Consider the following 56,791-nt stretch of genomic DNA (forward strand, 5'->3'; position numbering starts at 1 on the left):
CGGGACGGGCGGAAGCGGAACCTCCGCAACGGCGCCGCGCCGCACGGGCGTCATGTCCCGCACTGCGGCGATCATCCCGGGTGGCACGATTCGGGGACGGGAGCGGACCTCGGTAGGCTGAGGCCCGATCCAGGGGCAAGGAGGGACAAGGACGATGGCAGGGAACACGGAACCGCTGCCGCCACGGTCCAAGCTGGCCGTGACGGCCGGCAAGGCCGCTGCGGCGGTGTCGCGAGCCGCGGGCCGGGGCAGCGGATCGGTGATCGGCGGAAAGGTGGCGCTCAGGCTCGATCCCGACCTGCTGGCCCGGCTGGCGCAGAACCTGGACGTCGTCCTGGTGTCGGCGACCAACGGCAAGACCACCACGACCCGGCTGATCGCCGAGGCCCTGCGGGCCGCGGGCCCGGTCGTCTCCAACGCGCTGGGCGCCAACATGCCCGCGGGCATCACCGCGGCGCTCGCCGGCAGCGGTGACGCGCGCTACGGCGTCATCGAGGTCGACGAGAAGTACCTGGCGACGGTCGCCCGCGACGTGACCCCCAAGGCCATCGCCCTGCTCAACCTCTCCCGCGACCAGCTCGACCGCGCCGCCGAGACCCGGATGCTGGCCGAGCGGTGGCGCGAGGGCCTGTCCGGCTCCAAGGCCGTGATCATCGCGAACGCCGACGACCCGCTGGTGGTGTGGGCCGCCTCCTCCTCGCCCAACGTGGTGTGGGTGGCCGCCGGCCAGGAGTGGAAGGACGACGCCTGGTCCTGCCCGGCCTGCGGCGGTGTGATGCAGCGGCCGGGCGACGACTGGTTCTGCGGGGAGTGCGGCTTCCGCCGTCCCACCCCGAGCTGGGCGCTGTCGGGCGACCACGTGCTGGACCCGCACGGCTCGGCCTGGCCGATCCGCCTCCAGCTGCCCGGCCGCGCGAACAAGGCCAACGCCACCACCTCCGCGGCCGTCGCCGCCGCCTTCGGCGTACCGCCCCAGGCGGCGCTGGAGCGGATGTACTCGGTCACCGCGGTGGCGGGCCGCTACGACGTGGTGTCCTACCAGGGCCGCCAGATCCGGCTGCTGCTGGCCAAGAACCCGGCCGGCTGGCTGGAGACCTTCTCGCTGATCGACGCCCCGCCCTCGCCCGTCATCCTGGCGGTCAACGCCCGCGGCGCGGACGGCACCGACACCTCCTGGCTGTGGGACGTGGACTACTCCCGGCTGGCCGGGCACCCCATCTGCGTGATCGGCGACCGCAAGCTGGACCTGGCGGTCCGGCTGGAGGTCGCGGGCGTCGACTTCCAGGTGTGCCAGAACGCCGCCGAGGCCGTACGGCAGTGCCCGCCCGGACGGATCGAGGCGATCGCGAACTACACCGCGTTCCAGGACCTGCGCCGCGTCGTCGGCAACTGATCGCCACGGGCACCCTCCGATCCCCCTTCCATCCCCTTCCACCCCTTCCACCTCCTTTCGATTCCTTTCGATTCCTTTCGATTCCTTCGAACCCCGGCACGGCGAGGACGGCGAACATGAGCGAGAGCGGCCTTCGGCTGGTGTGGGTCTACCCGGACCTGCTGAGCACCTACGGCGACCAGGGCAACGTGCTGGTGGTGGAGCGGCGCGCCCAGCAGCGCGGGCTGGGGGTGCACCGGACGGACGTCCGCTCCGACCAGCCGATCCCCACCTCCGGTGACATCTACCTGATCGGCGGCGGCGAGGACCGCCCGCAGCGGCTGGCGGCCGAGCGGCTGCGGCGCGACGGCGGACTGAACCGGGCCGTGGACAACGGCGCGATCGTCTTCTCGGTGTGCGCCGGCTACCAGATCCTGGGCCACGAGTTCGTCAACGACCTCGGGCAGCGCGAGCCGGGGCTCGGGCTGCTGGACGTGACCAGCACCCGCGGCGAGGGCGAGCGGTGCGTCGGCGACGTCCTGGCCGACATCGACGAGCGGCTGGGGCTGCCCCAGCTCACCGGGTTCGAGAACCACCAGGGCGTCACCCACCTGGGTCCGACGGCCCGGCCGCTGGCCCGGGTCCGGCTGGGCAAGGGGAACGGCACCGGCGACGGCACCGAGGGCGCCTGGAACGGCACCGTCTTCGGCACCTACATGCACGGGCCGGTGCTGGCCAGGAATCCGCAGATCGCGGACCTGCTGGTCAAGCTGGCGCTGGACGTGAACGCGCTGCCGCCGGTGGACGACCGCTGGTACGAGGCACTGCGCGCCGAGCGGATCGCGACGGCCACCCAGCCGGCCTGACCCGTACGTCCGCGCACCGCCCCCGGCCGGAGCTCCGGCCGGGGGCGGTTCTACTCTGGTTCGAGCGGATCGGCACGGTATGGGAGAGCTGCGGATGGACCACGACGGACACGGCACGGTGGCGGATCTGCCGCCGTTCACTCTCGGGCGTGGCCTGGAGTTCTCCGGCGAGCCGTTCTTCCTGGCCGGCTGCCTGCTCGCGCTGGCCCTCTACGGCTGGGGCGTGCTGCGGCTGCGGCGGCGCGGCGACTCCTGGCCGGTGGGCCGCACGGTCGCCTTCGCGCTGGGCGTGCTGACGGTCGCGCTGGTGATGTGCACCGCGCTCAACGACTACGGCATGGTGCTCTTCAGCGTCCACATGGTGCAGCACATGGTGATCAGCATGCTGTCGCCGATCCTGGTGCTGCTGGGCGCGCCGGTCACCCTGGCGCTGCGCGCCCTCCCGGCCGCCGGCCGGGGCCGCCGGGGACCGCGCGAGACGCTGGTCGCCGTGCTGCACAGCCACTACATGAGGGCGATCACCCATCCGCTGTTCACCATCCCGATGTTCATCGCCAGTCTGTACGCGCTGTACTTCACCCCGCTGTTCGACTTCCTGATGGGCTCGAAGCCCGGGCACATCGCGATGATGGTGCACTTCCTCGCGGTGGGGCTGGTCTTCTTCTGGCCGATCATGGGAGTGGACCCGGGACCGAACCGTCCGGGCTACGTGATGCGGATGCTGGAACTGTTCGCGGCCATGCCCTTCCACGCCTTCTTCGGCATCGCGCTGATGATGGCGAGCGCCCCGATGGTGAGCACGTACGCGGACCCGCCCGCCTCGCTGGGGGTCGACGCGCTGGCCGACCAGCACGCGGCGGGTGGCATCGCCTGGGCGTTCAGTGAGATTCCGTCGGTCCTCGTGCTGATTGCCCTCGTCTTCCAGTGGTACTTCTCCGAACAACGGCAGGCCCGGCGCAGTGACCGGGCCGCCGACCGGGACGGCGACCGGGAACTGGCGGCCTACAACGCCTACCTGTCGTCGTTGCAGACACGCGGACGGTGACGCGGCGGTCGTCGCGGGCCGCCGGGCGGACAGGGGCCCGGCTCCCGCGGCGGACGGCACGGCACCGTCCGCCGACCAGGAGGAAGGTGTGGGCGATGCCGGACACGGCGAAGGCCATGACCGTGACCACTGTGGCCGCCCTGGTGCTGGCGACCGCCTATTCCGTGGCGCTGGGCGGCAGCGGATGGGTGTGGTTCGCCTGGGTGGTCCTGGTGCTGGTGACCCTGGGCATGGTCAGCGCACGGGAGCGCTGACCGCGCAGCGGCACGACGGCACTGCGCACCGCGGCGGCCCGGATCCGGACGGATCCGGGCCGCCGCGCCGTACGGGGCGGGACTGCCCCGGGCGCTGCCCCGGTGTCCCTTCCGCCCCGCCGCACCGTCCCGTAGTCCTGGGGGCGGCCCGCCGGGAGCCGTCGTCCGTGAACCCGATTCCCGAGGAGGGACAGTGCGCAGAGAACTCGTCGTCGCGGGGGCGATGCTGCGGTGCTCGTTCGGGGCCGCTCCGGCGGTCCTGGTCGTGCCGCCCCGGAACACCACCTCCGCCGGACGGCCGGTCGCCACCGTCCAGGACATCCGGCCGGTGGTGAACATCCCCACGTTCGGCATGTGCGCCAGCCCGCTCAACCCCGCGGTGGTGGCGGCCACCGCCGCGGCGGCGGGGGTGCCCACCCCGGCGCCCTGCGTCCCGGCGATCGCCGCCCCCTGGGTGCCGGGCTCCCCGACCGTACGGGTCAACCGGCAGCCCGCGCTCACCGCCGCCTCGACCTGCGTGTGCCGCTGGTCGGGCATGGTCACGGTCGTCAACGCGGGCCAGCGGAGCGTCCGGGTCGCCGGTTAGCGGACACGCCGTACGGTCCGGGGCCGGGCCGGCGAGAACCACCGGCCCGGCCCCGGACCGTACGGGTCAGCCGGCGTCGGGCGACGCCGAGGAGAACGGTACCGAGGTGCCGTTGACGAAGACCGACTCGGCGCAGGTGCCGGGCGGCGGGGCGTCCGGGGGGTTCCCGGGCCTGCGGCAGGTCACCGTCATCGCGATCTCGCTGCCCGGCGGCGCCTCGATGGGCGTCACCCAGTGGTTGTCGTAGCTGCGGAAGTTCTCCAGCGCCAGCGAGGTGACCGTCCTGTCGTCGATGGTGACCCGCAGGGTGCCGGTGTCGCCCTGCGGGGCGTCGGCCACGATGTCGGTGATCAGCAGCAGCCGGTCGTCGGGCACCCGGAAGGCCTGCCGGTCGCTCCCGCCCGGCGCGACCCTGGTCTCCAGCACGGTGGCGAACTCCACCCCGCCGCCCCGGGCGCTCCCGCCCGTACCGCCCTGCCGGCCGGTGCTGCCGTCGCCGTCCGTCCTGCCGTCGCCCCCGGGCCCGGCGCCGCCGTCGCCCGCTCCCCCGCCCGGGCCGCCGTCCTGGCGGCCCGCGCCGCCGGACGCGGAGGGCGACGGCAGGCCCGCGGTGTCCGTGGCCTCCTCGATCGCGGCGTCGGCCTGCTCCCGGGCGGCCGAGCGGACCGAGGGCAGGACCAGCGTGAACCACAGCAGGAGCAGCGCGATGAGCAGCGCGAGCAGGGCCAGCAGCCAGTAGGGCAGGATCGGCTGCTGGATGTAGGTGCCCTCGGCGGTGACCGGCTCCTCGTCCTCCTCCCCCCGCTCCCCCCGCACCCGCGCCTCGAACGGATGCGGCACGGCCGTCCCGAACCAGAGCAGCTTGCGCGACCGGGCGGTCAGGTCGGTGAAGGTCTCCTCGCCCGGTTCGAGGGTGAGCGTCTCGGCGGACAGGGAGTGGCCCACCTCCTCGGCGGCCCCCTCGGCGGAGAGCAGCACCGACACCGGCGTGTTGCCGAGGTTCGCCACCCGTAACTGGAACCGGGCGCGCAGCCGCCGCTTCCGCTGGGGCGGCAGCACCTCCGCCGCCAGTTCGCGGAACGGCAGCACCGTCACCCGGCCCTCGGGGACCACCGCTCCCTCGGGGCGTTCCGAGGGCAGCACGCGGACCGCGTACGGCAGCTCCCCGGCGCGGACCTCCGGGGAGCGCGGCGGCCGGAAGACCAGCGTCACGGTCCCCTCGGTCCCCGGGTACAGCGAGAGGGTCCGGGGTTCCACGGCGGTCCACTCCGCGGTGTCACCGACGACGGTGAATCCGTAGGACTCGACGATGTCCCCGCTGTTGCGCACGTTCAGGACGACGTGCCGCTCGTCGCCCGGGGCGACGGAGACGGAGGAGTGGTCCACATGGGCGGTGGTACTCATGGCCGCCGACTGTAGGCAGCCGCCGGGCACCGCGCAGCGCCGGAAAGGGAACCCATCGGGGCAGTCCCCGAGTCTGTTAGGCCGCCGTTATGGGCCTGGCAGGAGCCGTTCCCCACACTGGGCGCGGCCGGCCGCCGTACCGGGCCCGGCCGCACCGCGCTCTTCCACACCTTCCCGTGCCGCCCCGTGCACCCGTCTTCCCCGAGGAGTCCCGTGGAACGCGTCGCCGTCTGCATCCACACCGACGACCCGATCTCGCGATCGGGAGTGCTCAGCCAGTTACGCACCTGCCCCGAACTGCGGGTCCTGCCCCCGGAGGAGCAGGACCGCGCGGAGGTCCTGCTGGTCATCGCCGACACCGTCGACGATCCGACGGCCGCGCTGCTGCGCCGGCTGCGCCGTACCACCCCGGCCCAGCTGGTCCTGGTGGTCTCACGGGTGGACGACGCGGGGCTGACCACGGCCGTCGAGTGCGGGGTGGTCGCCCTGGAGCGGCGCAACGAGGCCACCCCGGCCAATCTCGTCAGGGCGATCGTCTCGGCCGCGCGGGGCGGGGGCAGCATGCCCCCCGACCTGCTGGGCCGGCTGCTGGAGCAGATGGGCCGGCTCCAGCGCCGGACCCTGGACCCGCGCGGGCTGGCCTTCTCCGGTCTGCAGCCCCGGGAGATCGAGGTCCTCAGGCTGGTCGCGGAGGGATTCGGCACCCGGGAGATCGCCGAGCACCTGGCCTACTCCGAGCGCACCGTCAAGAACGTCCTGTACGACGTCACCAACCGGCTCCAGCTGCGCAACCGCTCGCACGCCGTGGCGTACGCCATCCGCGAGGGACTGATCTGACCGGCCTGCCCCATCGGGCAGCGCGCTCTTCCCCATCCCCCGTCCAGGCGGCCACTGCGCGCCGGACGGGGGACACCGAGGATGGGCGGCGATCCGGGAGTCCCGGGAATCCGGCAATCCCACAATCCGACCGCAGGCGGGTGTCACCCGTCCCCCTGATGGGATACCAGCTGGTGCGTCCTCTCGACCGCGGACCGGGCGGCAGGCTGTGCACCGCCGTCCTGGCGTTACTGCTCCTCGTCACGGGCAGCGTGCTCGTGCAGCTGCCCGCCGCGCCCGTCCAGGCCGGCCCGGACGGCACCACGGCCCCGGGCCGGATCGCCTACGGCGGGACCCAGCACCGCAGCATCGGCACGGTGGACCCGGGCGACACCGGGCGGAGCGACCCCTTCTTCCCGGGCGGGCCGCAGCACCACGACGACGAGGTGTCGGCCAGGGGCGACACCGTCGTGTGGACCAGCCTGCGCGACTCGGCGCGCCCGCAGGTGTACCTCAGGAGGGGCGACGGCCCGGTCGTCCGGCTGACCGACTCCGCCGAGGGCGTACGGCATCCGGTGCCGTCGCCCGACGGCTCCCGGGTGGCGTACGCGGCGACGACGGGCCGCCCGGACGGCGGCCACGACATCTGGGTGGTGAACGCCGACGGGAGCGACCCGCGGCGGGTGACCGACGGCAGGGGCGACAACGTCCGGCCCACCTGGTCCCCGGACGGTGAGCTGCTGGCGTTCAGCGGGAAGCGGGGCACCGGCGGCGACTGGCAGATCCACCGCGTCCCCGCCGCCGGCGGCACCGTCGAGCAGCTCACCGACGACGCCGTGGACGAGGAGGCGGCCCGGGCCGAGGAGCTCGGCAACCTCCAGCCGTCCTGGGACCCGGTCGCGGCGCACGACCGCATCCTCGTCACCGCCCGCTACTCCGGCGGTGAGGACGGCGAGTCCGCCCGGCTGAAGGTGATCCCCGCCTCCGGGTCGCTCGGCAGCACCGGTGTGGAGATCCTGCCCGGGCAGGACTCCCGTCAGGGCAGCTGGTCCCCGGACGGCACCTCCGTGGCGTTCGTCAGCCGCTCCCTGCCGGGCGGCCCCACCGGCGACGGCGCGCCGGACCGGGTCTACACCGTCGGGGTCGGCACGGACGGCGCCGTCGGAACGCCGTTGCTGCGGCTGGCGGAGGACCGGCTGGTCGCCGGCCCCACCTGGTACCCGCCGGGCGGGGAGGGACTGCTGGTCAGCCGCACCACGGCCGCGACCGCAGCGACCATGGACCTGATGGACGTGCTCCCCGACGGCTCGGACCCGCGGGACCTCCAGGTGCCGCTGCGCGACCTCAACCAGGACCGGGCCCACGGCTACGGCCCGGCGGACGTGAGCCAGCAGTACTCGCCGGACGGCCGCATGATCGCCTTCACCCGGGTGGACTACGAGAACGACACGCGGCGCAGCCGGGTGTGGCTCGCGGGCGCCGACGGCAGCGACCCCCGGCCGCTGCCCGACGAGGCCACCCCGGCGACGGCCAGCACCGGCTTCCCCGCCTGGTCGCCGGACGGCACCCGGATCGCCGTCACCCGGTCCTGCATCCCCTGCCGCATCGACACCGAGATCGCGGTGCTCGAGGTGGCCACCGGACGGCAGCTCTACGTGGTCCCCTCCGCCGAGGAGCAGTCCGAGACCGAGCCCGCCTGGTCCCCCGACGGCGCCACTTTGGCCTTCACCCGTCAGACGCCCACCGGGGAGGGGCAGGAGGACCTCTCCCACCTGTGGACGGCCGCGGCGGCCGACGGCGGCAGACAGCGGGACCTCACCGCGGTGGACGACCCGCTGGGCGCGCGGACCCGGGAGAGCCACCCGGCGTACTCCCCCGACGGCGCCACCCTGGCGTACTCCCCCGCCGGGCGGCTCGGCCTGGTCGGCGCGAACGGCACCGGCCCGCAGCTCCTCCCCGATCCGCAGGGAATCTGCCGGGTGAGCGAGAGCTACGGCGACGGCTGCGGTGATCCCGCCTGGTCCCCCGACGGCGGCCGGCTCGCCGCCAGCGGCAAGGAGCAGGCGTCCGCCTCCCCACACGACCCCGAGACCGTCCGCCGGTACATCGCGCTGGTCGACCCGACCACCGGCGAGGCGCGGCGCATCACGGGAGCGCGCTTCCGCGGTGCCGCGGGCGAGGACGGGCAGCAGGTCGCGCCCACCTGGCAGCCCACCTCCGACCTGGGCACCGAGCTGGCCGTACCGCCCGAACCGATCACCGAGGGCGAGGACGGAAGCCTCGTCGTGACCGTCGTCAACCGGGGGCCGGCGCCCTCGCCCGGTACCGCGCTGACGATCGGCGTCCCCGAGGAGCTGCAGCCGGCCGGCGCCGTGCCCGACACCGGAAGCTGCACCGAGGACCTCCACTGCGACCTGGGCACCCTGCCGTCCGGCCGGGTGGTGCGCATCGAGCTGACCTTCACGGGCAACACCCCGGACACCCTCCAGGTCACCTGGACGGCCGACGGCACCCTGCCCGATCCCTACGAGCCCGACAACCGCGGGGACACCAAGGTGGTGGTCACCGAGTCGGCACCGCCCTCCTCGCCCCCGCCGAGCCCGTCTCCCTCCCCCTCGCCGAGCGCTCCTCCCTCACCGAGCGCCCCTCCGAGCCCCGAGCCGACGCCCGGCAGCCCCTCTCCTCCTCCCCCGTCCACTCCGCCCGCTCCGCCCACGCTCCTCCCGCCCGCTCCGCCCAGGCTCGCCCCGTCCGCCGACCCGGCGGTGCGGCTCACGGTCACCCCCGACCCCGCGTACGTCGGCGGCCTGGTCACGGCCACCTACCGGGTGTCCAACGGCGGTGCGCGCCCGGCGGCCGGAGTACGGGTGCGGCTGACGCTGCCGTCCGGCGTCCCCGTCTCCCGCCGGCCCGCACAGTGCGACGCGCGGCTGCGGTGCCGGGTCGGTGACCTGGCACCCGGGGCGTCGGAGGTGCTCCGGGTGGTCCTCGCCCCCGCCTCCGCCGGGACCCTGCGCCTGGCAGCCCGGCTCACCAGCACCGGGCCCGACGCCGCCGCGGGCAACAACCGCGCGGTGGACACCGTGCGGGTGCTGCGGCCGCGCATCGAGGTGGTGCCCGAGGTCGGGCCCCCCGGTTTCGTCACCAGTGTGCGCGGCCGGGACTTCCCGCCCGGCGTACCGGTACGGCTCACCTGGGAGCCCGGTATCACCCCGGCCGCCCGGCCGGCGGTCCCGGGGGCCGACGGCACCTTCACCGCGCAGCTGCTGGTCCTGCCCAACGACGCGCGCGGCGCCCGCACCGTCACCGCCTCCGACGCCCGCCCCACCGGCCCGGCCGCCCTGGCCCCGGCGACGGCGGAGTTCCTGGTGGTGGACCGGACACCGGACCCGCCGCTGTTCGACAGCCGGAACTTCTAGCGGAAGGCGGCACCGTGTGATCCACGAGGTGGACGATGCCCTGCAGTCCCTGCTCACCGAGGACGTCCTGGCCGGCACCGGCGTGGAGGTCGTCTTCGAGGCGCCCACCAGGGAGTGGGCGGCCCGGCGCAACGCGCCCACCGTCAACCTCTTCCTGTACGACATCCGCGAGTCCGTCGCCCACCGGCAGCAGGGCCGGGTGCCCGAGTACGACGCGGACGGGACGACTGTCGCGATCCACTCGCCGCCCCGCTGGTTCGCGCTGTCCTATCTCGCCACCGCCTGGACCAAGCGGCCCCAGGACGAGCACCGGCTGCTGTCGGTGCTGCTCGCCGGGCTGCTGGTCCATCCGGTGCTGCCCGCCGGCCGGCTGTCGGGCTCCCTGCGGTCGCTCGGCCTCGCCGTCCCGTGCGACATCGCCCGGCCGCCCGGCGAGGGACGGGCGCTGGCCGACGTGTGGAGCGCGCTCGGCGGGGAGCTGAAACCGTCCCTGGACCTGGTCGTCACCGCTCCGCTGTCCGCCGGCCGCCGGGTGACCGCCCCGCCGGTGACCGACGCGCTGCTGGTGCGCGCCGTCGACGTCTCCGGGGACCCGCGGGAGGCGCCGGCCCGCGAGGAGGTCCGGCGGCCCCGCTACGAGGGCGACCGGGAGGAGCCGGGCGCCCCGGCCGTCCCGGTCGGGACGCGCCGGGCGCGCGGTGAGGCCGCACGCCGTCCGCGGCCCGGGCCGGTGCCCCGGTGACGGCCGCCACGGAGGACCGGCCGGAGACGGGCACGGAACCGGAGCAGACGGGGGGCGGGCCCCCGGCGGGGCTGCTCCATCTCACCGCCCGGCTGCGGGCGACCGAGCGACGGGCCCGCCGTGCCGTCGGGGAACGCCGCAGCACCGACCCCCGGCCCGACGACCCCATGCGGGGGCTGTACCTGTCGGAGGAGGCCGTGGACCGGATCCTCGCCGCGGCCCCGCCGGAACCGCCCCCCGCCGGAGCCGGCCCCGGCGGGGCGGCCCACGACGAGGCCGAGGCGCGCGCCGACGAGGCCGAGGCCGCCGGAGCGCGGCTGCCCCTGCGTGCGCTGGCCCGCGGCTTCGCGCTGACGCCCCTGGACGTCGAGCTGCTGCTGATCGCCCTGCTCCCGGACCTCGACGGCCGCTTCGAGAAGCTGTACGGCTACCTCAACGACGATGTCACCCGGCGCCGCGCCGGCATCGGGCTCGCCCTGGAACTGGCCGGCGCCGGGCCGCTGCACACCGCGGCCCGGGCCCGGCTCGCCCCGGGCGCGCCGCTGGTGGACGGCGGGCTGCTGCTGGTCGAGGAGGAGGACCGGCCCTTCCTCTCCCGCTCGCTGCGCGTACCCGACCGGGTGGCCGCGCACCTGCTGGGGGACGACACGCCCGATCCCCGGCTGCGCGGACTGCTCGTCCCGCTGACCGCGCTGCCCTCGCCGCGGGCCGACCGGCTGGGCGACGCGCTGCGGGACGGCGTACGACTGGTGTACCTGCGGGAACGGGCCGGCGGTTCCGCCGCCTGCCTGGCCGCCGCCGCCCTGGCCGCCGACGGACGTCCCGCCCTCGGTCTGGACCTCGCGGCGCTGGCCGCCGGGCCGGACCCCGGGGCGGCGCTGCGCGCGCTGGCCCGGGAGGCCCGGCTGCGGGGGGCGGGGGTGGTGGCGGGCCCCGTCGACGCCCTCGCCGGTGCGGGCGCGGGGTCCGGTGCCGGTGCCGGGCCCCCGGGGCCGGCGGGGCTGCTGCGTACGCTGGCGGGCCTGCCCGTGCCCGTCCTGCTGACCGGCCGGTGCGGCTGGGACCCGCTGTGGGCCGAGGACGGCCCGCTGCCGCTGGCGGCGCCCCCGCTCACCGCCGCCGAGCGGGCGGCGCTGTGGCGGGACGCGCTGGACGGCGCCCCGCTCGCCCCCGGCACCGAACCGGCCGCGGCGCTCGCCCCCTTCCTGCTCGGTCCCGACCAGGTGCGCCGGGCCGCCCGCACCGCCCGGCGGCAGGCCCTGGCCGAGGACGGCGGTCCGGTCTCCGCGCGCCATCTGCTCTCCGGTGTGCGGGCGCAGAACGCCGCCGGCCTGGAGCGGCTGGCACGTCGGGTGGAGCCGTCCGTCGGCTGGGAGGACCTGGTGCTGCCCGGGGACACGGCCGCGCAGCTCGGCGAGCTGGCGCTGCGCGCCCGGCACCGCGACCGGGTGCTGGGCGAGTGGCGGATGCGTCCGGGCGGCGGACGGGGCCGGGGGGTGATGGCGCTCTTCGCCGGCGACTCGGGCACCGGCAAGACCATGTCCGCCGAGGTGGTCGCGGCCGATCTCGGCCTCGACCTGTACGTGGTGGACCTCTCCTCGGTGGTGGACAAGTACGTGGGTGAGACGGAGAAGAACCTCGAGCGCATCTTCACCGAGGCGGCCGAGGTCAACGGGGTGCTGCTCTTCGACGAGGCGGACGCCGTCTTCGGCAAGCGCTCGGAGGTCTCCGACGCCCGGGACCGCTACGCCAACCTGGAGAGCGCCTATCTGCTCCAGCGGATGGAGTCCTTCGACGGCATCGCCGTGCTCACCACCAATCTGCGCGCCAACCTCGACGAGGCCTTCACCCGGCGGCTGGACGTGGTCGTGGACTTCCCGCTGCCCGACGCCGCCCTGCGCCGGGCGCTGTGGGACCGCTGCCTGGGTCCCGTCGTGCCGCGTGCCGACGACCTCGACCTGGACTTCTGCGCCCGTTTCGAGCTGGCCGGCGGATCGATCCGGGCCTGCGCGGTGACCGCCGCCTACCTGGCGGCGGAGACCCGCCGGGCGCTGCGCACGGCCGATCTGGTGACCGCCGTGCAGCGCGAGTACCGCAAGCTCGGACGGCTGGTCCTGGCCGGCGAGTTCGCCCCGTACCCGGTAGGGCGGCAGGAGGGCTGACGGCACTCCGGGCGGGCCGCGGTCGCGGTCTGTCCCCGCCGTGCCCCTTCGGGCATCCGGCCCTGCGCCGTTCAGGTGCCCCGTCGGCCGTTCTCGCCGGGGCCGCGCGTGGGTGAGGCTGCGGAGCGAACCGGTTTGCCCCCTCGAAGAGGAGCAGGAATGCCGTCGTATCTGTCACCCGGCGTCTACGTGGAGGAGGCGCCGGGCGGGCCCCGTCCGATCGAGTCGGTCGGGACCTCCGTCGCCGCCTTCGTGGGCTTCGCCGAGAAGGGGCCCTTCCACACGCCGACGCTGGTGACGAACTGGAGCCAGTTCACCCAGACGTTCGGCGACTTCGTCGACGGGTCGTACCTGGCCCACTCGGTCTACGGCTTCTTCGCCAACGGCGGCGGCATCGCCTATGTCGTCCGGGTCGGCGACCGGAGCGGCCGGGCGGACGGCGGGACGGACGGCAAGGCGGGCGGCACCCGGGGGTCCGGCGGCCGGGCCAAGGAGCTTCCCGCCGGGGAACCGGTGGCGCTGGGCTCCTTCCGGGTCGCGGCCCGGCCGGGCGCCGGCACCGACCTCACCGTCGAGGTGACCGACCCGGACGCGGAGGACGCCGCCGACGACCACTTCGCCCTGGTCGTCCGGCAGGGCGGCAAGGAGGCCGAGCGGTTCGACGTCTCGGCCAGGAAGAACGCCAAGAACTACGTGGTCGGCCAGGTGCGGGAGAAGTCCGCCCTGATCGTGGTCACCGAGGGCGGCACGGGCACGGCGGCCCGGCCGCGCAAGCAGAGCGTGTCCGTCCCCGCCGCCGCCCCGGAACCCGGCACCGGCGAGGCGCTGCCGGCCGAGGTCGGACCGCGGGAGTACATCGGGGACGCCGACGACCGCACCGGGTTCGGCGGGCTGGAGGCGATCGACGAGATCACCATGCTGGCCGTGCCCGATCTGATGGCCGCCTACCAGTCGGGGCTGATCGACGAGGAGGGCGTCAAGACCGTCCAGCTCGCCATGATCGCCCACTGCGAGCTGATGGGCGACCGGCTGGCCGTGCTCGACCCGCTGCCCGAGATGACACCGCGCCAGGTGCGGGAGTGGCGGCAGGAGGGAGCCGGCTACGACTCCAAGTACGCCGCGCTCTACTACCCCTGGATCAAGGTCTTCGACCCGGCGACCGGCCAGAACCGCTTCATGCCGCCGAGCGGTCACGTCCTGGGCGTGTGGTCCAGGAACGACACCGAGCGCGGGGTGCACAAGGCACCGGCCAACGAGGTGGTGCGCGGCGCCGTCGAGCTGCAGACCCTCGTCACCAAGGGCGAGCAGGACCTGCTCAACCCGATCGGGGTCAACTGCATCCGGGCGTTCCCCGGGCGCGGCATCCGGATCTGGGGCGCCCGCACCCTGTCCTCCGACCCCGCCTGGAAGTACGTCAACGTCCGGCGGCTCTTCAACTACCTGGAGGAGTCCATCCTGCTGGGCACCCAGTGGGTGGTCTTCGAGCCCAACGACGAGTACCTGTGGAGCACCATCCGCCGCAACATCTCCGCCTTCCTGATGGAGGAGTGGCGCCGCGGGGCCCTCTTCGGCGCCACCGCCGGCCAGGCGTACTACGTCAAGTGCGACTCCGAGACCAACACCCCGCAGACCATCGACTCCGGTCAGGTGATCTGCGAGATCGGGGTCTGCCCCGTGAAACCCGCCGAGTTCGTGGTCTTCCGGCTGGCCCAGTTCTCCGACAGCACCAGTCTCGTCAACGAGTGACCCCCTCCCCCCTCTCTTCTCTCACCTCCCCAGCACTCCCGTCGGCGGCGGGGAAAGGCGGCAACGGCACATGGCACAGGAGACCGGCGACACGCTCGCCACACATAAGTTCAAGGTCCAGCTCGGCGGTGTCCAGGTGGAGACCGTCCAGGAGGTCAGCGGACTGTCCATGGAGCTGGACAGCATCGAGGTCACCCAGGTCACCCAGCAGGGCCAGCTGCTGATCCGGAAGCTCCCCGGCGCCCGCAAGGGCGGTGAGGTCACCATCACCCGGGGCATGGACCAGGCCAGTTCCTTCACCGAGTGGATCAAGAAGACCTTCCAGGACGGCGACGTCGACTCGGCCCGCGAGCAGCTGAGCATCATCTTCACCGACTCCGCCGGCGGCCAGGAACGGACGATCAACCTCAAGAACGCCTGGGCCCAGCGCTGGGAGGGGCCCGGTCTGAAGGCCGGCGACGCCCAGCCGGCCACCGAGCGGGTCACCATCGTCTTCGAGGACATCGAGTTCAACTGATGCGACGCAGCGCCTCCGGTGCCGCTCCCCCGCCTCCCGGCGGCACCGACTCCGACCCCTTCCCCACCGGACCGGCCGGCCCGCCGCGGGCGGCGGCGGAACCGATCAGGACCGAGTTCGAGTTCGAGCTGCCGCGCGGCTACGTGGACGAGTCGGGCACCGTCCACCGGCACGGCGCGATGCGGCTGGCCACCGCCCGCGACGAGCTGCTGCCCCTGGCCGACCTGCGGGTGAAGGAGAACCCGGCCTATCTGTCGGTGGTGCTGCTCGGTCTGGTGATCACCCGGATCGGGACGGTCACCGATGTGCACGGCGGCGTGGTGGAGAAGTTCTTCGCCTCTGACCTGGCCTTCCTCCAGGACTTCTACCGGCGGATCAACGCCGAGGGCCACACCCGGGCCGCGGTGACCTGTCCCGAGTGCGACTCCTCCTTCGAGGTCGATCTGGCGGGTGGGCGCCTGGGGGAATCGTGACGTACGCGGCCGACCGGCTCTACGAGGAGACCGCGTACATCGCCTACCACTTCCACTGGTCGCGGGAGCAGATCCTCGATCTGCCCCACGCCGAGCGGGTCCGCTGGGTCCGCGAGATCGCCCGGATCAACACACGTGTCAACGAGGGGTGAGTGACCGAACGTGGCACTGCGGCACCGTCTGGGCCTCCGGCGCTCCCGGCGCCCGGCGACCGACCCGGCTCCCGCCGCGGGCGCGCCGGAGACCACCGGCACGCCGGAGGCCGCCGGCACCGCCTCCCGTCTCCCGGCGGACGGCGGGTGGCGGGCCGTACCGCCACCGCGGCGCACCGTGGCAGAGCAGCCCCTGGTGTCCGACCCGCTCGGTTTCCGCGCCGGGCTGCCCGCCCACCGGACACCGGCGTTCCGGGGCGAACTCGGACACCTCGTCGATCCACTGGCCCCCTCGGGGCTGGTGCACACCGTCGCCCGGCGGACGGCCGGCACGCCCGTGCGGCGCGTGGTGGACACGGAACTGACACACCGCCGGGGCGGTACGGCGGCGGAGGCCGGGCAGGCGTCCGGTCCGGCACCCGGACCCGGCCGGACGCCCGGGCCGGGCTCCGCCGAGGCAGCGGAGACGGCCGGCCGGAGTCCCGCCGCCCGTCCGGCGGCGGCTTCCGGCACCGGGCTTCCGCGGTTCACCGTGAGCCGCGCCCCGGCTCCCGGGCCCGCCCGGCCCTCCCGGCTCCCGCTGACCACGGCCCGCCCGGCGGCAGTGCCGGCCCGCCGGCTCGCGGTCCTGCCTCCCCGCCGTGGTGCCGCCGGCGGACCGACGCCCCCCGCCGGCGCAGGCGCGGGAAGAGGACCGGACCGTTCCCTCCCGGCTGCCGGCACGGAGAGGGTCGGCTCGGGAGGCACCGGGCACCGGGCCGGTGACCGGTCTCCCGGCCCGGCGGAGCCCGGGACGGGTGTCCGGCCGGGTCCGGATGCCGGACAACCGGCCGGGCCGGCCGCCGCCGAGCCCCCGGCACCGGAGTCCAGGACGGGCCTCGGTGCCCCCCTGCCCGGGCTGCCGCCCTCCGCCGCACCCCGGCCGGACGGCCGGACCGCCCCGGTTCCGGGCCCGGTGCCCGGCCCGACAGTGGCCCGGCGCCCTTCCGCACCGGCCGCGCCACAGCGGACGGAGCCCCCGGCCCTTCCCCTCTCCCCGGGGCCGGACGGGCCCGTACGCCCCGGTCTGGGCGAGCCTCTCGGGGGAACGGCCCGGCACCTCCCGTCCCGGCCGGCCCCGGGCACGGAACCGCCCGGCGCCGGCACGTCTCCGGGCCCCCACCGGTCGGCACCGCCGCCTCCGCCCTCCCCGCCCCGGCCGGGGCCGGGGCCGGCCGGGCCCGGCCCCGTCTCCTCCTCTCCCCCGCCCCCCTCGTCTCCGGCTCCGCACCCGGCGCGGTCGGCCGGCCATCCCCGGGACACGGCGCGTCCGGAGCAGCCGGCGGGACCGGACCGGACCGGACAGCCCGGTACCCCGGCCGTCCAGCGGACGCCCCGCGATGCCCGGAGCGCGGGGCCCGTCCGGGACGCCTCCACCACCACATCCCCGCCGACGGCACCGGGCGGGCCCACCGCCACGGAGCCGGCCGCGCCGGGGGCGGACGCGGCGGGGGCGGACGCGGCGGGGGCGGACGCGGCGGAGTCCGTCGCCCGAATCCGCCCGACCATCGGCGCCGAGGGCCCCGGACAGCGGACCGGCAGCGGGGCACCTCAGCGGACACGGCGTCCGGGCCCCGGCCCGGACGCGCCGGTCCGGGACCCGGCGGACGCACCGGCCCCGGGAGCCGCGGACGGGGCGCTGCCACTGCCCCGGCCGCGCACCGCGGCCGGAGGCGGGAGCGAGGCCGACCCGGCAGGGAAGCCGGCGGAGGAGAGCGGCGGCGGAAGGGACGGAAAGCACCCGGTACCGGCCGGCGCACCGTCGCCCGGAGCGCCCGTACGGGTGCTGCGGCTGCTCGGCGACCGCCCGGTGCGGCCGGTGCTGGGCGCGGACACCGTGCCGGGCACGGCCCCCGCCGTCCAGCGGGCCGGCCCGGCGGTGGTCCCCCTGCGCCGGGAGCGCCCCGGTGCGGCACGCCCGGACACGGACGTCCCGGGGCCGCCCGCGCGGGGCGGCCGCTTTGGAGGCGGCCGGAGCTCCGCCGCGACGGAGCCGCCCGGCGCCCTTCCGGTGTCCCCGGCTCCGGTTCCGGCCGGAGCCGGCGCCGGGGACACCGGCCCGTCCACCGCTCCCCCCGGCGCCGCACCGGGGGACCGGGGCCGGGGTCCGGGGATCCTGCGGCGGGCACTGCGCCGCACCGGCCCGCGCGCCCCGCGCCGGGCCCCCGCCGACGGCCCCGCGGCGACCGGCCGGGAGCCGGCCGGTCCGTCCGGCTCCGGGCGGCCCGGCACGCCCACCGCCCCACCACGGGCGGCCGTACCGCCCTCACCCGCGGCCGGCGCCACCGTGCAGCGTCCGGGTGCGCCCACCGGTCCGGCCCGTCCCGGCCCGGAGTCGGCCACCCCGCACCGCACCGCGCCGGCCACGGGCCCGGCGGCCCCCCGCACGGCGGGACCGGCCACGGTCCCCCACCCGCCGACGGGCCGGCCACCGACCCCACCGACCCCGCCGAACACCCGCCCGCCGGGCCCGCCGGGCGGCGCCGCGACACCACCGGCGCCGGGCGTGCCCGCCGCACCGGCGAGCGGTACCGGTGGTGCGGCGCCGCCCACGGTCGTCGTGGCCCGGCGGGCTCTCACCGGGTCCCCGGCGGCCGCCGTACCGGTGCCGGACCCCGGACCGGCCCGTCCCGTCTCCCCCACCACCGCCTCCCCGTCGGCCGGCGGCGCTCCCCGGGCAGGCACGAACCGTCCCGCGGGCACCGCCCGGACGGCCGTCCAGCGTGCCGTGCCCGGGTCACCGGACCGGCCGTCCACCCCCGGGGCCCCGCCGGACGCCGACGCGGCCCCGGACACCGTCGCCGTCGTCGCGGGGGCCGGGACCGGCGGTGCCCCGGCGGTGCCGGACGGGGACACGGTCCTGCGGGCCCTGGACCCCCAGCACATCGACGCGCTGGCCCACCGGCTCGTCGGCCCGCTGGGCAGGCTGTTCCGGGCCGAGCTGCGGCTCGGCCGGGAGCGTGCCGGACGGCTGCTGGACGGTGGACGGTGACCCCCGCGGCCGGCGCCCGCCGATGGCCCGGCACCGGGAAGCACGGCACCGGGACGACCGAGCCGGCCACAGGGGCCGGAACGCCCGAGAGGACGGAGAGAGCGCACCATGTCCACCACGGATCCGGGCACGAGCGTCCACTTCAGACTGCAGATCGACGGCATCGACCTCGGCCCGTTCAACACCTGCACGGGGCTCGGCGTCGAGGTCGAGGTCGAGCGGCGGGTGGAGGGGGGCAACAACGACTTCGTCTGGCAGCTCCCGTCCCGGATCACCTACCCGGCCGTCACCCTCACCCGGCCCCTGACCGCCGACTCGGCCCGGGTGACGCAGTTCCTCGCCTCGCTGCCGCAGCAGGTCACCCGCGGCACCGCGCAGATCACGGCGCTGCGGCCCAACCTGAGCGAGACCATCGTCCAGTGGTCCCTGCGGGACGTGGTGGTGGTGGGCTGGACCGGTCCGTCGTTCGACCCGTCCCGCTCGGAGGTGGCGACCGAGAGCATCGAGCTGGCCCACCACGGCTTCCTGTGACCCTCCGTCCGGCCGTCCGGCCGGTCCCCGGGGAGACGAGCGGCGAGAAGAGCGGAACCACAAGCGGAAGGAAACGCGCGATGGCCACTCGGGCACGTGCCAGGCTGACGGCGTACGAGCCACCCAAGAAGCCCGGCAGGCCGCCCGGCGCGATGCTGGGGTCCCCGATCTCGTTCCAGTTCAACCCCGAGGCCCTCACCCTGAGCAAGGGCGCGCAGTGGATCCGCCACCGGGCCCGGAGCGCCCGGCAGGTGGGCGTACCGGAGTTCACCGGCTCACTGCCGCGGCGGCTGGGCGTCGAGCTGTTCCTGGACGCCACCGCCACCCATGACACCAGCGTCCAGAAGGCCGTGGAGACCCTGCTGAGCTGGTGCGTGCCCACGGCCCGGAGCATCGCGGCCAAGGCGGCGTCGGCACCGCGGGTGAAGTTCTCCTGGGGATCGTTCGACAGCGTGTCCTTCTTCGGCTACCTGGAGGAGGTCAACGCCTCCTACTCGCTCTTCGACTCCGACGGCACCCCGCTGCGGGCCACCTGCGCCATTCAGCTCACCGAGGCCGGCGACCCGACGCCCCGCCAGAACCCCACCTCCGGCTCGCCCGGCGCCCACCGCACGCACCGGCTGGTGGCGGGCGATTCGCTGGAGGCCCTCGCCCACGAGGAGTACGGCGACCCGACGGCCTGGCGGCTGATCGCCGAGGCCAACGGGATCGACGACCCGCTGCGGCTGCGCCCCGGCGCGGAGCTCCTGGTCCCGTCGGCGGACGAACTCGAGGCGAGGTGACCGATGACCGTCGGCGAGAACACCAACACCTTCGTCGTCCGGGCACCCGAATCGCTGCTCCCGCCCTGGGACGAGACGCAGCTCCGGGTGGACGTTGAGGAGAGCAACACCCTGCCGGCCGTGGCACAGCTGCGCTTCCCCGACCCGCACCGCAAACTCCTGCAGGACACCGGCATCAGGATCGGCAGACCGCTCACGGTCCACGTCAAACCCGGTGACGGCTCCGGGGAGCTCCCGCTGTTCGACGGCGAGGTGGTGTCGCTGGAGGCCGAGTACGACAAGGGGGAGGGCAGCTTCACCACCATACGGGCGATGGACCGCTCCCACCGGCTGCAGCGCGGCCGCCGGGTGCGGGGCTTCGTCGGCCGGAAGGCGTCCGAGATCGCCCGGGAGGTGGCCGCGGCGGCCGGCGTCCCGGTGGGCCGGATCGACCCGACCGCCACCGCCTATCCGCTGCGGACCCAGGCCAATGTGACCGACTGGGAGTTCCTCGCCGAACTCGCCGGGGAGAACGACCGCGAGATGGGCGTGAAGGACGGGAAGTTCTTCTTCCGCGCCCCGGTGCCCGCCGCCTCGGCCCCCAATCCCTCCGGCGCGGTCAGGGAGAGCCCGGTCGGCATCGAGATGGGTGAGAACGTGCTCTTCGTCCGCTCCTCGGTGACCGCCGTGAACCAGACCGCCCAGGTGGCGGTGCGCGGCTGGGACGTCAAGCGGAAGAAGAGCCTGCACGCCCAGCGGAAGGTGACGGCCGGCGACGGGCTGCGGATCGGCCTCACGCCCCCGGACGCGGTCGCGCCGTTCGAGCGCTCCCGGCCCTCCGAGACGCTGCTGACCGACTTCCCGTACCGGACCGACGCCGAGGTGAAGGCGGTGTCCACCGCGGCCGCCGCCGAACTGGCCGACTCCGTGGCCGAACTGGAGGTCGTGGTACTGGGCAACCCCCGGCTGCGGGTCGGCACGCCGGTCCTCCTGGACCGCGCGGGCAAGCCCTTCGACGGCAAGTACACCGTCACCGCGAGCCGGCACACCTACCGGCCGGGCGCCGGCTACGAGACCTGGGTCACCGTCAGCGGGCGTCAGGACCGCACCCCGTACGGGCTGGTCTCGGGCGCGTCCGCCGCGGCCCGCTCCCCTCGCGTCCCCGGGGTCGCCGTCGGCGTCGTCACCGATGTGCAGGCGCCGCGCGAGCACCGGAACCAGGGGTGGGTGCGGCTGAAGCTGCCCTGGCTGTCGGACGACTCGGGACGGGAGAAGGCGTACGTGACCGACTGGGTGCGCACCGTCCAGCTGGGCGGTACGGGCGGCGGCGGGGTCTTCAGCCCGGAGGTGAACGACGAGGTCCTGGTCGCCTTCGAGCAGGGGCTGCTCGACCGGCCCTATGTGATCGGCGGGCTCTACAACGGGGTCGACAAGCCCACTCCGGACTCCCTGGCGCTGGTGGACGGCCGCAGCGGCAGGGTCAACCGGCGGTCCTTCGCCTCCCGCGGCGGCCACCGGGTCGAGCTGCTGGACGCCGTGCCCGGCCCCGCCGGCGTACGGCTGCGCACCCACCGGGACCGGCTCTCGGTCCATCTGGACCAGCAGAACACGGTGATCACCGTGCACAGCGACGGCAAGGTCACCGTCTCCGCGCAACAGGAGGTCACGGTCACCGGACGGGGCATCACCCTGGACGCCGGGAGCGGCGAGCTGAAGCTGACCGGCCGGTCGGTCTCGGTGAACGCCAGAAGAGGCATGGAACTGAACGGCGGCACCAGTTGTTCGGTGAACGCCAGGATCGTGGAGATCAACTGATGGCCGAGCAGTTCATCGGGGCGGGCTGGGCCTTCCCCCTGCGTACCGGTCCCACCGGGGGCATCGCCCTGGTCTCGCGCGACCGGGAGATCGCCGAGTCCGTCCGGCTCATCCTGGCCACCGCGCCGGGCGAGCGCCCCATGCGGCCGGAGTTCGGCTGCGGGATCCACGACCACGTCTTCGCCCCCGCCGACGAGAACACCGCCGGGGCCCTCTCCTACGAGGTGCGCCGGGCCCTGGACCGCTGGGAACCGCGGATCGAGGTCACCGAGGTCGGCGTCGTCCCCGACACCCGGCGGCCCGGCACCCTCTACATCGACATCCACTACGTCCACCGCGGCACCAACGACCCGCGCAACCTGGTGTTCCCCTTCTACGTGATCCCCTCGCACGGGGCCGCCGCGGCGGCCGGGCCCGACGACCGGGGGGAGGCCCGCTGATGGCCCTGCCCTCCCCCAACCTCGACGACCGCCGCTTCCAGCAGCTCGTCGACGACGCCAAGCGGTTCGTCCAGCAGCGCTGCCCGGAGTGGACCGACCACAACGTCTCCGACCCCGGTGTCACCCTCATCGAGGCGTTCGCCCACATGACGGACCAGCTCCTCTACCGGCTCAACCGGGTGCCGGACAAGAACCACCTGGCCTTCCTCGACCTCCTCGGCATCACGCTCTTCCCGCCGGTACCCGCCCGGACGGAGGTCACGTTCTGGCTCTCCGCCCCGCAGCCCGGGCCGGTGGTGCTCCACGAGGGGACCGAGATCGCCACGGACCGCACCGAGACCGAGGAGGCGCGGGTCTTCGCCACCACGGCCGACCTCACCGTGGTGCCCTGCGAGTTCACCCATCTCCTCACCGAGGCGGCGGACGGACGGCCCGTGGAGCGCACCGACCTGGTCCTGCACGGACAGGACGTCACCTGCTTCGCCGAGGCCCCGGCCCCCGGGGACAGCATGCTCGTCGGGCTCTCCGCCGCGGTGCCCGGCTGCGCCGTGGTCCTGCGGCTGGACAGCCGGGTCGAGGGCGTCGGCGTCGACCCGCGCCAGCCCCCGCTGCGCTGGGAGGCCCACGACGGCTCCGAGTGGCGGCCCTGCGAGGTGGACGAGGACACCACCGGCGGGCTCAACCGGCCCGGCGACGTGGTCCTGCACGTGCCCGCGAGCCACGCCCAAACCTCGCTCGCCGGACGCCGGGCGGGCTGGCTGCGCTGCCGGGTGGTGCCGGCCGAGGAGGGTCAGCCGTTCTACTCCGCCTCACCCACCGTCCGCGGCGTCGAGGCGTTCACCGTCGGGGGCACCACGCAGGCGGTGCACGCCGAGACCGTGGACGGGGAGGTCCTCGGGGACTCCGGGGGCACGCCCGGGCAGCGGTTCACGGTGGGCAGGCCCCCCGTGGTCGCCGACGGCAGCCCCTTCGTGCTGGAGGTCTCCGACGGCGGCGGCTGGCAGGAGTGGACCCGGGTCGACTCCTTCGGCGACTCGCTCCCCGGCGACCGCCACGTCCGTCTCGACCCGACCACCGGGGAGGTCTCCTTCGGCCCCGCCGTGCGGGAGCCCGACGGCTCGCTGCGCCACTACGGCGCGGTGCCCCCCAGGGGGGCGCGGATCCGGGTGCGCCGCTACCGCACCGGCGGCGGACGGTCCGGGAACGTCGCCCGCGGGACGCTGAGCGTGCTGCGCACCTCCATCCCGTACGTGTCCCGGGTGGAGAACCGTCAGGCCGCCTCGGGCGGGGTCGACGGCGAGACCGTTGCGGGCGCCAGGCTGCGCGCCCCGCTCCAGCTGCGTGCCCAGGACCGCGCCGTGACGGCCTCCGACTACGAGCTGATCGCCCGCCAGGCCGCCCCGTCGGCCGCCCGGATCCGCTGCGTTCCCGCCGAGGACGCCGCCGAGGCCGGCGGGGTGCGGGTGCTCGTGGTGCCCGAGGTGGTCGCCGAAACCGGCGACCGGCTGCGCTTCGAGCAGCTGGTGCCTCCCGACGAGATGCTCGCGGGCATCGCCGCCCATCTCGACGCGCGCCGCGCGATCGGCGCCCGGCTGCTGGTCCAGCCGCCCTTCTACCAGGGCGTCACCGTGGTGGCACGGCTCGTCGCCGCACCCGGTGTCCCGGCCGGCCGGCTGCGGGAGCGGGCGCAGGACGCCCTCTACCGCTACCTCAACCCCGTGGTGGGCGGCCCCGACGGCGACGGCTGGCCCTTCGGCCGTCCCGTGCAGACCGGCGAGGCCCACTCGGTGCTGCAGAACGTCCCCGGCGTGGAACTGGTCGACGACCTCCGGCTCTTCGCCGCGAATCCCCTCACCGGGGAGCGCAGCGACGTGGGTGACCGGATCGACCTGGAACGCCACGCGCTGGTCTTCTCCTACCGGCACCAGATCAGGGTGGAGGAGGAGCGGTGACGGAGGCGGCGGCGGAGACGGCGAGGGATCCGCGTCCGGCGCCGGACGAACACACCTCCCGGCGCCTGGGGACCGAGGGACTGCCCTCGCCGCACCCCTTCGGCGCGCGGCTGCCCGCCCCCTACGCCGAGGACGCCTTCGCGCAGCGGTTCGTCTCGGCCTTCGACGAGGTCCTGGCCCCCGTGCTGGCCGTCCTGGACTGTCTGGAGGCCTACTGGGACCCCCGTCTGGCCCCCGAGGACTTCCTCCGGTGGCTCGCGGGCTGGGTCGCGGCCGACGTGGACGAGAGCCGGCCGCTCGCCGAGCGCCGCCGGGCGGTGGCGGGGGCGGTGGGACTGCACCGGTTGCGCGGTACGGCGCACGGGCTGGCCGAGCAGGTGCGGGAGTCCCTCGGTGTGGAGGTGGAGGTCACCGACAGCGGGGGTGCCGCCTGGTCGGCGGCGCCGGGCGGTGACCTGCCGGGATCCCCGGAGCCCTTCCTCCGGGTGCGGGTGCGGGGCGACGGCCCCGGCACGCCGCCGATGGCACGGCTGACGGCCCTCGTCGACGCCGGCCGTCCGGCCCATGTGCCCTACACGATCGAGCCGGCGGGCCGTGAGGAGCGGTGAGCAGCGGTGGGAAGCGGTGGGAAGCGGTGAGGTCCCGTACGCGGAGACGGGGCACGGCGGAAGAGGCCGGCGCGCGGCGGCAGCGCGCCGCGTGGCGGGGAGGGCGGCCGGATGACGACCTGTGAGCAGTGCGGCGCGGCGGTGGGCGGCGGGGACTTCTTCTGCGGCGAGTGCGGGGCCTTCCTGGACTGGAGCGGTTCCCGGCCCGCCGCCACCGGCTCTGCCGCGGCCGCGGCGGAGCCGGAGCCCGGCCCGCCGGAGCGTCCGGACGGCGGCACGAGCGGCGGGCCGGCCCTCTCACCGGGCCCGCCGCCGGAACCGCCCCGGCCCGGAGGGGCCCCGTCACCGCCGCCCGCCGCCGGTCTCCCGGACGGTTCCGCGGCCCCGGGGGCCGGTCCCGGCCCCGCGCCCGCCTCCGCCGGAGCGCCGGTGACACGCTCCTCTTCCGCCACCGGCTCCGCACCGGAGGAGGGCCCCGCCGCCGGGAGCGGGACGGTTCCGTCGGCGGGACCGGAAACAGGCCCTCCCGCCGTGCCGGAGGAGCCCCCCGGAGGGGAGCCGGAAAGAGGAGCGGGAAGAGGGCCGGAGGAAGGTGCGCGGGCTTCACAGCCCCCGGAGGGCCCGGGGGACCCCGAGGGCACGCCGGGAGACACCGGCGAGGACCGGAGCTCCGCCTCCGGTGACGCCGGGGAGGCCGTCCCCGGCGCGGACGCCGCCCGGGCCGCCGCTCTGCTCGCGCCCGCGCCGGCCGGCACCCCGCGCCCGCGGCCCCGGTCCGGCGACCGGCCGCGGCGGGACCCCGCGGCCCCGTCCGGGTCGCCGGAGGCCCGTCCGGTGGCGGTCCGCCCGGGCCGGGAGGCGGTCCGGCGCCCCCGGGTGCGGGAGGTGGTCGACGACCATGTCGCCGCCGCGGACGACGTATCCTGCCGGGAGTGCGGCACCGCGAACCCGGCCGGACGCTCGTTCTGCCGCCGCTGCGGCACCCCGCTGGACAGTCCGTCCGTCCAGGCCGGACCGCCCTGGTGGAAGCGGCTGCTGCGGCGTCGCGAGGCCCGCAGGCGCGGTCCGTCCGGACGGCTGCGGCGACCGCTCACCTGGCTGGCCCTGCTGCTCGCGCTGGCCGCCCTCGCATGGGTCGCCACCGTCCACGGCCCCTCGGCCGTGAACGCGGTGCGGGACCGGTTCAGCAAACCGTCGTCCGTGCGCCCGGAGTCGGTACGGGCGTCCAGTTCCGCCGCGGGCCATCCGGCGGAACTGGCGGTGGACGGCGCCTGGAACCGCTACTGGGCGCCGGCCGCGGACCGGGCGCCGGACGGCCAGTGGCTGGAGGCGTCCTTCGCCGCCCCCTTCCGGCTGACCGACCTCCTCTTCCACTCCGGCAGTTCGGACCGCGCCGACGAGTACCTCCGGCAGGCGCGTCCTGCCTCGCTGACCGTCACCGCCTGGGACGAGGGCGGCAGGAAGGTCGGCGAACGCACCGTGGTCCTGGAGGACCGGCCCGGCGAGCAGACCGTCCGGCTGACGGTGAGCGACGTCTCCCGGCTGCGGCTGACGGTCCGGACCGTCCACGGGCAGCGTCCGTCCCGCCTGGTGGCCCTGGGGGAGGTGGAGTTCTTCAAACGCTTCTGACCCGCGGCCGGAGGTCCCGCCCGGCTCCCGCCGCCCCCGCGGTCCGAACTCTGCTAGCTGTTCTGCCTCGCTTCCGGGCGGGTCCGGATGGTCTGCTTGGACGCGGCTGCGGCGTGACGGCCTTCGCGGTCCCCGCGGCCCGTCGGTACGGGGGGTGGGCCAGGGCCGGGCGAGTCGCGCCCGGAGGGGAGCGGCGCTGTGTACGGATCTTCCAGTAACGCCGAGCCGATGAGGATTCCCGAGGGGGGAACCGGCTTACAACACGCCGGGGGCTTGTCGCCCTGTGCGACGAGTGCGCCGCGACCGCGTCCGGCGGGGCCCCGGCCTCCCTCACCGCCCGGCCGGCCGGCCGGTGCGGAGCCCGGCACCGCCCTGGCGGGAGTCCCACGGCAGTCCGGTGCGGCCGGGGCCCCGGTGGAGATCCACTGCCTCGGCGGCCTGCGCGTCACCGTCCGGGGAGTACCGGTGGACTGCGGCGCGGTCCGGCCGAAGGTCCGCAGTCTGCTGCGGCTGCTGGCACTGCGGGCCGGCACGTTCGTGCACCGCGACACACTGCTCGCCGCGCTGTGGCCGGACCTCGACCACGAGGCAGGGGTGCGCAACCTCCAGGTCACCGTCTCCCGGCTGCGGTCACTGCTGGACGCGGGGGCGGCACGGGGGGCGGCCACCCTGCTGCCGCGGAACGAGCACTCCTACGGCCTGGCCGTGGGGCGGGAGTTCGTCTCCGACGTCCGCGAGTTCGACCGGCTGACCGACTGTCTGAGGGCCTCGGACGAGGGGCGGGTGGAGGAGCGGATCGCCGGCCTGCGGGCCGCGCTGCGCTGGTACGGCGGCGAACTGCTGCCCGAGGAGGGCGCCTCGGAGTGGGTGGTGTGGGAACGCCGGAGGCTGCGCGAGCAGGCCGCCCGGCTGTGGGCGACGCTCGCGGAGTACGAGCTGCGGCGGGTCCGGGTGTGCGCCTCGGCGACGGCCGCCGAGCGGGCCCTCGTCCTCGATCCGTACCTGGACGCGGCGTGGCGGACGCTGGTCGCGGCCCGGGAGCGGGTCGGTGACGCCGCCGCCGCGGAGCACACCCGCCGTGCCTACGGCCGTACGCTGCGCTCACTCGGGGTGGAGGGCGGGCCGGGCGCCGCGGGCCGCTGAGGAGCCTCCGGTCCGCCCCACCCCCCGGCCGGCCCGCCGAGCACGGCGGCGATGCTCCACCGGGGGTGCCGGGCGAGCCATGCCGCGGCCGTCCGCAGGGCCAGCGGCGTCCCGGCGCAGCGGTCGAGCACGGCGGCCACCGCCGCCGGTTCCGCCGCCACCCGTTCCGGGCCCACCAGCCGGGCGAGCAGGGCCTCGGCCGCCGGCCTGCCGAGCGGGCCCAGCCGCAGTTCCTCCGCGCCGCGAAGCCGCCCGCCGTACCGGTGCCGGCCGGTCAGCAGGACCGCGCCGGCCGGCGCCCGGGGCAGCAGCGGCCGGACACCGGCCGCGTCCGGCGCGTCGTCCAGGACCACCAGCAGGCGCCGGCCGTCCGTGATCCGGTGGTAGAGCGCGGCCCGGGGCGCCTCGCCCGGCGGGACGTCCCCGGCCGGAACGCCCAGACCGCGCAGGAGCCTCGCCAGCAGTCTGGCGGTGTCCGGCGGACCACCGCGGCTGGCCCGCAGATCCAGGTACAGCTGTCCGTCGGGGAAGGAGTCGCGCAGCCGGTGGGCGGTGTGCAGGGCCAGCGCGGTCTTGCCCGCCCCCGCCCCGCCCGTCACCGCCAGGACGGCCGTCCCCGTTCCCGGCGGACGGTGCGGGGCGTTCCGCAGCGCCCGGTGGAGCGCGGCGGCCTCGGCCGTCCGTCCGGTGAAGTCCGCCGGTGCCGGAGGGAGCTGGGCCGGCACCGGATCCGCGGGCGTCCCCGCCCCGTCGCCCGGCGCGCCGCCGGCACACCGCCCCGAGCCGTTCCGGACACGCGTCCGGTCCCGGCGTGCCTCGGCGACCGCGCCGAGGAAGCGCTCCCGGGCCCCGCTCGTCAGTGACAGCGCCCCGACCAGGGATTCCACGGACCGCCGCTGCGGTACGCGTACCCGGCCCGCCTCCAGATCGCGGACCGCCCGGACGCTCATGCCCGCCGCCGCGGCCAGGGCCTCCTGGGTCAGTCCCGCCTCGGCCCGGTGCGCGGCCAGCAGTGCCGCCAGCGGACTTCGGTGGCCGACCGCCCCTGCCGCCGTCGTTCCGGCCGCCGCCCCGTCGGCCGCGGCGGCGGAATTTCCGGGTAACCATAGGTGTGCACTTGGGAGTTGCACGGAAATCATTCTACGAGTTCCCGGAAGGGCAACGGGACGGCACCTTTCGATTTCCCGGGAACCTGCCCGGTCCCCCTCGACATCATGGCGGTCATGACACCCCGACACCCCCCACCTCCCGCGGGTCCGGGCCCGCTGCTGCGCGGCGCGCGCACGGCGGCGGGTCTCACCCAGCGCGAGCTGGCGGTCTCCTCCGGCGTCAGCACCCGCTCGGTCAGCGAGCTGGAGAGCGGCCGCAACCGCGGTCCCCAGCGGTCCACCGTCGAGGCGCTCGCGGACGCGCTCGGCGCCTCCCCGCGGCTGCGGGCGGAGCTGCACCGGGCCGCCACCGCGGGCCGGGGAGGCCGGGGGCGGTCCGGGCCGCCCCCGGCCTCCCCCGCGCCGGGGACCGTGTCCCCCGCCTTCCCCGCCCCGCCCGCCGACTTCACCGGACGCGGACCGGAACTGGCCGCGCTGCGCCCGCTGGCCGCAGCGGCGGCCGGCGGTACGGGGACCACCGCCGGTATCGCCCTCGTCACCGGGCAGCCGGGGCTGGGGAAGACCGCGCTGGCGCTCCGGCTCGCCCAGGAGTGCGCCGACCACTTCCCCGACGGCCGGTTCCACCTCTCCCTGGGCGGTTCCGGCACACGGCCGCTGCGCTCCGGAGCCGCCCTCGCCCGGCTGCTGCGGGCCCTGGGCGTCCCCGCCGCCCGGATCCCGTCCGACACCGAGGAACGCGGTGATCTCTACCGGTCGGTGACGCACGGCCGCGGCATGCTGCTGCTCCTGGACGACGCGGCCGACGAGGAACAGGTCAGACCGCTGCTTCCGGGCGGCCCGCGCTGTCTGGTCCTGGTGACCGGCCGGCGGGCCCTGGCCGGTCTGGAGAGCTCCGTGCGGCTCCGGCCGGGCGTCCTGTCCACGGCGGAGGCCGTACGGCTGCTGGACCGGGTGGCCGGCGGCGGCACGGTCGCCGCCGAGCCCGGGGCGGCCGAGGAGCTCGCCCGGCTCTGCGGCCGCCTGCCTCCGGCGCTGCGGGCCGCCGGGAACCGCCTCGCGGTCCTCGCCAGCCGGGCCGGGCCGGCGGCTCCCGTGCGGCAGCTGGTCGGTCTGCTGCGTCCCGAGGGGCCGCGGCTCGGCCGTCTCGGGTACGGGGGGCGGCTCCTGCGTGCCTCCTTCGCCTCCTCCTACCGGCAGCTGACGCCCGGGACCCGCCGGCTGTTCCGTCTGCTGGCCCTCGTGCCGGGACCGGACTTCGGGCCCGAGCTCGCCGCCTCGCTGGCCACGCTGCCGCCCCCCGCCGCCGGAGCGGCACTGGAGGAACTGGCCGACGCCGGGCTGCTGGAACCCGCCGCGGCCGCCTTCCGGTACCGCTTTCCCGAGCTGCTGCGGCTCTTCGCGGCCGGGGAGCTGCGCGCGGCGGACGGCCCGGCCGTCCGGGCGGCGGCCGAGAGCCGTATGGCGGACGCGTTGCTGCACCGGGCCGCCGCCGCGCTCCGGGCCGCCGGGGGGACGGCCGGAGCGGGGGCAGGGACCACGGACTTCCCCGGCGGCCGGGCCGAGGCACTCGGCTGGCTGGACGCGGAGCTCCCCAACTGGACGGCGGCCGTCCGGCGGGCCGCGGGCCTGGACGCGCGGTGCGGGGCCGCGGACGTCGCCGAGGCGATGCACCGGGTCTTCGCCTCCCTCGGCCACGATCCGTGGCGGCGGGAGATCCCCGCACCCGGTGCGCGTACCGACCGGGCAGGGCAGCGCACCCGGCCGGACCGGTCCTCCTCGGCGACCTCGGCGGCGTGTGCGGTCCCGGGCCGGACCGGCCGCACCGCGGAGTGACGGCGGACGGACCGCGGACGGGGCCCCCGGCGTACCGGCCTCCGCCCGGTGTGCTCCCGGCGTTCTCAGGAGTCCGGGCGGCCGTCGCGCCATCCGTCGCTGTGCAGGAACCCCTGGACGGCACGCCGCCGCCGGGCCTGCTCACGCACCTGGGCGGCGTACCGCTCCTCGTCGACGGCGGGAACCCCCGCCTCGTGCAGTGCCGACAGGGCGGGAGCGGGCCGCTCCCGCTCCGCCCGGGAGAAGAACCGGCCCTGCAGGTTGTCCAGCACCTGACCGAGGGCGGCCCACAGCGGGCCGGTGGCCGCCGGGTCGGGCCGGGCCCGCGGGTCCGTGCCGGCCCGCAGCAGCAGGAGGGCGTCGTCGAGGTCGGCCACGGCACAGGCGGGTGCCTTGCCGCGGACGTTCGAGTGGAAGTAGTGGACGACCGGGAAGGCCAGGTGCTGCTCCCCCATCCGCAGCAGGGGCTCGGTCAGGGAGACCAGATGCTGGTTGAACATGGAGCTGAACCCGTCGCCGGTCCATCCCCCGGCGACGATGCGCCCGGCGTCCGGTCCCAGGGCGTGGACCTGCACGGCCACGGAGCGCTTGTGGACCACCGCCTGGACCACCTGCACCAGATAGGTGAGGGACAGGGTGACCAGGAACAGCCCCGACAGCGCCGCGACGGCGGTGGCCACCTGGGCCCAGGCCGTGCCGGGGACGTAGTCGCCGGTACCCAGCGTGAAGACCGTGTAGCCGGTGAAGTACACCCGCGACCAGCCGTCGGCAGGAGCGGAGGTCAGGGAGCCGACGACGGCCCGCTCGTGAGAGGCGAAGAACAGCAGCCACCCGGCCCACAGCAGCAGCGTCCAGGTGAGGAAGGTGACCAGGAGGGTGACCGTTCCGCTCCACTGCAGCAGCCCGCCGCCCGGCTTCCTGGTGTGGGCGGCCAGGAACAGCCGCCACACTCCACGGGTCACCCATCCGGTGACCGGGCCGGTCACCCTGACCATGGACAGGGCCGTGATCGAGGCGTCGGCGAGTACGAGGAGGAGCAGGAGGCAGCCCAGGAGGGCGATGGGCGCGTTCATCCGGCGGCCTCCGTCCTCTCCCCGCCGCGTTCGCCCGCCTTGCGGTAGAGGGTCAGGCCGGTGGCCGTGGTGGCGCCGTGCACGACGGTGCTGGCGGCGACGACCAGCGTGCCGGCTGCCAGGACCGTGGGGTCGACGCCGAGCCGGTGGGCCTCCATGGTCAGGTAGAACAGGGCCGAGACCCCGATGGGACCGAACCAGCCCAGGAAGACGGCGTCCCGCCAGCCCAGGGACAGGGGGCGTTTGAGGGCGAGCAGGACCGGCAGACGGCGCAGCAGGAGTACGCCGGCGACCAGCAGGAGGCCGCTCCAGCCCAGCTCCCCCCACTCGCTCCAGGGGATCATGGCCCCGAACACCACGAACAGCGGCAGGACCAGGAAGCGGTTGACCGCCTCGTCGTTCTTGTTCTCGTCGGCGCGCTCGCTCACCGAGCTCGTCGCGTTGAAGGCCAGGCCGGAGACGAAGACGGCCAGTACGCCGTCCGTGCGGAGCAGCCCGGACGCGCCCAGGACGGAGAGGGCCAGCAGCAGGGTGTACACCAGCAGCGGGCCCGCCTCGACGTCCCTCCTGGCCTCGGCGGCGCGCAGCACCCTTCCGCCCAGCGCCCCCGCCACCACGCCGAGGGCGACCGCGCCCAGGACCTGCCACAGGGACTCCAGCAGCGCGTCGGTTCCCGACAGCGTCCCGGCGATCGCCACCGCGGCCAGCACCAGGGGCAGCGCGAGGCCGTCGTTGGCCCCCGACTCCAGGGAGAGGAGCTGCCGGGTGCGGGCGGTGACGCTTTTCTCCGCGGGATCGCCGGTGACCACGCTGGAGGCGAGCACCGGGTCGGTCGGGCACAGGGCCGCGCCCAGCAGCGCGGCGGCGCCGAGGCCGACGCCGAGCACTGCGGCCGACAGCGCCGTGGTGAGCAGTGCCATCCCGAGCATGGCCACGACCAGCAGGACGGACACCGGCCTCGCCAGGGCCCGTACGTCGTGGATCGGATAGCGCAGGGCCACGGCCATCACCGAGACAGCCAGCAGCAGCCGGGAGAACTCGTGCAGTTCCCTGTGCGCGTCCAGCACCGTGGGCAGGTCGATGACCCGCAGTACCTCCGGGCCGAAGAGGATCCCTGTCAGCAGGGCCAGCAGCGGTCCGCTCAGCGGTGCGCTCTGGATACGGCGGAAGAGGACGGCCACCCCGAGGGCGAGGAGACCCGCGACGGTCAGCAGAACATCCAGCATGCACACGCTGTTGCCCAACTCCGAGCGCGGCATGTCCGCTCGGCGTCGGCGCACCCCGGTGGCGCACTCCGGCGGCGGATCCCGGTGGCCGCCCGCGGCACGGTACCGGGGCCTCCCGTCGCGGGACTGTTCGTCCCGGCAGCGGGTAGGGGCGGCGGTGTGCCCGAGCTGCCCTCCCGTCCCCGCGACGAACGCGAGCGCTTCGCCCAGGAACTGCTGGACCGCGCCACCCCGGTGATGAGCGTGCTGGGGGTGCTGTTCCTGCTGGTCGTCCTCGGGGAGCGGCTGGCCCGTCCGGACGGCGCGCTGAGTACGGCGCTGACCGTGACCGGCTGGCTGCTGTGGGCGGTGTTCGCCGCCGAGTTCCTCGTCCGGGTCGTCGTCGCCCCCGACACCGGGGCCTTTCTGCGCCGCAACTGGTGGCAGCTCCTCTTCCTGCTCCTGCCCTTCCTGCGGGTGCTGCGGCTGGCCCGCTCGGTGCGGATGCTGCGCACCGGACGGGTGCTGTCCTCGGTGGTGCGCTCCTCCCGTTCCGCGCGCCGGGTGCTCGGCGACCGGATCGGCTGGCTGGCGGCCGTCTCCGCACTCACCGTGCTGGGCAGCGCCGAGCTGCTGTACGAGTTCGGCGTCTATCCCACCCTGGGCGAGGCCCTGCACGCGACCGCGCTGGCCGCGGTCACCGGGGAGCCGCTCGGCCGCCCCGACCCCTTCGCCAGAGTGCTGGAGATCGTGCTGGCGGTCTACTCCGTCGCCGTCTTCGCCACCCTCGCCGGCAGCCTGGGGGCCTACTTCCTCGAGTCGCGCGGCACCGGACGGGCAGCGGAGGGCGACCGGCCGGACGGGGCGTGACGGCCCCGTACCGCATACCGCACGGCCGCGGCCGGTCACCTGTCCGGTGCCGCGCCCGCCGGGTTCCGGACCTCCCGCAGAGAGCTGCCCGAACCCTCCTGGGACCGGGGGAGCACACTGAACTTGCCGTCGGTCTCCAGGACCACCGCGGCGACGTCCTCGATCGCGCCGATCCCCTGGGAGCGGATCGCCTGGTGCACCTCGCTCGCCGTGACCCGCTGCCTGGCCATCGCCCCGGTGAGCAGCCGCCCGTCGCTCAGCAGCAGCGTCGGCTCGGCCTTGATCAGCCGCCGGAAGCGTCGGGAGCGCACCGCCGCCTGCGCGTTGACGAACTGCAGGGCCACCAGGAGGGCCAGGGCGAGCACCCCCTCGGCCAGGGAGACGGTCCGGTTCAGGAGGATGGTGGCCAGCGTCGAGCCCAGGGCCACGGTGACCACCAGGTCGAAGGCGTTCATCTTCGCCAGCGTGCGCTTGCCCGACAGCCGCACCACCACGATCAGGGCGGCGTAGGCGCAGACGGTCATGACGGCCACACGCAGCAGGTCGTACCAGGTGTCGAAGAACATTGCCCACGGCTACCCGCGGGAGCCCGCCCGCAGACCCTTCCTCCCCCGTCCGCTCCCGCAACGGCACCACGCGCCCTCCCGGACGCCCGGCGCCGTGGCGTGCCGTCCGCGGCGGGACGGCGTCTGCCCCGGCGGCCGGCGGGTAGAGGTCAGACGTGAGACGGAAGAACCCGGCACCCCCGTACGGATGCCGGCCCCGGCCGGCACGGCCCCCGTCGGAGCCGGTCACGCGCGCCGCCGCCCGTACATAGACTGACCCCCCGTTCCGCCTCGTGACCTCGCGGAACGCAGCGCACCAGCCGACCCGGTACACCGGTACAGACGGGAGCCGCCCCGTGTTCTACTACGTGCTCAAGTACGTCCTGCTGGGACCGCTGCTGCGGCTGCTGTTCAGGCCCCGGATCGAAGGGCTGGAGCACGTTCCGGACGAGGGTGCGGCGATCGTCGCCGGAAACCACCTGTCCTTCTCCGACCACTTCCTGATGCCCGCGATCCTCAGGCGGCGCATCACCTTCCTGGCCAAGGCCGAGTACTTCACCGGGCCGGGCCTGAAGGGCAGACTCACCGCGGCGTTCTTCCGCAGCGTGGGGCAGATCCCGGTGGACCGGTCGGGCAGGGGGGCGGGCCGGGCGGCCATCGAGGAGGGGCTGAAGGTCCTGGGCCGGGACGAGCTGCTCGGCATCTACCCCGAGGGCACCCGGTCCCACGACGGACGGCTGTACCGGGGCCGCACCGGGGTCGCCGTCATGGCGCTGCGGTCGAAGGCGCCGGTGGTGCCGTGCGCCATGGTGGGGACGTTCGAGCTCCAGCCGCCGGGCCGGAAGCTGCCGAAGATCGGGCGGGTGACCATCCGCTTCGGCGAACCGCTGGACTTCTCGCGCTTCGCCGGGATGCAGGACGACCGCACGGTGCTGCGCGCGGTCACCGACGAGATCATGTACGCGATCATGAACCTGTCCGGCCAGGAGTACGTGGACCTGTACGCGCCCGACGCCAAGGCCGCGCAGGCGGCGGCCCGCGAGAAGGACGACGGCTCCGGCCCGGTCTCCGGGAGCACCGCGACGTGAGCGCCGCGCCGTGAGCACCGTCCCGTAACCGGGCACCGGCTCGCTCGCGGCGCGCCTCCCGCCGGCCCCCCTGGGCCGCCCCCCGTCGCGGCCGGCGCCCGGCCCGACCGCCGGCTTCCTACATCCCGCGGCCCGGGCGCCGGTCCCCGGAGGCGGGGCCCGGGTGATGTGCCGCGATACCGAAGCGACCGCGTTCGCCGGGAGCGGACGGCACCTCCCGCACGGTGGAGACCGTGCTGATCACCCCGTCCTGCCCGGTCTCACCCGGCTGTTCCAGTCGTTCCAGGTCAGCGGCGGTCACCAGGGCCACCAGCGGTTTCCCGTGGCGCGTCACCACCACCCGTTCGCCCCCGTACACCACGCGGTTGATCAGGTCGGCGAGCTCGGCGCGGGCTTGCGTCACCGGAATTTCATAAGCCATGCTCCCAGCATAACCAGATGTACGTCCTGCAAATTATGTACGTTTTCCCCACCGCCCCGCCCGCCCGGCCGACGAAGGGACCGCACCGTGCACCGGACGAACCGCCCCACCGCCCGTCATGTCCTGCCCGAGTTCACCGAGCCCACCGGCTACGGATCCCGGACCCTGGACCCGTACTCCAGGCTCTTCGAGGAGCGCATCGTCCTCCTCGGGACCCCGATCGACGACGCCGTGGCCAACGACGTCATGGCGCAGCTCCTCCACCTGGAGCACTCCGCGCCCGGACGGGACATCTCGCTCTACATCAACTCCCCCGGCGGCTCCTTCACCGCGATGACGGCGATCCACGACACGATGCGGTTCGTCGGCTGCGACATCGAGACCGTCTGCCTGGGACAGGCCGCCTCCGCCGCGGCCGTCCTGCTCGCCGCGGGCACCCCCGGCAAGCGGCTGGCCCTGCCCGGCGCGCGGGTGATGATCCACCAGCCCTCCCTGGCCGAGCCCGTCCGGGGACAGGCCCGTGACCTGGAGATCCAGGCCCAGGAGATGCTGCGCACCCGCCACAAGCTGGAGGAACTGCTGGCCGAGCACACCGGGCAGCCCCTGGAACGCGTCCGGCAGGACATCGAACGGGACCTGTTCCTCGACGCCGGGGCCGCGGTGGCCTACGGGCTCGTGGACCGGCTCACGGCCGACCGCAGGGCGTCCCGCGCGGCACGCGCGGCCGGCTGAGAGAGGGGACGCGCCCGGTGCTGCCGCCCGAGTTGCCGCCGCTGCCCGCCCTGACCAGGGCGGAGGGCGAGGTGATCGACCGCTATCTGGAGATCGTCGACCTGCTGGGCCGGATCAATCCCGCCCGGGGACGCGACACCTACGGGGCCCTGCGCGCCGCCCAGGCCCTGGCCGGCCGGGCGGCGGCGCTGCGGGACGCCCTGGCCGTGATGCACGGGCGCGGGGAGTCCGAGCTGCACGCCGCCACCCTGGCACGGGCGCTGCGCGTACTGGACGGCCCGCGGCGCACCTCCCTGGTGGCGCTCCCGCCGGAACCGGACGGCCGGCCGGACTGACCGGGCCCGCCGGTGCCGCCACCGGTACCGGTGAGCGGGTCCCGGGTGCGGCGGCGAGTGAAGGCCGCCGTACGCGGAACCCGGATCCGTATGGACGAGCGCCGCGAGACACCCCTGGAACGCGATGACCGCAACTTCGTCGAACTGCTGCAGGAACTGCGGGTCATCCAGGTGGGGGTCCAGATCCTCTTCGCCTTCCTCCTCACCCTCGCCTTCACCCAGCGCTTCACCGAACTGGACGCGGTGCAGCGCGGCACCTACCTCACCACGCTGCTGCTGGCCGTCGCCTCCTCGATCCTCTTCACGGCCCCGGCGGCGCTGCACCGGGTGCTGTTCCGGCGCGGGGCGAAACGACTGATCGTCGAGGTCTCCTCACGGCTGGCCGGGGCCGGTCTCGTGGTGCTCGCCCTCGCCCTGACCGGGGCGGTGCTGCTGGTCGTGGACGTGGTGCTGGGACGGACCGCCGGGATCGCGGTGGCGGCGGGCGTCCTCGTCTTCTGCGTCGCGGTGTGGGCCCTGCTGCCCTTCGGGCTGCGCCGCAGGGTGTCCGGAACGAGGACCCCCGCGGCGGGACGGCCCCCGGGCCGTTCCGCGGAGCGGCGGTGAACCGGCCCCGGCTGTCCCCGGGGCCTCGCACCGCCCCGCGGAGGAACCCCGTCAGGCGGCGGGCGCGGTACGGGCGACGGTGTCCGCCGCCGTGTCGAGCTCGGCGGCGGACAGATCGGCGCGGGCGGTCAGCCGCAGCCGGGAGACCCCGTCGGGCACCGACGGAGGCCGGAAGCAGCCCACGGCCAGTCCGGCGGCACGGCAGCCGGCGGCCCAGCGGACGGCCGCGTCCGGGGAGGGCGCGCGCACCGAGACCACGGCGGCGTCCGGACGGGTGGCGTCCAGACCGGCGGCCGTCAGCCGCCCGTACAGCCGCCCGGCCGCCTCGCGGACCCGTGCGGCCCGGCCGGGCTCGGCCCGCAGCAGCCGCAGCGCGGCGAGCGCGGCCCCGGCCGCCGCCGGGGCGAGGCCGGTGTCGAAGACGAAGCTGCGGGCGGTGTTGACCAGGTGGTCGATCACCCCGGCCGGTCCGAGGACGGCGCCGCCCTGGCTGCCCAGGGCCTTGGAGAGGGTGACGGTGGCCACCACGTCCGGGGCCCCGGACAGGCCCGCGGCGTACGGGGCGCCCCGCCCGCCGTCACCGAGGACGCCGAGCCCGTGCGCGTCGTCCACCAGCAGCGCGGCTCCGTGGGCGCGGCAGACGGCGGCCAGGCCGGGCAGCGGCGCGGCGTCGCCGTCGACGGAGAAGACGGCGTCGGTGACGGCCAGGGCGCGCCCGTCGAAACCGCCGAGCGCCCTGCCGACGGCACCGGGATCGGCATGCGGGACGACCACGGTCCGGGCGCGTGCCAGGCGGCAGCCGTCGATCAGCGAGGCGTGGTTGGCGGCGTCCGAGACCACCAGCGCGTCCCGGCCGGCCAGGGCGGTGACGGCGGCGAGATTGGCGGTGTAGCCGGAGGAGAACACCAGGGCGGCCTCGAAGCCGCAGAAGGCGGCGAGCTCCGCCTCCAGTTCGGCGTGCAGTTCGGTGCTGCCGGTGACCAGCCGGGAGCCGGTGGCGCCCGTGCCCCAACGGTGTACGGCCTCCCGGGCGGCGGCGACCGTGACGGGGTGGCGGGCCAGCCCCAGGTAGTCGTTGCCCGCCAGGTCGAGCAGCGGGGAGTCGGCGGCGCGGGGTCGCAGGGTACGCGCCAGTCCCGCGCGGCGGCGCCGTTCGCGCTGCTCCCCGATCCAGCCGAACGGGTCCGGGCTGCGGTCTGGCTCCTGCGGCATCTGGCCGTCCCTCGTCCTGTGTCGGGCGCCGTCTTCTGTCGGGTGCGTCTGCTCCCGGCCGTGCCGGTGCTCCGGCCGGTCAGGCCCGACGGTAGCCGCGGCCGGGCCCGCGGCGGGTGCGGTGCCGCACAGAGCTCCACCTGCCCGGTTGTAGGGGTGCGTCCTTGGCCCGGACCGGTGCGGTGGGCCAGGATCGGCACCATGGACCTGCTGAACGCGCTGGTGGACAAGGGGCTGCGACGCGAGCCGCCCACACGTGACGAGGCGCTGGCCGTGCTGGCCACGTCCGACGAAGACCTGCTGGACGTGGTGGCCGCGGCCGGGCGGGTGCGGCGCCACTGGTTCGGCCGGCGGGTGAAACTCAACTACCTGGTCAACCTGAAGTCGGGGCTGTGTCCCGAGGACTGCTCGTACTGTTCGCAGCGGCTGGGCTCGAAGGCCGGCATCCTGAAGTACACCTGGCTGAAGCCGGAGGCGGCCGTCGCGGCGGCCGCCGCGGGCGTGGCCGGCGGCGCCAAGCGGGTGTGCCTGGTCGCCAGTGGCCGCGGGCCCACCGACCGGGACGTGGACCGGGTCTCGAAGACCATCGACGCCATCCGGGAACAGAACGAGGGCGTGGAGGTGTGCGCCTGTCTCGGGCTGCTCTCCGAGGGCCAGGCCGAGCGGCTGCGCGAGGCGGGCGCGGACGCCTACAACCACAACCTCAACACCTCCGAGGCGGCCTACGGCGAGATCACCACCACGCACACCTACGCCGACCGGGTGGAGACGGTGCGGCAGGCGCGGGCCGCCGGCCTGTCGGCCTGCTCCGGGCTGATCGCGGGCATGGGCGAGTCCGACGAGGACCTGGTGGACGTGGTCTTCGCGCTGCGCGAGCTGGACCCGGACTCGGTACCGGTGAACTTCCTCATCCCCTTCGAGGGGACGCCGCTGGCCAAGGAGTGGAACCTCACCCCGCAGCGCTGCCTGCGCATCCTGGCGATGGTCCGCTTCGTCTGCCCCGACGCGGAGGTGCGGCTGGCCGCCGGGCGCGAGGTGCATCTGCGGTCGCTGCAGCCACTGGCCCTGCACCTGGCCAACTCGATCTTCCTGGGCGACTACCTCACCAGCGAGGGCCAGGCGGGCCGGGCCGACCTGGAGATGATCGCCGACGCCGGTTTCGAGGTGGAGGGCGCCGGGGAGCGGACCCTGCCGGAGCACCGGGCCGGCGCGCTCGCCGCGTCCGGCGGCGGCCGCGGACCGTGCGGTGACGCGGACTGCGCGGACGGGGCCGACCGCGCGGACGGTTCGGGCGCCCGCGAGCGGACCGGTGGCGGTCTCCCGCCCTCCGCGGCCCGTACGGACCTGGTGGCCGTACGGCGGCGGGGCGCGGGTACGGAGCTGCCGCCCAATGCCTGACGCGCCGCTCCCGCACGGGGAGCTGCTCGACCTCGACCGCCGCCATGTCTGGCACCCCTACGGCCCGATGCCGGGCCGTACCGAACCGCTGGTGGTCTCCGCCGCCTCCGGGGTCCGGCTGCGGCTGGCCCGGCCGGCCTGGGGACGCGAGGAGCTGGTCGACGGGATGTCGTCGTGGTGGTCGGCGATCCACGGCTACAACCACCCGGTGCTCAACGAGGCGGCCCGCGCCCAGCTGGAGCGGATGAGCCATGTGATGTTCGGCGGGCTCACCCACGAGCCGGCCGTGCGGCTGGCCAAGCGGCTGGTGGACATCGCCCCCGAGGGGCTGGAGCACGTCTTCCTGGCCGACTCCGGCTCGGTGTCGGTCGAGGTGGCCGTCAAGATGTGCCTGCAGTACTGGCGCTCGCTCGGCAGACCGGCCAGGCGGCGGCTGCTGACCTGGCGCGGCGGCTACCACGGGGACACCTGGCAGCCGATGTCGGTGTGCGATCCGGACGGCGGCATGCACCACCTGTGGTCGGGGGTGCTGCCGGAGCAGGTCTTCGCGGACGCGCCGCCGGACGGCTTCGACGCCGGGCCCGACCCGGCGTACGAGGCCCACCTGCGGGAACTGGTCGCCGCCCATGCCGGGGAACTGGCGGCGGTGATCGTGGAACCCGTGGTGCAGGGCGCGGGCGGGATGCGCTTCCACTCCCCCGCCTATCTGCGGGTGCTGCGCGAGGCGTGCGACGAGCACGGCGTGCTGCTGGTGTTCGACGAGATCGCCACCGGCTTCGGCCGGACCGGCGCCCTGTTCGCGGCCGGCCACGCCGGGGTCACCCCGGATGTGATGTGCGTCGGCAAGGCGCTGACCGGTGGTTACCTGACGATGGCCGCGACACTGTGCACGGCCCGGGTGGCCGAGGGCATCTCGCGGGGCGAGGTGCCGGTACTGGCCCACGGTCCGACGTTCATGGGCAATCCGCTGGCGGCGGCGGTGGCGGGTGCCTCCCTCGACCTGCTGCTCGGTCAGGACTGGGCGGGCGAGGTGAGACGGATCGAGACCGGGCTGCGCGCCGGTCTGGCCGGGGCGTCCGCGCTGCCGGGCGTGCGGGACGTGCGGGTGCTGGGCGCCATCGGCGTGGTCCAGCTCGACCACGAGGCCGACATGGCGGCGGCGACCGAGGCGGCGGTGCGCGCGGGCGTGTGGCTGCGGCCGTTCCGTGATCTGGTGTACACGATGCCGCCGTACGTCACCGGCGACGAGGACGTGGCACGGATCGCGGACGCGGTGTGCGCGGCGGCGCGCGCGGGCTGAGCGCGCTCCGGAAGCGCCGGAGGCACGGAAGCACGGATCGAGAGCGCGGGAAGAGGCACGGGAGATGTCGGTACTGGTCGTCACCGGGACGGGTACGGAGGTCGGCAAGACCGTGACCGTGGCGGCACTGGCCGCCGCGGCGGTGGCGGCGGGCCGTTCGGTGGCCGTGCTCAAACCCGCGCAGACCGGGGTCGCCGGGGACGAGCCGGGGGACGCCGCCGAGGCGCGGCGGCTGGCGGGTGCGGGGGTGACCGCCGTGGAGCTCGCCCGCTACCCCGATCCGCTGGCGCCCGAGACCGCGGCGCGCCGCGCCGGTCTGCCCCCGGTGGGCCCCGGGGAGGCCGCGGAGGCGGCACGGACGCTGGCGAAGGAGCACGACCTGGTGCTGGTCGAGGGCGCGGGCGGGCTGCTGGTGCGCTTCGACGGGCGGGGAGCGACCCTGGCCGACGTCGCGGAACTGCTCGGGGCGCCGGTGCTGGTGGTCGCCGCGGCCGGGCTGGGCACGCTGAACGCCACGGCGCTGACGGCGGAGGCGCTGCGGTCCCGGCGGCTGGAGTGCGCCGGGGTGGTGGTCGGGAGCTGGCCGCGCGAGCCGGATCTGGCGGCCCGCTGCAACCTGGCCGATCTTCCGGTGGCGGCGGGCGCGCCCCTGGCCGGACTGCTGCCCAGTGGTGCGGGTGCCCTGCCGCCCGCGGTCTTCCGGGCGCGGGCCGCGCACTGGCTGTCCCCGGAGTTCGGCGGTGTCTGGGCGGGTGCGGAACCGTCCGCGGCGGGCCCGGCCGGACCGGTGGCGGACTCGCCGCCACTGCTCCGGATCCCCCGGGGCGACACTGGGACGTGCTGACACACTCCCCATCCCTTTCCGGCTTCCTTGTCCCGTCTTCCTCTACCGACCCCCGTCCCGACCGGAGGGCTCCCATGACGGCACCCGGCGGCAGCACCCCCTTCCACCGCGAGGACTCCCGGCGCGGCCCCGTGCACCATCCACTGTTCGCGCGCTACTACGCCCGCTTCGCCCCGGCACTGGACGAGCGGGCGGGGCTGGGGGCGCACCGCGCCGAACTGCTGGCCGGGCTGTCGGGCCGGGTGATCGAGGTCGGGGCGGGCAGCGGTCTGAACTTCGCCCACTGCCCGGCGGACGTACGCGAACTGGTGGCGGTCGAGCCGGAGCCCCGGCTGCGGCGGTCGGCCGAGGAGGCCGCGCGGCGCGCCGCCGTCCCGGTCACGGTGGTGCCGGGCGTGGCGGAGGCGCTGCCGGCGGAGGACGGCGAGTTCGACGCGGCCGTGGTGTCGCTGGTGCTGTGCTCGGTCGGTGATCCGGCCCGCGCTCTGGCGGAGCTGCGGCGGGTGCTGCGGCCGGGCGGTGAGCTGCGCTTCTACGAGCACGTCCGGGCCGGGGCCCGTACGGCGGTCCTGTTGCAGCGGGCGCTGGACCGCACGGTGTGGCCGCGGCTGTTCGGCGGCTGCCACACCGGCCGGGACACGGTCGCCGCGATCACAGCGGCGGGATTCGCCCCGCTCTCCCACCGGCGGCTGCGGGTGCCGCCGGGCGGTGTGCCGACCCCGGTCTCGGCACATGTGCTGGGCCGCGCCCGGCGGCCCTGACACCGCAGGGGCGCGGCCGGAACGGCGGGGCGCGCCCCGTGGACCTGCACGGTGGATGGATGTCCGCACACCGGGTAGTGCACTGGTCTCGGCTCCCCGCGGGGGAGCCGTCCGTAAGACCCGCGAGACCGGGAGGTGCGGTGTCCACCGCAGCGGAGAAGACACGACGGGCCCCGGGGAACGGGCGGATCGCCGCCCGGGGCCGTGGCCTGACCAAGACGTACGGCAGCGGCGAGGCGACCGTGGTGGCGCTGGACGACGTGGACGTCGACATCGCCGAGGGCCGCTTCACGGCGGTGATGGGCCCGTCCGGTTCGGGGAAGTCGACGCTGATGCACTGTCTGGCCGGACTGGACACGGTCACCCGCGGGCAGGTGTGGGTCGGTGACACGGAGATCACCGGGCTCGGCGACCGGGCGCTGACGAAGCTGCGGCGGGACGAGATCGGCTTCGTGTTCCAGTCGTTCAACCTGCTGCCCACCCTGACCGCCGAGGAGAACATCACCCTGCCCATGGACATCGCGGGCCGCCGGCCGGATCCGCAGTGGCTGGAAACGGTGATCGACACGCTCCGGCTGCGGGACCGCCTGGGACACCGGCCGTCGCAGCTCTCCGGCGGCCAGCAGCAGCGGGTGGCGTGCGCCCGCGCGCTGGCCTCCCGGCCCCGGCTGGTCTTCGCGGACGAGCCGACCGGAAACCTCGACTCGCGCTCCGGTCTGGAACTGCTGCGGTTCCTGCGGCGGGCCGTGGACGAGCTGGGGCAGACGGTGGTGATGGTGACCCATGACCCGCGCGCCGCGGCCCACTCCGACCTGGTGCTCTTCCTCGCCGACGGACGGATCGTCGACGAGATGCCCGAGCCGGACGCGGAGGCGGTACTGGAGCGCATGAAGCGCTTCGAACCCACCCGGCGGGCCTGAGGCCGGCTCCCCGGGCTCCGGGCGACGAGTCCCCGTTCCCGACCCTGAACCTCCGTCCCCGAGGAGAAGAACCGCATGCCCCGACCGTTCCGCTTCGGCGTCAACCTCGCCGCCGTCGACTCCGGCGACAGCTGGCGCGACAAGTGCCGCCGCGCCGAGGAACTGGGCTATGACGTGCTGCTGGTACCCGATCACCTGGGCGCGCCCGCGCCCTTCCCGGCCCTGGTCGCCGCGGCCGAGGCGACCGAACGGCCCCGGGTGGGCACCTTCGTCCTCAACGCGGGCTTGTGGAACCCCGCCCTCCTCGCCCGCGAGATCGCCACCTGCGACCGGCTCACCGGCGGTCGTCTGGAGGTGGGCCTGGGCACCGGGTACGTGCGCTCCGAGTACGAGCGCGCCGGTCTGCCCTGGGGATCGCCGGGCGAGCGGGTGGACCACCTGGAACACGCCGTCGGCGAACTGGAGCGGCTGCTGGCCGACCCCGGGCACACACCGGCGTCCGTGCAGCGCCCCCGGCCGCCGCTGCTGATCGGCGGCAACGGCGACCGGGTGCTGGCACTGGCCGCCCGCCGTGCGGAGATCGTCTCCCTCACCGGCGGACGGCAGCTGCCCGGCGCGCCGGACGGCGTGCTGCGGTTGCTCTCCCCCGACGAGCTGGAGCAGCGGGTGGCCGCCTACCGGCGCCACGCCGCCGCCCGGGAGGCGCCCGCCGAGCTGAACTTCCTGGTCCAGCGGGTGGCGGTCACCGACGACCGGCGCGCCGCGGCCCGCGAGCTGGTCCCGCACGCCATGGGGCTGTCCGAGGACGAGCTCCTGGAGCATCCCGCCCTCCTGTGCGGCAGTACCGCGGAGATGGCCGGTCAGGTGCTCGCCCACCGCGAGCGCTACGGTTTCACCTACTTCTGCGTGCACGAGCCGGCTCTGGAGGCCTTCGCCCCGGTGATCAGGGAGCTGCGGGGCACCTGACCGCCCCGACCCGTCGCCCGCATGGTGAAACCCCGCACGCCCTGCCCCGGCCGGTGCTGGAATGCCGCTGTGAGCGATTCCCCGCACGCCGCCGGACTCCGGATACGCACGGCCGTCGAGGCGGACATCGACACCGTGCCGGTCTTCCGGAAGGAGGCCGCCGAGGGGACGAGCGTCAGCGACGACCGGGCGGGCGTGGCCCGCCTGATCGAGCGGGGCCCCCGGGCGCTGCTGCCGGCCGAGCACGGGGGACTCCTGGTGGGCACGGTGATCGCGGGCTTCGACGGCTGGCGGTGCCATCTGTACCGGCTCGCGGTCCGTCCGTCGCACCGGCGCCGCGGGGTGGCCTCGGCCCTGCCGGCCGCGGCCGGGGAGCGGTTCGCCGCGCTGGGCGGCCGGCGCGCCGACGCCATGGTGCTCGACCACAACGAACTCGCCCACCGGGCGTGGCGCGCCGCGGGGTACGCGCGGCAGGACCGGTGGAGCCGCTGCCGCCGGACCGCGCCGGTCACTGAGCCGGGCACCGCACCGGGCAACGGGCGGCGGCTCGCTTACGATGGACAGTCCATCGCGCGGTGCCCCGCGTGTGCGAAAGAAAGGTGTGTGAACGTCCGCCCATGGGCGAGCCTCCCAGTAGTAGAACCGGCCACGACCACCGCGCGGAACGCCCCGCGTTCTCGGATCATGGGGCGGAGGTGACCTCATGACCGAAGTCCTCCTTCTGCTGCTGGCCCTGCTGCTGACCCTGGCGTGTGCCGTCTTCGTCGCGGCCGAGTTCTCGCTGACCACCGTGGAGCGCAGCGAACTGGAGCGGTCCGCCGAACGCGGCGAGCCGGGCGCGGACAGCGCGCTCAAGGCGGTGCGGTCGCTCACCTTCCAGCTCTCCGGCGCCCAGCTCGGCATCACCGTGACCGGGCTGATCATCGGCATGCTCGCCGAACCCTCGACCGCCCGGCTGCTGGCCGGCCCGCTGGGGGCCGCCGGGCTGCCCGATTCCGCGGCCTCCTCGGTGGCCCTGGTCCTGGGCACCGCGCTGTCCACCGTCGTACTGATGGTCGTCGGCGAACTGGTGCCGAAGAACTGGGCGATCTCCCGGCCGCTGCCGGTGGCCCGCAGGATCGCCGTGGCCCAGCGCGGCTTCAGCGCCGCCTTCCGGCCGTTGATCACCCATCTGAACAACACCGCGAACCGGGTGCTGCACCGGCTGGACCTGGAACCCACCGAGGAGCTGGCCTCGGCCCGCTCCGCCCAGGAGCTGGTCGCGCTCGCCCGCCACTCGGCGAAGGAGGGCGCGCTGGAGGCGGACACCGCCGAGCTGTTCGTCCGCACCATCCAGCTGGCCGAGCTGACCGCGCAGAGCGTGATGACACCGCGGGTGCAGGTGACGGCGCTGGAGGAGCACACCACCGCCCAGGACGTGGCGAACGCCGCCCGGGCGACCGGGCTGTCCCGCTTCCCCGTCTACCGCGGCAACCTCGACACCGTGGTCGGCATCGCCCACATCAAGGACGTGCTCGCCGTGCCCGCCGACCGCCGCCCCCACCACCCGGTCAGGGAGCTGCTGCGCGAGCCGGTCCTGGTGCCGGAGTCGCTGACCGTCGACCGGCTGCTGGACCGGTTGTCGGGGAAGAACAGCATCGCCGTGGTGATCGACGAGTACGGCGGCACCGCCGGAGTCGCCACCCTGGAGGACATCATCGAGGAGGTCGTGGGAGAGGTCCGCGACGAGCACGACCCGCTCCAGACCCCCGACCTCGTCCCGGCGGGCGAGGACGGGCAGGGCCGCATGGTCTACGACGCGGACGGCGCGGCCCGTACCGACCAGCTCGAGACCATCGGACTGCGCGCTCCGGAGGGCCCGTACGAGACCCTGGCCGGGCTGGTCGCCACCGTACTGGGGCGGATCCCGGTGGTGGGCGACATCCTGGAGGTGGCCGACTGGCGGCTCCAGGTCGTGGACGCGTCCGGGCGGCGGGCCGCCCATGTGCGGCTGACCGCTCCGGCGGAGCGGGACCACGACGCCTACGGCGCCGAACACCACTACAGCGGCGGCCGCCATCACGGCGCCGAGACCGCCGGCGCCGTTTCCGGCGGCCGGGGCCGCGAGGAGCGGGAACACGAACGGGAACGCGGGGAGCGGGCCCATGACGACCGGGGGGTGCGCCGGTGACCGCCGTCCAACTGCTGATCGGTCTGCTGACCCTGGTCGCCAACGCCTTCTTCGTGGGCGCCGAGTTCGCGATGATCTCCGTACGGCGCAGCCAGATCGAACCGCTCGCCGAACGGGGCGAGAAACGGGCGCGCAGCGTGGTGTGGGGCCTGGAGCACGTGTCGGCCCTGATGGCCGCGGCACAGCTGGGCATCACCCTGTGCACGCTGGTGCTGGGCGTCGTCGCCGAACCCGCGATCGCACACCTGCTGGAACCGGCGTTCCACCTCGCGGGCGTACCGGACGGCCTCATCCATCCGATCGCCTTCGTGATCGCGCTGGCGGTGGCGACCTATCTGCACATGCTGTTCGGCGAGATGGTGCCGAAGAACATCGCGCTGGCGGCGCCCGAGCGCACCGCGCTGCTGCTGGGCCCGCCGCTGGTGGGCCTCACCCGGACCCTGCGTCCGGTGATCTTCGGCATCAACACGCTGGCAAACGCCCTGCTGAAGCTGCTGCGGGTGGAGCCCAAGGACGAGGTGTCCGCGACGTACTCCGACGACGAGCTGGCGCGGCTGGTGGCGGACTCCAGCGAGGCCGGGCTGCTGGACGAGCGCGCGACGGAGCGGCTGCGCGACGCGCTGGAGCTGGGGCGCCGCCCGGTCGCCGAGGTGGTACGGCCCACCGAGCGCGTGGTCTCCGCCCAGCTCGGGGTCACCGCCGAGGGCCTGGAGCAGCTCTCCTCGCGCAGCGGCTTCTCCCGTTTCCCCGTGGTGGACGACGGCGGCCGGGCGCTGGGCTACCTGCATGTCAAGGACGCGCTCGACGCCGTGCACCGCGAGGCGCCGTTCCCGGCCTCCGCGCTGCGGCCCATCGCCCGGGTGCGGGCGACCACTCCGCTGGACGACGTGCTGGGCGCGATGCGCAGCAGCGGTACGCATCTGGCGGCGGTGATCGGTACGGACGGGCGTGCGGTCGGGCTGGTCACCATGGAGGACGTGCTGCGCGAGCTGGTGGGCAGGTAGCCGGTTGGTGAGAACCGGACGGTGACGACCGGACGGTGACGACGGGAGGCGGCGGGCCGGGGCGCGTACCGGGCGGTTGGTTACCATGGCCTGCGCCATGGACAGCTCACCTGACAGCACACCCGAAGTGCCCGCCCCGCCCGTCATCACCAGCTTCGTCGCCCTGGGGGACTCCTTCACCGAGGGCATGTCGGATCCGCTGCCGGACGGCGGCTACCGGGGCTGGGCCGACCTGCTCGCCGCCCGGCTGGCCGCCCGCACCGAGGGCTTCCGGTACGCCAATCTGGCAGTGCGCGGAAAGCTGATCGGGCAGATCGCCGACGAGCAGGTGGACGTCGCCGCCGCGCTGGGCGCGGACCTGGTGACGCTGGTCGGCGGTCTCAACGACGTGCTGCGCCCGAAGTGCGACATGGGACGGGTGTGCGGGCTGCTGGCGGAGTCGGTCGCCAAGCTCGCCCCGAACTGCGGACAGCTGGTGCTGATGCGCAGCCCCGGACGGCGCGGACCGGTGCTGGAGCGGTACCGGGTCCGCATGGAGCAGTTGTTCGACTTCATCGACGTCCTGGCCGAGGAACACGGGGCGCTGGTGGTCGACCTGTACGGCTGTGCGGCGCTGGGTGATCCCCGGCTGTGGGCCGAGGACCGGCTGCATCTGTCCTCCGAAGGGCACGAGCGGGTGGCCGAGGCCGTCTGGCAGCGGCTGGGGCACGAGGCCGAGACGGACTGGCACGCCGCCCTGCCACCGGCCGTACTGCCCGGCTGGTACCGGCGCCGCACCGCCGACCTGCGCTTCGCCCGGCGGCATCTGCTGCCGTGGATCGGCCGCCGGCTGACCGGCAGGTCCTCGGGCGACGGGCGCCTGCCCAAGCGGCCCGAGCTGGCACCGCTGGATCCGGCACCGGCACCGGGTCCGGCACCGGTCCCGGTACCGGACCGGGAGGGAGGTCCGGTGTCCGGACTGAGGCCCCTGGCCTGCGAGGACACCCCGTAGAATCCCCGGGTGTGACTGACAAGCCGCGCATCCCCAATGTCCTGGCCAACCGCTACGCCTCCGCGGAGCTGGCCCGTCTGTGGTCTCCCGAACACAAGGTGGTGCTGGAGCGGCGGTTGTGGCTGGCCGTGCTGCGGGCCCAGCGGGACCTGGGCATCGAGGTGCCCGAGGCGGCGCTGGCCGACTACGAGCGGGTGCTGGAGGAGGTCGACCTCGTCTCGATCGCCGAGCGCGAGAAGGTCACCCGGCACGATGTGAAGGCGCGGATCGAGGAGTTCAACGCGCTGGCCGGACATGAGCATGTGCACAAGGGCATGACCTCCCGCGATCTGACCGAGAACGTCGAGCAGCTGCAGATCCGGCTGTCGCTGGAGCTGGTGCGCGACCGCGCCGTCGCCGCGCTGGCCCGGCTCGGCAGGCTGGCCGCCGAGCACTCCGAACTGGTGATGGCCGGCCGATCCCACAATGTCGCCGCGCAGGCCACCACGCTCGGCAAGCGCTTCGCGACCGCGGCCGACGAGCTGCTGGTGGCGTACGCCCGGCTGGAGGAGCTGCTGGCCCGCTACCCGCTGCGCGGCGTCAAGGGCCCGGTGGGCACCGCCCAGGACATGCTGGACCTGCTGGGCGGGGACGGGGAGAAACTGGCCGAGCTGGAGCGGCGGATCGCCGCCCATCTGGGCTTCGGGCGCACCTTCACCTCCGTCGGCCAGGTCTATCCGCGGTCGCTGGACTACGAGGTGGTGACCGCGCTGGTCCAGTTGGCCGCGGCGCCCTCCTCCCTGGCGAGGACGATCCGGCTGATGGCGGGCCACGAGCTGGTCACCGAGGGCTTCAAGCCGGGCCAGGTCGGTTCCTCGGCGATGCCGCACAAGATGAACACCCGCTCCTGCGAGCGCGTCAACGGACTGGCCGTCGTCCTGCGCGGTTACGCCTCCATGGCCGGGGAGCTGGCGGGCGACCAGTGGAACGAGGGCGACGTCTCCTGCTCGGTGGTGCGCCGGGTCGCCCTGCCGGACGCCTTCTTCGCCCTCGACGGCCTGCTGGAGACCTTCCTGACGGTGCTGGACGAGTTCGGCGCGTTCCCTGCGGTCGTGGCCCGGGAACTGGACCGCTACCTGCCGTTCCTCGCCACCACCAAGGTGCTGATGGGCGCTGTACGGGCCGGGGTGGGCCGGGAGAGTGCCCACGAGGCCATCAAGGAGCACGCGGTCGCCTCGGCGCTGGCGCTGCGCGAGGGGGCCGAGCGCAACGAACTGCTGGACCGGCTCGCCGCCGACGAGCGTCTCCCGCTGGACCGGGGGCAGCTCGACGCCCTGCTGGCCGACCGGCTGTCCTTCACCGGTGCCGCCGGTGACCAGGTCGCCTCGGTGGTGGCCCGGATCGAGGAGATCGCCAAGCGCCGTCCGGAGGCCGCCGCCTACACTCCCGGGGCGATCCTCTGACCCCCGGGACGCCCCCGGGAAGGGGGATGTCCGGGGAGGAGATGGAGCAGCTGCGTGCCCGTACCGTCCCGGATGTGGTGGCCGAGGAGCTGCGGGTGCTGTTCTGCGGGATAAACCCCGGACTGACGACCGCCCGGCTGGGGCACCACTTCGCCCATCCCGGCAACCGCTTCTGGCCGGTGCTGCACGCCTCCGGCTTCACCCCAAGACGGCTGAAGCCGTCCGAACAGCGCGAGCTGCTGGAGTACGGCCTGGGCATCACCAACATCTCGCCCCGGCCCACCGCCCGCGCCGACGAACTGACCGCCGAGGAGTACACCGAGGGCGGGCGGGTGCTGACCGAGAAGGTCGCCCGGCTGCGCCCGGCGTGGCTGGCGGTGGTCGGGGTGACCGCATACCGGGCCGCCTTCGGCGACAAGAAGGCGCGGATCGGCCCGCAGGAGGCATTGATCGGTGACACCCGGATCTGGGTGCTGCCCAACCCCAGCGGGCTCAACGCCCACTGGACGCTGGATACGATGGCCGAGGAGTTCGGCCGACTGCGGTCCGCCGCCTTCGGCGCCCCCTCCTGACCGAGGCGGCCCCGGCCCTGTCACCGCCGGGGTCGCCGTCGGGCGTGTCCACCACCGTCAGGCATCACGGCGGCGCAGTACGGCCAGCCCCGCGCAGAGGGCCGCCGCCGTCCAGAGGGCCATCACCGCCATCCCGCTCCACGCCCCCAGCGGCCCCTCGGGCACCGGATGCAGCACCTGCTGCCCGGCCCGGTCCGGCAGGAACCACGCGTCCGGGCCCACCACCGGCGATATCAGAAAGATCAGCGGCACGAGCGTTCCCAGCGCGCCGGCCGTGCTCCGCAGTACTGTGGCGACCCCGGCCGACAGCAAGGTCAGCAGGCTCAGGTATATCCCGCAGCCGATCCCGGCCCGCAGCACTCCGGGATCACCGATCCCGGCTCCGTGTTCACCCAGCAGTGCCTGGCCGACCGCCACGGTGATCAGACCGGCGGGCAGGCCGACGACGAGGGCGAGGCCGCCGAGAACGGTGAGCTTGGCACCGTAGAACTTCTCCCGGGAGGGCACGGCCGCCAGTGAAAGACGGATGGTGCCGTGGCCGTACTCCCCCGCGACGGCCAGCACACCGAAGCAGATCGCGGCCACCTGACCGAAGTTGAGCCCGAAGAAGGCGAAGGAGACCGGCTCGAAGCCCGGGTTGTCGCTCTCGGCCTCACCGAGAAGGCCGGTGACCAGGGCGCCGACGCCGACCGTGACGGCCAGGACGGCCAGGAGGCCGCCCGCCAGCGAGGGCGTTGTCCGGACCTTGAGCCATTCCGACCGGAGTACGGCGGTGAACGGTGCGTCCTTCATCCCTCACGCCTCCTTCCTCGTCCGGTACCGCGCGGCGCCGGCGGTCAGCCGCAGATACGCCGCCTCCAGCGAGTCCGGCTCCGCCGGGTCGCCGTGCTCGCGCAGGAAGTCCTCCAGCACCGCGTCGGCCAGCAGACGTCCCGCGCCGAGCACGACGACCCGGTCGGCGATCCGCGCGACCTCTCCCATCAGATGGCTGGAGACCAGCACCGTGCGGCCCTCGTCCGCCAGCCGTCTCAACAGCCCGCGCAGCCAGACCATCCCCTCGGGATCCAGCCCGTTGACCGGTTCGTCGAGCAGCAGCACCGGGGGATCCCCCAGCAGCGCGGCGGCTATGCCCAGCCGCTGCCGCATGCCCAGGGAGAAGGTCCGCACCCGGCGCCGGGCGGCGGGTGCCATCCCCGTCTCCTCCAGTACCTGCGCGACCCGGCGGCCGGGGATGCGGTTGCTGCTCGCCAGGACGCGCAGATGGTCGCGAGCGGTGCGCCCGGGGTGGGCCGCTCCGGCGTCCAGCAGCGCACCGACCCGCCGCAGCGGTTCGGGGCGCGCCCCGTACGGGCGGCCGTCCAGCAGGGCGGTGCCCGAGGTGGGCCGGTCCAGGCCGAGGACGAGGCGCATGGTGGTGGACTTGCCGGCGCCGTTGGGACCGAGGAAGCCGGTGACACTGCCGGGGCGGATGGTCACGGTGAGCCCGTCCAGGGCGCGGACGGCCTTTCCGCCCCTGCCGTACTCCTTGGTCAGCTCGCGCAGTTCGATCGAGGTCATGGCCACCACGCTGCCGCCCGGCGGGGCCCCGCCGCTTCCCCCGTCCGTGGGTTCGGTCTCCCCCGTGCGGGGGAGGCGCGGTGATCGCACGCGCTGGCACGATGGCGGGTATGTCCCCTCGTCTCCCGGCTCCCCTCCGCGCCCTGGTGCAGGCACCGGCACGGACGGTCACCTACACCCGCTGGCTGCATCTGGCGCTGGGCGGGCTGGCGGCGATGGTCGTGATGATGGTCTTCCCCGGGCTGGAGGAAGGCCCCGCCTGGCAGTGGCTGCGGGCACTGGCGGTGCCCGTCGGGCTGGCCGCGGTCTTCGGTCTGGGGGTGCCGGCGCTGCGGCAGGCCGAGGGCATCCAGGCCCGCCTGATGCTCGTTCCCGGGCAGCGTGAGCCGCTGAGCCCCGATGCCGCGGAGACGGGCATCGCGGCGACACCGTCGGCCTCCTGGCCCGACCGGTGGCGCACGGGGCTGTGGCTGGCGCTGCGGGTGGCACTGGGCATGCCGCTGACGGTGCTGTCCGTCTGGCTGCTCATACCGGCATGGCACCTGGCCTTCGTCCTCGGCGGCTGGTACGTCCTGCTGGCACCGCTGCCGCCACTGCTCCTGCTGGTGCTGGTCGTCTCGTCGGGGGCGCTGACGGCCGCCCTGGCCAGACGGCTGCTGGCGCCCTCGGCGGCCGAACGGCTGGCCGCCCTGGAGCAGCGCACCGAGCGGCTGCTCGAGCACAACCGGCTCGCCCGCGAACTGCACGACTCCATCGGCCACGCGCTGACCGCCACCGTCGTCCAGGCGGGCGCGGCCCGGGCCGCCGGGTCGGCCCGGTTCACCGAGCGGGCACTGGCCGCGATAGAGGAGACCAGCCGGCGGGCCCTGGAAGACCTGGAGCGGGTGCTGCGGCTGCTGCGGGAGGACGGCGAGGCGCGAGCTGCCGGGAAGCCGCCGAAGCTGGAGGACGCCTCCCGGCTGCTGGAGTCGGCGCGGGCCTCGGGTGCCCTGGTCACCGCGGAGACCGGTGGCGGTCTGGACACCGTACCGGCGGTGATCTCCCGGGAGGGCTACCGCATTCTCCAGGAGGCGCTGACCAATGTGCTGCGGCACGCGGGCCCGGTTCCCGTGGCGGTGCGGGTGGCCGCCGCCGGGAAGGAACTGCGGCTCGCGGTGCGCAATCCGCTGCCCGAGCCGTCCCCGCCGCCGGGCACCGGCAGCGGGTTGCACGGCATCCGTGAGCGGGCCGCGCTACTGGGGGGCACCGCGGAGGCCGGACCGGCCGGGGGCGAGTGGCGGCTGGAGGTCCGCCTCCCCCTCGACGGATACGCGCGGGGGTGACGCGATGGCCGTCACGGTGCTGCTCGTCGACGACGAGGAGCTGGTACGCGCCGGGCTGCGGGCGATCCTCGACGCCCAGCCGGACATCGAGGTCGTCGGCGAGGCCGCCGACGGCGCGGCGGTCGTCCCACTGGTGCGCAGGCTGCGACCGGACGTGGTGGCCATGGATGTGCGGATGCCGCTGCTGGACGGTATCGAGGCGACTCGTGCGGTCCTGCGGTCGGTGCCCGAGCCGCCGGGCATCCTGGTGATCACGACTTTCGAGGAGGACGCCTACGTCTACGAGGCTCTGCGTGCCGGGGCGGACGGCTTCCTGTTGAAGCGGGCGCGTCCGGCGGAGATCGCGCACGCGGTACGGCTGGTGGCGGAGGGCGAGTCACTGCTCTTTCCCGCCGCTCTGCGGCGGCTGGCCGCCGGACGCGGCAACGAACGCTCCCGGCGGGTACTGGAGCGGGCCGCGCTGACCGTACGGGAGCAGGAGGTGCTGCGGCTGATGGCGCGAGGGTTGTCGAACGCGGAGATCGCCGGTCGGCTGGTGCTGGGTACCGAGACGGTGAAGTCGCACGTCAGCTCGGTGCTGGCGAAGCTGGGAGCACGCGACCGGACTCAGGCCGTGATCACCGCCTACGAGTCGGGCTTCGTCGTGCCCGGCTGAGCGGGCCGGGCCGGGGCCGGGCCATCCTTGGCTCTCGCCGCCCCGGCTCTCGCCGCCCTGCCGCTCACCGGATACGATCCGCCCACAGATGCGCACTTCCCAGGAGGCGGACGTTGGGGCGGCTCACCGGCAGGGATCCCTCCCTGCTGCGCAGGATCAACTCCACCGTCGTTCTGCGCGCGCTGCGCGCCGCCGACGGCGCGCCCACCCTGTCCGATCTGTCCCAGGCCACGGAGCTGTCCCGGCCGACGGTCGAGGGTGTGGTGGAGCAGCTGGTGACGGCCGGGCTGGTGGCCGAGGCGGCGGTGGGCCCCGGTGACGTCCGGCGGCAGGGTCGGCCGGCGCGCCGCTACCGCTTCCGGGCCGAGGCGGGCCATCTGCTCGGCGTCGAGATAGGCCCGCACCGGGTGGCCGCCGTCCTCGCCGATCTGTCGGGGCACCGGCTGGGCACGCTCGGGCGGGAGGTGTCCGAGCGCGCCACGGCCGACGAACGGCTGGAGCGGGTGCGCGGCACCGTCGCCGAACTGCTGCGTACCTGCGAGGTACCGCGCAGCACCCTGCGGGCGGTGGGGGTGGGCAGCCCCGGAATCGTGGAGTCCGACGGCACGGTCCGGCTGTGCACGGCGCTGCCGGGCTGGACCGGACTGCCCCTGGGCGAACGGCTGCGGCGCTCGTTCCGCTGCCCGGTGCTGGTGGAGAACGACGCGAACGCCGCCGCGCTGGCCGAGCACTGGAAGGGAGTGGCGGCCGGTTCCGGCGACATGGTGTTCGTCCTGGCCGGGCTGAGCCCGGGGGCCGGTTCACTGATCGGCGGACGCCTGCACCGCGGGTTCGGCGGCGCGGCCGGAGAGATCGGCGCACTGCACCTGCTGGGCCGCGAGGCCACTCCGGAGCGGCTGCTGTCCACGACCGGCGAACCACTGCACCCGCTGGACGAGGCGGCGGTGGCGGAGGTGTTCGCGCTGGCGCGGGAGGGCGACGCGCGGGCACGGCAGGCCGTGGACCGGTTCAACCGGCGGCTGGTGCACGACGTGGCGGCACTGGTGCTGGCCCTGGATCCCGAACTGGTGGTCGTCGGTGGCTGGGCCACCGGGCTGAACGACGTACTGGATCCGCTCCGCCGTGAACTGGCCCGCTACTGTCTGCGGCCGCCGCGGGTGGAGCTGTCCCGGCTGGCCGGTGAGGCCATCACGACCGGCGCGCTGCGGCTGGCCCTCGGCCATGTCGAGGAGGAGCTGTTCACCGTGGAGGGCACAGGATCCCACTGAGCGCGCCGAGAACCCGCCGGGGGTCCCACAGGAACCCGCCGAGGCCCGTACCGCGCGGGCCTGCGGGCGGGGAAGCCCCGCCCCGACGGGAGATCCCCGCACCTCGCCGGGATCCGGCCGGTGAGCCGTCAGCCCGCCGCCAGCAGACCGGCGCCGGCCGGTTCCCCGAAGGTCAGCCGGCAGGTGTCGGCCCGGTAGGTGGAGACCGCGACCGCCGCCGTACCGCCCGCCGCGAGATAACGGGTGGTGAGAACGAGGACGGGCGCTCCGGGCAGGCGGTCGAGCCGCTTGGCGTCCTCCGCGCGGGCCGAACCCAGCTCCACCGTGCGTTCCTGACCGCCCAGTTCGAGGCGCTGCAGCTCGCGCAGAACGGCCCGGCCGCGGGCGACACCCGCGTCGGTCCCCAGACCTGCGATGCCGGACAGCCCCGGCACGGAGGCCGGCGGTACGTACAGCAGCTCGGTGGCGACCGGCTGGCCGTGCACCGTACGGACCCGGCGCACGGTGTACACCTTCTCGTCGTCCCTGCCGAGCGCCCTGCCCACCGCGGCGGGCGGCACGTCCTCCGCGCAGCCCTCGGTCTGCCAGGCGTCCCCCGGGGCACCGGGCCAGCTGTGCCGGGTGGGGTTCACCTCCACGCCGACGCGCGGCGGCGCGACGGTGGTGCCCACTCCGCGGCGGCGCTGGAGACGGCCCTCCAGCTCCAGCTGCTCCAGCGCCTGGCGGAGCGTGGCCCGGGCGACGCCGAAGCGCGCGGCCAGCTCCCGTTCGTTCGGCAGGATCTCCCCCACCTCGAACTCCGAGTCGAGCGCGTTCGACAGCACCGTCCGGAGGTGCCAGTACTTCGGCTCCGGCACCGTCTCCAGTTGCGTGGTCCCCACCCTTGCCTCCGCAGTCGCCGTGTCCCGCCGGGTTTACGCGCGCTTGTTTTTTAAAGGTCCTTGCGTATGCCGACGATAGGGACGCACCGGCCACTTGGTCAAGACCAATCAGCCCCCTGGCGCTCCTCCCCATGAGTGATCGATCATATTCCCCGGCTGCCGTATCCGGCGGTCCGGCCACGAGCGAGGGAGAACGGCATGGCGCGGCAGGTCACGATCGTCACCGGCGGAAGCCGCGGCATCGGAG

The 56,791-nt window shown here is 75.1% G+C and carries 53 protein-coding genes and 1 pseudogene (1 of these 54 only partly in view); 44 read left to right on the top strand and 10 right to left on the bottom strand.

Translation table 11 applies throughout. The features are described from left to right. Positions 1 to 154 precede the first annotated feature (154 nt). From V1L54_RS12825 to V1L54_RS12845, 5 genes are all read left to right on the top strand, one after another. Positions 155 to 1,393 (top strand): MurT ligase domain-containing protein, encoded by a 1,239-nt coding sequence (locus V1L54_RS12825; protein WP_330118094.1) that lies wholly within the window; start codon positions 155 to 157, stop codon positions 1,391 to 1,393. 116 nt (positions 1,394 to 1,509) lie between these two features. Beyond that, positions 1,510 to 2,238 carry a type 1 glutamine amidotransferase gene (locus V1L54_RS12830; protein ID WP_330118095.1) on the top strand — a complete coding sequence of 243 codons (729 nt, stop codon included), beginning with the start codon at positions 1,510 to 1,512 and terminating at the stop codon, positions 2,236 to 2,238. 94 nt (positions 2,239 to 2,332) lie between these two features. Then, positions 2,333 to 3,283, top strand: coding sequence for a cytochrome c oxidase assembly protein (locus V1L54_RS12835; RefSeq protein ID WP_330118205.1), 951 nt, complete (start codon positions 2,333 to 2,335; stop codon positions 3,281 to 3,283). Between the two features lie 95 nt (positions 3,284 to 3,378). Further along, the gene (locus tag V1L54_RS12840; protein ID WP_330118096.1) at positions 3,379 to 3,537 is read left to right on the top strand and encodes a hypothetical protein; all 159 of its coding nucleotides are present in this window, start codon (positions 3,379 to 3,381) and stop codon (positions 3,535 to 3,537) included. Positions 3,538 to 3,730: 193 nt separating this feature from the next. Beyond that, positions 3,731 to 4,123: a DUF4280 domain-containing protein gene (locus V1L54_RS12845; RefSeq protein WP_330118097.1), complete on the top strand. Its 393-nt coding sequence runs from the start codon at positions 3,731 to 3,733 to the stop codon at positions 4,121 to 4,123. Positions 4,124 to 4,189: 66 nt separating this feature from the next. On the opposite strand, the gene V1L54_RS12850 is transcribed toward V1L54_RS12845, so the two are convergent. After that, entirely contained in the window at positions 4,190 to 5,527 is a 1,338-nt protein-coding gene (locus V1L54_RS12850) for a COG1470 family protein (RefSeq protein WP_330118098.1), read from the bottom strand. Positions 5,528 to 5,740: 213 nt separating this feature from the next. On the opposite strand from V1L54_RS12850, the gene V1L54_RS12855 reads away from it, so the two are divergent. The 17 genes from V1L54_RS12855 (at position 5,741) to V1L54_RS12935 (ending at position 27,464) form a co-directional block, all read left to right on the top strand. Next, positions 5,741 to 6,364, top strand: coding sequence for a helix-turn-helix transcriptional regulator (locus V1L54_RS12855; RefSeq protein ID WP_330118099.1), 624 nt, complete (start codon positions 5,741 to 5,743; stop codon positions 6,362 to 6,364). Positions 6,365 to 6,522: 158 nt separating this feature from the next. Beyond that, the gene (locus V1L54_RS12860; protein WP_330118100.1) at positions 6,523 to 9,762 is read left to right on the top strand and encodes a hypothetical protein; all 3,240 of its coding nucleotides are present in this window, start codon (positions 6,523 to 6,525) and stop codon (positions 9,760 to 9,762) included. Between the two features lie 16 nt (positions 9,763 to 9,778). Continuing rightward, on the top strand, positions 9,779 to 10,504 hold the full coding sequence (locus tag V1L54_RS12865) for a Pvc16 family protein (RefSeq protein ID WP_330118101.1): 726 nt from the start codon (positions 9,779 to 9,781) through the stop codon (positions 10,502 to 10,504). Continuing rightward, on the top strand, positions 10,501 to 12,666 hold the full coding sequence (locus V1L54_RS12870; RefSeq protein ID WP_443076611.1) for an ATP-binding protein: 2,166 nt from the start codon (positions 10,501 to 10,503) through the stop codon (positions 12,664 to 12,666). The genes V1L54_RS12865 and V1L54_RS12870 overlap by 4 nt, the downstream gene beginning before the upstream one ends. 159 nt (positions 12,667 to 12,825) lie before the next feature. Further along, positions 12,826 to 14,412, top strand: coding sequence for a phage tail sheath family protein (locus tag V1L54_RS12875; RefSeq protein ID WP_330118102.1), 1,587 nt, complete (start codon positions 12,826 to 12,828; stop codon positions 14,410 to 14,412). A 70-nt stretch (positions 14,413 to 14,482) separates the two neighbouring features. Continuing rightward, complete coding sequence (locus V1L54_RS12880) at positions 14,483 to 14,929, top strand: phage tail protein (RefSeq protein ID WP_330118103.1); 447 nt, start codon at positions 14,483 to 14,485, stop codon at positions 14,927 to 14,929. Next, the gene (locus V1L54_RS12885) at positions 14,929 to 15,402 is read left to right on the top strand and encodes a hypothetical protein (RefSeq protein ID WP_330118104.1); all 474 of its coding nucleotides are present in this window, start codon (positions 14,929 to 14,931) and stop codon (positions 15,400 to 15,402) included. Before V1L54_RS12880 ends, V1L54_RS12885 begins: the two co-directional genes overlap by 1 nt. Then, positions 15,399 to 15,554 (top strand): DUF6760 family protein, encoded by a 156-nt coding sequence (locus V1L54_RS12890; RefSeq protein WP_330118105.1) that lies wholly within the window; start codon positions 15,399 to 15,401, stop codon positions 15,552 to 15,554. The genes V1L54_RS12885 and V1L54_RS12890 overlap by 4 nt, the downstream gene beginning before the upstream one ends. 2,767 nt (positions 15,555 to 18,321) lie before the next feature. Beyond that, positions 18,322 to 18,585, top strand: a complete 264-nt coding sequence (locus V1L54_RS12895; protein WP_330118106.1) for a hypothetical protein — start codon at positions 18,322 to 18,324, stop codon at positions 18,583 to 18,585. Between the two features lie 108 nt (positions 18,586 to 18,693). Next, complete coding sequence (locus tag V1L54_RS12900; RefSeq protein ID WP_330118107.1) at positions 18,694 to 19,116, top strand: phage tail protein; 423 nt, start codon at positions 18,694 to 18,696, stop codon at positions 19,114 to 19,116. Between the two features lie 80 nt (positions 19,117 to 19,196). Then, on the top strand, positions 19,197 to 19,898 hold the full coding sequence (locus tag V1L54_RS12905; protein WP_330118108.1) for a CIS tube protein: 702 nt from the start codon (positions 19,197 to 19,199) through the stop codon (positions 19,896 to 19,898). A gap of 3 nt (positions 19,899 to 19,901) precedes the next feature. Beyond that, positions 19,902 to 21,692: a VgrG-related protein gene (locus V1L54_RS12910; RefSeq protein WP_330118109.1), complete on the top strand. Its 1,791-nt coding sequence runs from the start codon at positions 19,902 to 19,904 to the stop codon at positions 21,690 to 21,692. Beyond that, complete coding sequence (locus tag V1L54_RS12915) at positions 21,692 to 22,132, top strand: GPW/gp25 family protein (protein WP_330118110.1); 441 nt, start codon at positions 21,692 to 21,694, stop codon at positions 22,130 to 22,132. The genes V1L54_RS12910 and V1L54_RS12915 overlap by 1 nt, the downstream gene beginning before the upstream one ends. After that, entirely contained in the window at positions 22,132 to 24,084 is a 1,953-nt protein-coding gene (locus V1L54_RS12920) for a putative baseplate assembly protein (protein WP_330118111.1), read from the top strand. Before V1L54_RS12915 ends, V1L54_RS12920 begins: the two co-directional genes overlap by 1 nt. After that, on the top strand, positions 24,081 to 24,692 hold the full coding sequence (locus V1L54_RS12925) for a phage tail protein (protein WP_330118112.1): 612 nt from the start codon (positions 24,081 to 24,083) through the stop codon (positions 24,690 to 24,692). Before V1L54_RS12920 ends, V1L54_RS12925 begins: the two co-directional genes overlap by 4 nt. Positions 24,693 to 25,526: 834 nt before the next feature. Then, the gene (locus V1L54_RS12930) at positions 25,527 to 26,321 is read left to right on the top strand and encodes an NADase-type glycan-binding domain-containing protein (protein ID WP_330118113.1); all 795 of its coding nucleotides are present in this window, start codon (positions 25,527 to 25,529) and stop codon (positions 26,319 to 26,321) included. Positions 26,322 to 26,735: 414 nt separating this feature from the next. Further along, entirely contained in the window at positions 26,736 to 27,464 is a 729-nt protein-coding gene (locus V1L54_RS12935; protein ID WP_330118114.1) for an AfsR/SARP family transcriptional regulator, read from the top strand. On the opposite strand, the gene V1L54_RS12940 is transcribed toward V1L54_RS12935, so the two are convergent. Then, the gene (locus V1L54_RS12940; RefSeq protein WP_330118115.1) at positions 27,404 to 28,594 is read right to left on the bottom strand and encodes a helix-turn-helix domain-containing protein; all 1,191 of its coding nucleotides are present in this window, start codon (positions 28,592 to 28,594) and stop codon (positions 27,404 to 27,406) included. The genes V1L54_RS12935 and V1L54_RS12940 overlap by 61 nt on opposite strands. A 93-nt stretch (positions 28,595 to 28,687) precedes the next feature. On the opposite strand from V1L54_RS12940, the gene V1L54_RS12945 reads away from it, so the two are divergent. Continuing rightward, a complete protein-coding gene (locus V1L54_RS12945) occupies positions 28,688 to 30,406 on the top strand; it encodes a helix-turn-helix domain-containing protein (RefSeq protein WP_330118116.1) in 1,719 nt (572 codons plus the stop codon). 65 nt (positions 30,407 to 30,471) lie between these two features. On the opposite strand, the gene V1L54_RS12950 is transcribed toward V1L54_RS12945, so the two are convergent. Next, a complete protein-coding gene (locus V1L54_RS12950) occupies positions 30,472 to 31,479 on the bottom strand; it encodes a potassium channel family protein (protein WP_330118117.1) in 1,008 nt (335 codons plus the stop codon). Then, positions 31,476 to 32,705 carry a cation:proton antiporter domain-containing protein gene (locus V1L54_RS12955; RefSeq protein ID WP_330118118.1) on the bottom strand — a complete coding sequence of 410 codons (1,230 nt, stop codon included), beginning with the start codon at positions 32,703 to 32,705 and terminating at the stop codon, positions 31,476 to 31,478. The genes V1L54_RS12950 and V1L54_RS12955 overlap by 4 nt, the downstream gene beginning before the upstream one ends. 159 nt (positions 32,706 to 32,864) lie before the next feature. On the opposite strand from V1L54_RS12955, the gene V1L54_RS12960 reads away from it, so the two are divergent. After that, entirely contained in the window at positions 32,865 to 33,554 is a 690-nt protein-coding gene (locus V1L54_RS12960; protein WP_330118119.1) for a hypothetical protein, read from the top strand. A 35-nt stretch (positions 33,555 to 33,589) separates the two neighbouring features. Here V1L54_RS12960 and V1L54_RS12965 read toward each other — a convergent pair whose 3' ends face one another. Further along, the gene (locus V1L54_RS12965; RefSeq protein ID WP_330118120.1) at positions 33,590 to 34,120 is read right to left on the bottom strand and encodes a DUF421 domain-containing protein; all 531 of its coding nucleotides are present in this window, start codon (positions 34,118 to 34,120) and stop codon (positions 33,590 to 33,592) included. A 335-nt stretch (positions 34,121 to 34,455) separates the two neighbouring features. Here V1L54_RS12965 and V1L54_RS12970 point away from each other — a divergent pair, with 335 nt between their 5' ends. Further along, on the top strand, positions 34,456 to 35,187 hold the full coding sequence (locus tag V1L54_RS12970) for a lysophospholipid acyltransferase family protein (protein WP_330118121.1): 732 nt from the start codon (positions 34,456 to 34,458) through the stop codon (positions 35,185 to 35,187). A 118-nt stretch (positions 35,188 to 35,305) separates the two neighbouring features. On the opposite strand, the gene V1L54_RS12975 is transcribed toward V1L54_RS12970, so the two are convergent. Beyond that, entirely contained in the window at positions 35,306 to 35,608 is a 303-nt protein-coding gene (locus tag V1L54_RS12975; protein ID WP_330118122.1) for a type II toxin-antitoxin system Phd/YefM family antitoxin, read from the bottom strand. A gap of 87 nt (positions 35,609 to 35,695) precedes the next feature. Here V1L54_RS12975 and V1L54_RS12980 point away from each other — a divergent pair, with 87 nt between their 5' ends. From V1L54_RS12980 to V1L54_RS12990, 3 genes are all read left to right on the top strand, one after another. Next, the gene (locus tag V1L54_RS12980) at positions 35,696 to 36,340 is read left to right on the top strand and encodes an ATP-dependent Clp protease proteolytic subunit (protein ID WP_330118123.1); all 645 of its coding nucleotides are present in this window, start codon (positions 35,696 to 35,698) and stop codon (positions 36,338 to 36,340) included. A 17-nt stretch (positions 36,341 to 36,357) separates the two neighbouring features. Beyond that, on the top strand, positions 36,358 to 36,675 hold the full coding sequence (locus V1L54_RS12985) for a hypothetical protein (protein WP_330118124.1): 318 nt from the start codon (positions 36,358 to 36,360) through the stop codon (positions 36,673 to 36,675). 90 nt (positions 36,676 to 36,765) lie between these two features. After that, positions 36,766 to 37,281, top strand: a complete 516-nt coding sequence (locus tag V1L54_RS12990) for a DUF6328 family protein (RefSeq protein ID WP_330118125.1) — start codon at positions 36,766 to 36,768, stop codon at positions 37,279 to 37,281. Between the two features lie 51 nt (positions 37,282 to 37,332). Here the strand turns inward: V1L54_RS12990 and V1L54_RS12995 are convergent, their stop codons facing one another. Then, positions 37,333 to 38,493 carry an 8-amino-7-oxononanoate synthase gene (locus tag V1L54_RS12995; RefSeq protein WP_330118126.1) on the bottom strand — a complete coding sequence of 387 codons (1,161 nt, stop codon included), beginning with the start codon at positions 38,491 to 38,493 and terminating at the stop codon, positions 37,333 to 37,335. A gap of 201 nt (positions 38,494 to 38,694) precedes the next feature. Here V1L54_RS12995 and bioB point away from each other — a divergent pair, with 201 nt between their 5' ends. The 12 genes and pseudogenes from bioB to mug all read left to right on the top strand — a co-directional run bounded on the left by bioB (position 38,695) and on the right by mug (position 50,861). Continuing rightward, positions 38,695 to 39,891, top strand: coding sequence for a biotin synthase BioB (gene bioB / locus V1L54_RS13000; protein WP_330118127.1), 1,197 nt, complete (start codon positions 38,695 to 38,697; stop codon positions 39,889 to 39,891). Beyond that, positions 39,884 to 41,191 (top strand): adenosylmethionine--8-amino-7-oxononanoate transaminase, encoded by a 1,308-nt coding sequence (locus V1L54_RS13005; RefSeq protein WP_330118128.1) that lies wholly within the window; start codon positions 39,884 to 39,886, stop codon positions 41,189 to 41,191. Before bioB ends, V1L54_RS13005 begins: the two co-directional genes overlap by 8 nt. A 64-nt stretch (positions 41,192 to 41,255) precedes the next feature. After that, a complete protein-coding gene (bioD, locus tag V1L54_RS13010) occupies positions 41,256 to 42,035 on the top strand; it encodes a dethiobiotin synthase (protein WP_330118129.1) in 780 nt (259 codons plus the stop codon). Between the two features lie 74 nt (positions 42,036 to 42,109). Continuing rightward, positions 42,110 to 42,796: a class I SAM-dependent methyltransferase gene (locus tag V1L54_RS13015; RefSeq protein ID WP_330118130.1), complete on the top strand. Its 687-nt coding sequence runs from the start codon at positions 42,110 to 42,112 to the stop codon at positions 42,794 to 42,796. Positions 42,797 to 42,936: 140 nt separating this feature from the next. Then, entirely contained in the window at positions 42,937 to 43,716 is a 780-nt protein-coding gene (locus V1L54_RS13020) for an ABC transporter ATP-binding protein (RefSeq protein WP_330118131.1), read from the top strand. 75 nt (positions 43,717 to 43,791) lie between these two features. Then, positions 43,792 to 44,682: an LLM class F420-dependent oxidoreductase gene (locus V1L54_RS13025; RefSeq protein WP_330118132.1), complete on the top strand. Its 891-nt coding sequence runs from the start codon at positions 43,792 to 43,794 to the stop codon at positions 44,680 to 44,682. 69 nt (positions 44,683 to 44,751) lie between these two features. Further along, positions 44,752 to 45,171 (top strand): annotated as a pseudogene (locus V1L54_RS13030) (GNAT family N-acetyltransferase); the annotation flags it as partial. A gap of 214 nt (positions 45,172 to 45,385) precedes the next feature. Further along, the gene (locus V1L54_RS13035; protein ID WP_330118133.1) at positions 45,386 to 46,852 is read left to right on the top strand and encodes a hemolysin family protein; all 1,467 of its coding nucleotides are present in this window, start codon (positions 45,386 to 45,388) and stop codon (positions 46,850 to 46,852) included. Beyond that, complete coding sequence (locus V1L54_RS13040) at positions 46,849 to 47,856, top strand: hemolysin family protein (protein ID WP_330118134.1); 1,008 nt, start codon at positions 46,849 to 46,851, stop codon at positions 47,854 to 47,856. Before V1L54_RS13035 ends, V1L54_RS13040 begins: the two co-directional genes overlap by 4 nt. 97 nt (positions 47,857 to 47,953) lie before the next feature. Next, the gene (locus V1L54_RS13045; protein WP_330118135.1) at positions 47,954 to 48,847 is read left to right on the top strand and encodes an SGNH/GDSL hydrolase family protein; all 894 of its coding nucleotides are present in this window, start codon (positions 47,954 to 47,956) and stop codon (positions 48,845 to 48,847) included. An 11-nt stretch (positions 48,848 to 48,858) separates the two neighbouring features. Next, positions 48,859 to 50,289 carry an adenylosuccinate lyase gene (gene purB, locus V1L54_RS13050; RefSeq protein ID WP_330118136.1) on the top strand — a complete coding sequence of 477 codons (1,431 nt, stop codon included), beginning with the start codon at positions 48,859 to 48,861 and terminating at the stop codon, positions 50,287 to 50,289. Positions 50,290 to 50,330: 41 nt separating this feature from the next. Further along, entirely contained in the window at positions 50,331 to 50,861 is a 531-nt protein-coding gene (gene mug / locus V1L54_RS13055) for a G/U mismatch-specific DNA glycosylase (RefSeq protein ID WP_443076613.1), read from the top strand. Between the two features lie 57 nt (positions 50,862 to 50,918). Here the strand turns inward: mug and V1L54_RS13060 are convergent, their stop codons facing one another. After that, the gene (locus V1L54_RS13060) at positions 50,919 to 51,653 is read right to left on the bottom strand and encodes an ABC-2 transporter permease family protein (protein ID WP_330118138.1); all 735 of its coding nucleotides are present in this window, start codon (positions 51,651 to 51,653) and stop codon (positions 50,919 to 50,921) included. A 3-nt stretch (positions 51,654 to 51,656) separates the two neighbouring features. Then, positions 51,657 to 52,418, bottom strand: coding sequence for an ABC transporter ATP-binding protein (locus tag V1L54_RS13065; RefSeq protein WP_330118139.1), 762 nt, complete (start codon positions 52,416 to 52,418; stop codon positions 51,657 to 51,659). Between the two features lie 101 nt (positions 52,419 to 52,519). Here V1L54_RS13065 and V1L54_RS13070 point away from each other — a divergent pair, with 101 nt between their 5' ends. From V1L54_RS13070 to V1L54_RS13080, 3 genes are all read left to right on the top strand, one after another. Next, positions 52,520 to 53,740: a sensor histidine kinase gene (locus V1L54_RS13070; protein WP_330118207.1), complete on the top strand. Its 1,221-nt coding sequence runs from the start codon at positions 52,520 to 52,522 to the stop codon at positions 53,738 to 53,740. A 4-nt stretch (positions 53,741 to 53,744) separates the two neighbouring features. Next, a complete protein-coding gene (locus tag V1L54_RS13075) occupies positions 53,745 to 54,395 on the top strand; it encodes a response regulator transcription factor (protein ID WP_330118140.1) in 651 nt (216 codons plus the stop codon). A 113-nt stretch (positions 54,396 to 54,508) separates the two neighbouring features. Beyond that, positions 54,509 to 55,663, top strand: coding sequence for an ROK family transcriptional regulator (locus V1L54_RS13080; protein ID WP_330118141.1), 1,155 nt, complete (start codon positions 54,509 to 54,511; stop codon positions 55,661 to 55,663). Positions 55,664 to 55,791: 128 nt separating this feature from the next. Here V1L54_RS13080 and V1L54_RS13085 read toward each other — a convergent pair whose 3' ends face one another. Beyond that, on the bottom strand, positions 55,792 to 56,544 hold the full coding sequence (locus V1L54_RS13085; RefSeq protein ID WP_330118142.1) for a GntR family transcriptional regulator: 753 nt from the start codon (positions 56,542 to 56,544) through the stop codon (positions 55,792 to 55,794). 198 nt (positions 56,545 to 56,742) lie between these two features. Here V1L54_RS13085 and V1L54_RS13090 point away from each other — a divergent pair, with 198 nt between their 5' ends. Beyond that, positions 56,743 to 56,791, top strand: the 5' end (the start) of a protein-coding gene (locus tag V1L54_RS13090; protein ID WP_330118143.1) for an SDR family oxidoreductase. It continues 701 nt past the right edge of the window; the window shows 49 of its 750 coding nt (coding positions 1-49); its start codon is at positions 56,743 to 56,745; the stop codon falls past the right edge of the window.

It is taken from the genome of Streptomyces rubellus (genome assembly GCF_036323805.1).
In the GTDB taxonomy this organism is placed as follows: Bacteria; Actinomycetota; Actinomycetes; order Streptomycetales; family Streptomycetaceae; genus Streptomyces.

Bases quoted from the DNA above. Each gene is read 5' to 3' on its own strand.
- V1L54_RS12825 (WP_330118094.1), top strand. From the start codon at position 155: ATGGCAGGGAACACGGAACCGCTGCCGCCACGGTCCAAGCTGGCCGTG.
- V1L54_RS12830 (WP_330118095.1), top strand. From the start codon at position 1,510: ATGAGCGAGAGCGGCCTTCGGCTGGTGTGGGTCTACCCGGACCTGCTG.
- V1L54_RS12835 (WP_330118205.1), top strand. From the start codon at position 2,333: ATGGACCACGACGGACACGGCACGGTGGCGGATCTGCCGCCGTTCACT.
- V1L54_RS12840 (WP_330118096.1), top strand. From the start codon at position 3,379: ATGCCGGACACGGCGAAGGCCATGACCGTGACCACTGTGGCCGCCCTG.
- V1L54_RS12850 (WP_330118098.1), bottom strand. From the start codon at position 5,527: ATGAGTACCACCGCCCATGTGGACCACTCCTCCGTCTCCGTCGCCCCG.
- V1L54_RS12860 (WP_330118100.1), top strand. From the start codon at position 6,523: ATGGGATACCAGCTGGTGCGTCCTCTCGACCGCGGACCGGGCGGCAGG.
- V1L54_RS12875 (WP_330118102.1), top strand. From the start codon at position 12,826: ATGCCGTCGTATCTGTCACCCGGCGTCTACGTGGAGGAGGCGCCGGGC.
- V1L54_RS12880 (WP_330118103.1), top strand. From the start codon at position 14,483: ATGGCACAGGAGACCGGCGACACGCTCGCCACACATAAGTTCAAGGTC.
- V1L54_RS12885 (WP_330118104.1), top strand. From the start codon at position 14,929: ATGCGACGCAGCGCCTCCGGTGCCGCTCCCCCGCCTCCCGGCGGCACC.
- V1L54_RS12900 (WP_330118107.1), top strand. From the start codon at position 18,694: ATGTCCACCACGGATCCGGGCACGAGCGTCCACTTCAGACTGCAGATC.
- V1L54_RS12905 (WP_330118108.1), top strand. From the start codon at position 19,197: ATGGCCACTCGGGCACGTGCCAGGCTGACGGCGTACGAGCCACCCAAG.
- V1L54_RS12910 (WP_330118109.1), top strand. From the start codon at position 19,902: ATGACCGTCGGCGAGAACACCAACACCTTCGTCGTCCGGGCACCCGAA.
- V1L54_RS12915 (WP_330118110.1), top strand. From the start codon at position 21,692: ATGGCCGAGCAGTTCATCGGGGCGGGCTGGGCCTTCCCCCTGCGTACC.
- V1L54_RS12920 (WP_330118111.1), top strand. From the start codon at position 22,132: ATGGCCCTGCCCTCCCCCAACCTCGACGACCGCCGCTTCCAGCAGCTC.
- V1L54_RS12945 (WP_330118116.1), top strand. From the start codon at position 28,688: ATGACACCCCGACACCCCCCACCTCCCGCGGGTCCGGGCCCGCTGCTG.
- V1L54_RS12950 (WP_330118117.1), bottom strand. From the start codon at position 31,479: ATGAACGCGCCCATCGCCCTCCTGGGCTGCCTCCTGCTCCTCCTCGTA.
- V1L54_RS12955 (WP_330118118.1), bottom strand. From the start codon at position 32,705: ATGCTGGATGTTCTGCTGACCGTCGCGGGTCTCCTCGCCCTCGGGGTG.
- V1L54_RS12965 (WP_330118120.1), bottom strand. From the start codon at position 34,120: ATGTTCTTCGACACCTGGTACGACCTGCTGCGTGTGGCCGTCATGACC.
- V1L54_RS12975 (WP_330118122.1), bottom strand. From the start codon at position 35,608: ATGGCTTATGAAATTCCGGTGACGCAAGCCCGCGCCGAGCTCGCCGAC.
- V1L54_RS12990 (WP_330118125.1), top strand. From the start codon at position 36,766: ATGGACGAGCGCCGCGAGACACCCCTGGAACGCGATGACCGCAACTTC.
- V1L54_RS12995 (WP_330118126.1), bottom strand. From the start codon at position 38,493: ATGCCGCAGGAGCCAGACCGCAGCCCGGACCCGTTCGGCTGGATCGGG.
- bioB (WP_330118127.1), top strand. From the start codon at position 38,695: ATGGACCTGCTGAACGCGCTGGTGGACAAGGGGCTGCGACGCGAGCCG.
- V1L54_RS13005 (WP_330118128.1), top strand. From the start codon at position 39,884: ATGCCTGACGCGCCGCTCCCGCACGGGGAGCTGCTCGACCTCGACCGC.
- bioD (WP_330118129.1), top strand. From the start codon at position 41,256: ATGTCGGTACTGGTCGTCACCGGGACGGGTACGGAGGTCGGCAAGACC.
- V1L54_RS13015 (WP_330118130.1), top strand. From the start codon at position 42,110: ATGACGGCACCCGGCGGCAGCACCCCCTTCCACCGCGAGGACTCCCGG.
- V1L54_RS13025 (WP_330118132.1), top strand. From the start codon at position 43,792: ATGCCCCGACCGTTCCGCTTCGGCGTCAACCTCGCCGCCGTCGACTCC.
- V1L54_RS13035 (WP_330118133.1), top strand. From the start codon at position 45,386: ATGACCGAAGTCCTCCTTCTGCTGCTGGCCCTGCTGCTGACCCTGGCG.
- V1L54_RS13045 (WP_330118135.1), top strand. From the start codon at position 47,954: ATGGACAGCTCACCTGACAGCACACCCGAAGTGCCCGCCCCGCCCGTC.
- mug (WP_443076613.1), top strand. From the start codon at position 50,331: ATGGAGCAGCTGCGTGCCCGTACCGTCCCGGATGTGGTGGCCGAGGAG.
- V1L54_RS13060 (WP_330118138.1), bottom strand. From the start codon at position 51,653: ATGAAGGACGCACCGTTCACCGCCGTACTCCGGTCGGAATGGCTCAAG.
- V1L54_RS13065 (WP_330118139.1), bottom strand. From the start codon at position 52,418: ATGACCTCGATCGAACTGCGCGAGCTGACCAAGGAGTACGGCAGGGGC.
- V1L54_RS13070 (WP_330118207.1), top strand. From the start codon at position 52,520: ATGGCGGGTATGTCCCCTCGTCTCCCGGCTCCCCTCCGCGCCCTGGTG.
- V1L54_RS13075 (WP_330118140.1), top strand. From the start codon at position 53,745: ATGGCCGTCACGGTGCTGCTCGTCGACGACGAGGAGCTGGTACGCGCC.